The organism is Amycolatopsis pittospori (assembly GCF_013870525.1).
In the GTDB taxonomy this organism is placed as follows: domain Bacteria; phylum Actinomycetota; class Actinomycetes; order Mycobacteriales; family Pseudonocardiaceae; genus Amycolatopsis; species Amycolatopsis pittospori.
In genome coordinates, this window is sequence record NZ_JACBXD010000065.1 from 1 (window position 1) to 44,883 (window position 44,883).

The following is a 44,883-nucleotide window of genomic DNA, read 5'->3' on the forward strand; positions in this document are numbered from 1 at the left end:
CCGCGCCCGCCGAATCCGCGCCGAAGCGACCGCATCAGTCCAAGACGGTGAAGTGGCTCCCGGTCGCCGCGATCGGCCTGCTGATCGTGCTGCTGGTCGCGGCGATCAGCGTCGCCTCCGGCGGGGACGACACCGCGTCCACGCAGACCCCGCCGCCGCCGACCCCGGCGACCAGTTCTCCTCCGCCGAGCAGCAGCGCCGTGGAGAACATCCAGTTCACCTCGCGGGCGTCGGCCGCGGATCAGAAATGCGCGTCGCACGCGTACGGCGACGTCCAGGCGAGCCTTCAACAGACGAGTTGTTCCGCGGTGAAACGGGCCAGCTTCGCCAGCTCCATCGACGGCCGCGCCGCCGCGGTGACGATCGCCGTCGTGGAATTCCCGAACACCGAACAGGCGACCGCGTTCAAGGCGGCCGCCGACACCCCCGGCGGGGGCGGCATCCTCGACGTCGCCACCGAAACCAGCCAGTGGCAGGGTGACGTCCCGGTGTTCGAGGGCGCGGCCTACCAGAGCAGCCAGGACGGGAAATCGGTCCGGCTGGTGCAGGCCGTATGGGTGCCGGGACCGTCCACTCCGGACGATCCCGGCCTGGTCCGGGGCGCGAAGGCCGCCCTGGAACTCCCGGTCAACGGCTAGAGGCCGTACGCCTCCAGCAGACGCAGCCAGACCTCGCTGATCGTCGGGAACGACGGCACGGCGTGCCACAACCGCGACAGCGGAACCTCCCCGACGATCGCGATCGTCGCCGCGTGCAGCAGCTCGGCGACGTCCTGACCGACGAAGGTCGCGCCGACCAGGACGCCGCGTTCGGTGTCGACGACGATCCGTGCCTTGCCCGCGTAGCCGTCCGCGTGCAGCGACGAGCCGGCGACCGCGATGTCGATGTCGACGACGCGGTGCGGTTCGCCCTCTTCCGCGTCCGCGAGCCCGACCGAAGCGACCTCCGGATCGGTGAAGACGACCTGCGGGATGGCGTGGTGATCGGCCGTGGCGCTGTGCGCGCTCCACGCCGCGGCGTCGACAGGCTCGCCCGCGGCCTGGGCGGCCACCGAGTCCCCGGTGGCGCGGGCGGCGTACTTGCCCTGATGCGTCAGCGGCGCGCGGCCGGTGACGTCCCCGACGGCGAACAGCCAGCCACCGTCCACAGCGGACACGCGGCCGTTGTCGTCGGTCGAGAGCGCCGCGCCGGCTTCGAGCCCCAGCACCTCCACGCCGAGTCCGTCGGTCGCCGGGCGGCGGCCGGTGGCGACGAGCAGCTCGTCGACGACCAACCGTTCCCCGCCCTTCAGTGTGAGTTCCTTACCACCGTCCAAAGCGGACACGGCGTCGAGCCCGGAACCGGTGTGCACGGTGACACCGGCCTCGCTCAGCCCCTTGATGACGGCGTCGCCGACGAAGTCCGCCAGCCTCGGCAGCGGGCGCGCACCCGAGATGATCAGGTGGACCTCGGCCCCGAGTGTGGCGTACGCCTGCGCCATTTCGACGCCGACGACACCGCCGCCGAGCACGCCGAGGCGGCGCGGAACGGCTTCGGCCGACGTCGCCTCCCGCGAACCCCAGACGGAAACGCCGTCCAGGCCGGGGATCGACGGCGTCCGCGGGACGCTGCCGGTGGCGACGATCACCGCGTGCCGCGCGGTCAGCACGTCACCGCCGTCGACCGTGACCTCCCGCTCACCGGTGATCCGGCCGTGCCCGCGGATCGGGGCGATCCCGACACCTTCGGCCCACTTGAACTGTCCGGTGTCGTCTCCCTTGCCGGTGAACCAGTCGCGGCGCGCGAACACCTTCGCGGGGTCGACGGCGTCGCCCACCGGGACACCCGGGATGCGCTTGGCTGCGGCGAGGAGGTTTCCCGGCCGAAGCAACGCCTTGCTCGGAATGCAGGCCCAGTAAGAACATTCGCCGCCGAAGCGCTCGTGTTCGACGAGGGCGACCTGGAGCCCTCCGCGCGCGGCCCGTTCGGCGGCGACCTCGCCGACGGGGCCGCCTCCGATCACGATCACGTCAAAAGTCTGTGCTGACATGCATTCAGCGCACACCACCGCGCAGCTTCGCGCAACCTGCCGCTATCCTCGTGTCGCTGCGTGAGTCATCAGCCGCGGGTTCAGATTTCTCCGTGCCGGTTACGCAGTAGAACGATCGAGCGCGGGAGGTTTTTCATGGCCAGGAACACTGCTGTGCATTTGCTGGACGATTTGACCGGCGAGGCGGCCGAAGAAACGGTCGCTTTCGGTTTGGACGGAATCGCCTACGACATCGACCTTTCGGCCGACAATGCCGCGGCACTCCGGGAAACCCTGCGTGCTTTCGTGGAGAACGGCCGTCGTATCGGCGGACGGAAACTCCGCCCGCGGGTCGTGCAGCGTCCGAAGGGCGCGCGTGTGGCGAAGTCGACGCCGAAGACCGCGGCGACCGCGGCCAAGGCCGAGGCGAAGACCGCCGCGAAGCCGGGCCGCAAGCCGGCCGCGAAGGGCGTCGCCGGACGTAAGCCCGCGGCCGCCAAGACCGCGGCGGCGAAGGTCGCCACACCCAAGGCCACCGCCACGACCTCGGCGAAAGCCACTGCGGCCAAAGCGAAGTCGACCCGAAGCACGACGAAGACCACCGCTGCCAAGGCTCCGGCCGGTCGCGCCAAGGCGACCGCCGCGACGAAGACCCCGGCCAAGACGGCGACGAAGACGACCGCCGCGAAGGCCGCACCGAAGACCGCCGCCAAGAGCACGGCCGCGAAGACGACGGCCGTCAAGGCCGCGCCGAAGACCGCCGCCAAGACTCCGGCGAAGAAGGCGGCCGACCCGAAGAAGACCACCCGGGCCGCCCGCAAGGTACCCGTCGTCACTTTCTCGGCCAAGGAAAAGTAATTCGACGGAAAACGGCCCCATTCGCGTAAATATGCGAATGGGGCCGTTCTGTGTCGAATTACTTGCGCTGAGAACCTTCCGAATGCCATTCGGGGTAGTGGTAGCGCGTGCGCTGGAGCGAACGGTGCCACTCCCGCTCGGCGGCCGACGGCTTCCGCGGCACCGGTTCACCCAGTTGCGCGGTCGCCGCCTTGCGGACGGCGGCCGTGACGTCGGCAACACCTTTCCGCAGGCCATGATCGGCGAGCGACGCGACCTGACTGCGATGCGAGTCCATCGGACGGGGATCCGAGGGCGCCGCGGTGAGGTAGCGGCCGACCCGCTCGGCGGCGGTCGAAACGAGCAGGGTCGAGTGCGCGAGCAAGCCCGTTTTCGTCCGGAACACGGCGAAACCGCACAGCTTCGAGTCACCGACGAACAGCCCCCGATCACCGAGCCGCGACGGCAGCCCGAGTTCGGCCACCGTCGCGGTCATCAGTTCCCCCAGTGCTTCGAGCGGTCTGACGGGTTCCCCGGACAACCCGAGCCCCGGCAGGACAAGGGTGATGTTGAGGTTGCCGGGATCGTGGAACACCGTGCCGCCCCCACTGGCCCGGCGCAACACCGGAACACCGTCGCTCGCACAGACGTCGGCCTTGACCTCGCGTTCGATCTTCTGTCCCCGGCCCACCACCACACAGTCGGTGTTGCGCCAGATCCACAGGACCGGCGCCTCCGGTGCGGCACGCAGGAGGGCTTCGTCGAACGCGAGGTTGTCGGCCGGGTCGTCGAACGACGCGACGACTTCCGAGGGACCGGTCACAGTGCTTTGAGTTCCTCCACGATCTCGCTCACCGAGGACTTGGCGTCGCCGAAGAGCATGCTGGTCTTCGCATCGTAGAAGAGCTCGTTGTCGATACCGGCGAAGCCCGAGCTCATCGAGCGCTTGAGCACGATCACCGACCGGCTGTGGTTCACCTTGAGGATCGGCATCCCGTAGATGGGCGAGCCCGGATCGGTCTCCGCGGCCGGGTTCGTGACGTCGTTCGCGCCGATCACCAGCGCGACGTCGGTCTGGGCGAACTCGGAGTTGATCTCGTCCATTTCCTTGAGCTGCTCGTACGGGACGTCGGCCTCGGCGAGGAGCACGTTCATATGCCCCGGCATCCGGCCGGCCACCGGGTGGATCGCGTATTCGACCGTGATCCCCTTGGCCTCAAGCAGCTTCGCCATCTCGCGAACCATGTGCTGTGCCTGCGCGACTGCCATGCCGTAGCCGGGGACGACCACGACCTTGTTCGCGTACGCCATCTGGATGGCGGTGTCGGACGCGCTGGTGCTGCGGACCGGCCGGACCTCGCCGGACCCACCGCTCGCGACAGCCGAGCCGCCGCCGAACCCGCCGGCGACGATGGCCGGGATCGACCGGTTCATCGCCTTCGCCATCAGGTTCGTCAGGATCGAACCCGACGCGCCGACGATCATGCCCGCCACGATCAGCGCGGTGTTGTCGAGGGCGAGCCCCATGGCCGCCGCCGACAGACCGGTGAGCGCGTTCAGCAGGGAGATGACGACCGGCATGTCCGCGCCGCCGATCGGCAGCACGACCACCACACCGAGCACACCCGCCGCGAGCAGCAGGCCGATCATCAGCAGTTCGGCGTCGCCGCCGGTGGCGATGACGACCGCGAAGACGATCGCGGCGAGCAGCACGATCGCGTTGACCGGCTGCTGCAGTTTGCCGAGCGTGATCGGACGGCCGGAGATCAGCTCCTGCAGTTTCCCGAACGCGATATTGGAGCCCCAGAAGGACACCGAACCCACGATCGCGGCGAAGAGCGACGCGATCGCGACGTACGCCGGCTCGTGCGCGTAGCCGTCGGTGGTGCGGAACTCGACCCAGGCGATGAGCGCGACCGCCCCGCCGCCGACGCCGTTGAACAGCGCCACCATCTGCGGCATCGCGGTCATCTTCACCTTGCGCGCGGACGGCACGCCGACGACGACACCGATCGCGACACCGAGGGCGATCAGCAGCCAGTTGCCCATACCGGGCGTCAGGAGCGTCGCGATCACCGCGATGCCCATGCCGACCGCGGCGATCCAGTTACCGCGGACCGCGGTGCGCGGACCGGTCAGACCCATCAGGCCGTAGATGAACAGGGCGAAGGAAATGATGTAGAGGACGGCGATGAAGGTCGTCACTTGTCACCACCGTCTTCCGGCTTCTTCGCCTTGAACATCGAAAGCATCCGGTCGGTGACGAGGAAGCCGCCGACCACGTTGATCGTGCCGAAGGCGATCGCGATCACCAGCAGGATCTTGTTCAGTACGCCGTCCACCCCGAGGCCGAGCACGATCAGCCCGCCGAGCAGGACGATGCCGTGGATGGCGTTGGTCCCCGACATCAGCGGGGTGTGCAGGGTGTTGGGCACCTTCGAAATGACGGTGAAACCCACGAATCCGGCGAGTACGAGGATCGCCAGGCTGCCTACGAGCATCACTCGCCCCCTTCTTCTTCGGCGTCGACGGCGCCGGCCACGCAGGCCCCGGCGACGATCTCGTCGGAGAAGTCGAGCGCGAGCTTGCCTTCCTTATCGACGAGCAGTTCCAGCAACTCGGTGACGTTGCGCGCGTACAGCTCGCTGGAATGCGCGGGCATCTCGGCGGCGAGGTTGAGCGGCGAGCAGATGGTGACGTCGTGCTCGACGATCTCTTCGCCCGGCTTCGTCAGTTCGCAGTTGCCGCCGGACTCGCCGGCGAGGTCGACCACGACACCACCGGCGGGCATCCCCTTCACCGCATCGGCGGTGACGAGGGTCGGCGCCTTGCGGCCGGGGACGAGCGCGGTGGTGATCACGGCGTCGAATCTCGTGATCGCCTCGGTGAGCCTGCGTTGCTGCTCGACCTTTTCCTCGTCGGTCAGCTCACGGGCGTACCCGCCTTCGCCGACCGCCTCGATGCCTAGGTCGAGGAATTTCGCGCCGAGCGATTTGACCTGCTCGCCGACCTCGGGCCGGACGTCGTACCCGGTGGTCTGCGCGCCGAGCCGTTTCGCCGTCGCCAAGGCCTGCAGCCCGGCGACGCCCGCGCCGAGCACGAGGACCTTCGCCGGTGGCACGGTGCCCGCCGCGGTGGTGAGCATCGGGAAGAAGCGGGTGAGTTTCTGCGCGGCCAGCAAGACCGCGCGATAACCCGCGACACTGCTCTGGGACGACAACGCGTCCATGGCCTGCGCCCGGGAGATCCGAGGGATCGCCTCGACGGCGAAGGCACGGACGCCCGCCGATTCGAGCGCCGCTATCCCGTCCGGATCGGCCCGTGGATTCAGGAAGCCGATGAGGATGGTGCCCGTTTTGAGCTTCGCGACTTCGGCCGCGCTCGGCGGCGCCACCTTCACCACGATGTCGGCATCCCACGCGTCGCCGATCTCCGCGCCCGCCTGTTCGAAGGTCTCGTCGGCGAGCAGCGCGCCGGCGCCCGCACCGGACTCGACCACCACCCGCAATCCGCGTCCTGAGACGCGCTCGATGAGCTTCGGTACCAGCGCGACGCGGCGTTCGCCTTGTCCGGTCTCCCGGACAACACCGACCGTGAGCTGCTCGTTTTCTGCCGCCACAGGCGACCTCCTCGCTGGAGAGGACCACACGAACCCGCACTGTTTACCACGTCCCACCGACAACTTTCCTGGCTGAACGTATCCGGACGGCATCTTTCCGTGACATCGCTCATCACGATCGATCCAGCCATCGATCCAGGTGTGCGACGTCATAAGGGGTCCCCATAGGACGGTTTCCGTCCTATGGGGACCCCTCATGACACTTACGGAGCAACGGTTTTCCGCATCACGGAACGCTGCGCCAGTTCGGCACCCCCAGAAAGATCAAGCGCAACCGCCGTTCGGCCGTGCGGACGATCTCACCGTCACGCGACGGCGTCTCGAGCAACTCCAGCACCGTCGTGAGCATGGTCGTCACGATCAGGTCGGCCAGCAGATGCAGATCCTCGGTCGCCCAGGCGCGGAGATTGTCGAATCGAGCGAGATCGACGGCGAGTTCGCTGACGAACAGCTTGAGTTCGAAGCCGATCGCCTGCCGCACCGGCCCGGTGCCGCCGTAACGCTCCCGCGTCAGGAAATGGAAGTGATCCTCGTGGGCGCGCACATGCTCGTGCAGGATGCGCACGGACATCCGGATCATGTCGTTGTAGGCCGCCGGCCTGGTGCGCGCCGACCGGATCATCGTGCGCAAGGTCCGCATCGACTCTTCCACCAGCGCGACGCCCAGTTCGTCCATCGATGCGAAATGGCGATAGAACGCCGTCGGGACGATTCCGGCCTGTTTCGCCACCTCTCGAAGGCTCAGCCCGGAAAAACCGCGCTCCGCCACCAGGTCCAGCGCCGCGTCGAGCAGCGCTTGACGCGTGCGCTGCTTGCGCTCCTGCCGGGAAACGGGCTCCGTTGTCACGACGGACAGCGTAATCGCCTCGGCAGTATCACCCACGTCACATCGCCCTCCTCTCGCGTTGACAAGCGCGACCATCGCCACTTCACTGTTCAGTGTACAAGCGTTCACTGAATTCTGGAGATGTGATGACGGCACTGGTACCGCGCAGGGCCAGGCGGCTGGCCTCGCTGGCCGAGGCCCTGCTCACGCCCCACGGAATGGACCGCTACCTCGAACTCGTCGACCCGATGCTGGTCCGCCACGAGATCCGCGGCCTGGTCACCGACGTCCGGCGGCAGACTCCCGACACGGTCACCCTGACGATCAAGCCGAGCCGCGCCTGGCGCGGCTTCGTCGCGGGCCAGTACGTGCGGGTGACCGTCGAGATCGACGGCGTCCGCCGGACCCGCTGCTACTCGCCGGTCGGTTCGGAGCACGACGGATCACTGGAACTGACCATCAAGGCCGATCCGCAGGGCCTGGTCTCACGGCATCTGAACCGCACGATCACCATCGGTTCCGTGCTCGGACTGTCCACTCCGGACGGTGAGTTCACCCTGCCGTCGCCGAGGCCCCGACGGATCCTCCTGCTCAGCGGTGGGAGCGGGATCACCCCCGTCCTGTCGATGCTGCGCACGCTGGCGGACGAGAAGTACGAGGGCGACGTCGTCTTCCTGCACTACTCGAACACCGCCGAAGACACGCTCTACCGCGCCGAGCTCGCCGACCTCGCCCGCCGCCTCCCCACGCTGCGGGTGGTACACGCGTTCACTCACGCGACCAGCGGCGGGGACCTGCACGGGTTCTTCTCGAAGGAGCACCTCTCGGAAGCGGTGCCCTGGTATCCCGACGCCGAGACCTTCCTGTGCGGCCCCAAGCCCCTGATGGATTCCGTCCGCGAGGCGTTCGAAGCCGACGGCCTGGGCGCACACCTGCACACAGAAGAGTTCACCCCGCCCGCGCTCACCTTCGACACCGAGAACGCCGAAGGACAGGTCCGGTTCGCGCGCAGTGGCCGCGAGTTCGAGAACTCCGGGAAGCCGTTGCTGGAGCAGGCCGAAGAAGCGGGGCTGAGCCCCGAACACGGTTGCCGGATGGGCATCTGCTTCTCCTGCACCCAGATCAAGACCTCGGGCTGCGTGCGCAACGCCAAGACCGGCGAGACCTCCAGCGAAGAGAACGAAGAGATCCAGCTCTGCATCTCCGTCCCGGTCGGGGACGTCGAGATCAACGCTTAGAAAGGACCTGCTCATGACCGGCTTGCAGGACAAACTGACCCCGCACCAAGTCGAGGAGTTCGGCCGCGAACTGGACGAGATCCGGCAGCGGATCGTCGCCGACCTCGGCCAGGTGGACGTCGACTACATCCACAACGTCATCAAGACCCAGCGCGCGCTGGAGGTCGCCGGCCGCGGACTGCTGTTCGCCGGCTTCTTCCCGCCCGCGTGGATCGCCGGCGTCACCGCGCTTTCCGTGGCGAAGATCCTCGACAACATGGAGATCGGCCACAACGTCATGCACGGCCAGTACGACTGGACGCGCGACCCGGCGCTGAGCTCCCAGAAATTCGAGTGGGACACCGTCGCGCCCTCGGAGAACTGGCGCCACTCCCACAACTACATCCACCACACGTACACGAACATCCTCGACAAGGACCGCGACATCGGTTACGGCGTCCTGCGGATGGACCCGGCGCAGAAATGGCATCCGTACTACCTGGGCAACCCGGTGTACGCGACGGCGCTCGCGCTGTTCTTCCAGTGGGGCGTCATGCTGCACGACCTCGAATTCGACCGCGTCGTCAAGGGCGAGCGCAAATGGTCGGACAACAAGGAGGTCGGCCTGAAGATGCTCAAGAAGGCCGGTCGCCAGGTCGGCAAGGACTACGTGCTCTTCCCGCTGCTGACCGGTCCGCTCGCGCCGCTGACCTTCCTCGGCAACGCGACCGCGAACCTGACCCGCAACCTGTGGGCGTTCTCGATCATCTTCTGCGGCCACTTCCCCGCCGACGTCGAGAGCTTCACCGAGGAGGAGACCGAGAACGAATCGCGGGGCCAGTGGTACCTGCGCCAGATCCTCGGCTCGGCGAACATCACCGGCGGGAAGCTCTTCCACATCATGACCGGGAACCTGTCGCACCAGATCGAGCACCACCTGTTCCCGGACATCCCGGCACGCCGCTACCCCGAGATCGCGGGCGAGGTACGGGCGATCTGCGAGAAGTACGGCCTGCCGTACAACACCGGCCCGCTGCACAAGCAGCTGCTCTCGGTGGCGAAGAAGATCGTGAAGCTGGCCATGCCGTGGAACGGCGCGCCCCGCGAAGCCGCTACCGTGGAAAGCGACAAGACCCTCCGAGCGGCTTAAGGTGTCTGACATGGTCGGTCAGTTCGAAAGCACCAAAGACGTGGTCCAAGAGGTCACCGAGTCGGCGGCCACCCACATCGGCAACATCGCGACGATCATCACCGGAGCGATCCGGGACATCGCCCGGGAGACAGGCGACTGGCTGACGGACGTCATCGAGATGCGCGAGGCGTCACAACGCGCGCAGGCGGACGAGAACCGCGAAGACTAGGGAAACCTGGATGGGCACGAGGCGGGTGGCCACGGCAGGCTGAAGCCGTGACCACCCGCCTCGCCCTCCCCCGGTTCGCCGGCCGCGTCCTCGGTGCGCAGCTGAACCGCGCGTACTGGGCGGAGCTGGCGTGGGTGCTCCTCGGCACGCCGCTGACGCTGGTGTTCGTGGCGCTCGTCGTCGTCGGGCTGGTCCTCGGGATCGGCCTGAGCCTGCTCACCATCGGGCTGCCGGTGCTCATCGGCGTCGTGGCGGGCGCACGGCTGATCGGGGTCGCGCATATCGGCCTCGCCCGCGCCCTGCTCGGGACGACGGTCACCCCGCCCGCCCGGCCCGAGCTGCGGCCGGGCCTGTGGAACGGCATCAAGAGCAAGATCGGGGATCCGATCGGATGGCGGTCGATCGCCTACCTGGTGATCCGGCTGCCGCTGTCGTTCATCGAGTTCTTCCTGGTCGCGACCATGCTCGTGTACGCCGTGAGCGCGCTGACCTATCCGCTGTTCTGGTTCACCCTGAACGGTGAAGCCATGCCGACGTTCGACCTCCGGGTCGACACCTGGCCGCTGACCCTGCCACTCGCCCTCACCGGACTGGCCGCGCTGCTGGCCATGCCGTGGGTGGTCCACGGCCTGACCGGACTCGACCGCCTGCTCGTGCGGGGAGTCCTCGGCGCCGAGGATCTCTCCAAACGCGTGCGCGACCTCGAACGCAGCCGGGCGACCGCCGTCGACGACGCGACCCGGCGGTTGCGCCGGATCGAACGCGATCTGCACGACGGCGCGCAGGCCCAGCTGGTCGCGCTGGCGATGAAACTCGGCATCGCGAAGGACGAACTCGCCTCCGACGGCGCCGACACCGCCCACGTCACAGCCCTGATCACCGCCGCGCACGCCAACGCGAAACAGGCCCTGGTCGAACTGCGGGACCTCGCGCGCGGCATCCACCCCGCCGCACTCGACGCCGGCCTCGACGTCGCACTGTCCACTTTGGCCGCCAGCTCGGGTATCGACGCGCGGATCACCGTGGACCTGCCGAGCAGGCCGTCGCCGTCGATCGAGACCATCGCCTACTTCACCGTCGCGGAACTGCTGACCAATGCCGCCAAACACACTTCGGCCGCGATCGAGGTCGACGTCGGTATCTTCGGTGAGGGCCTGCGGCTCGTGGTGCGAGACGGCGGCGAAGGCGGGGCCAGGCTGGAACGCGGCGGCGGGCTCTCCGGGATCGCCGAACGGCTCGCGACCGTCGACGGCGGGCTCGACATCGACAGTCCTCCAGGAGGGCCTACGGTGATCAGCGCGGAGATACCACTACGGAAATAGGACATGGGGGCGGCGTGCGCGTCGTGATCGCGGAAGACTCGGCCATCCTGCGGGCGGGCCTCGTCGAACTGCTGAACCTTCGGGGACACGAGGTCGTCGCGGCGGTGATGGACGGCGACAGCCTGCGCGAAGCGGTCCGCTCCCACCGGCCCGACGTGTCCATTGTGGATATCCGGATGCCACCGACGCACACCGACGAAGGTCTGCGCGCGGCGATCGCCCTGCGCGCGGAAGTGCCCGGATGCGCGATCCTGCTGTTCTCGCAGTACGTCGAGACGCAGTACGCGACGGAACTCCTGGCCGACCGCGCCGGCGGCGTCGGCTACCTGCTGAAGGATCGCGTCGCCGAGGTCTCGGACTTCCTCGACGCGCTTAGCCGGGTCGCCGACGGCGAGACCGTGCTCGACCCGGAAGTGGTCAGCCAGCTCTTCAGCGCCACCCGGAAGACGGACGCGCTCGCCGGCCTGACCCCGCGGGAGCGTGAAGTTCTCGGGCTGATGGCGGAGGGCCGGTCGAACTCGGCCATCGCCGCGGGACTGTTCCTTTCGGCGGGCTCGGTGGAGAAGTACGTGTCGAGCATCTTCGGGAAGCTGGCGCTTCCACAGTCCGAAGGGGACAACCGGCGGGTGCTGGCGGTGCTGCGGTACCTGGAGTCTTAGATCAGGCTTCGGAGCTGATCCACGACTTCGGCGAGAGGTCTCCTCGTGTCGATCTCAAGGGTGGCCGACTCCCGCAGCAGCGGTTCGACCTCTTCCGTGTCCGCGATGACACGTTCCCGTTCCTCGGCGGTCTTGCCGAACGGGTTGCCATCGCGGGTCGCGAGACGTTCGAGGATCACGTCGATCGGCGCGCTGAGCAGGACTATCCGGTCGAACCGGGGGTAGAAGTCCTGCTGGTTCCAGACCGTCCCGGCGATGAACAGCGGCTCGCGGGAGCGTTCGTGCTCGGCGATGAGGGCGTCGATGCGGCCGGGGTGCCATTGGCGTTCCCTGCCCGCTTCTTCGGCGATCCAGCCGCCGATGTCGGTGTCGACGGTGCGGAATCCCTTGCGCGCCAAGGCGTTGAGGGCGGTCGACTTGCCTGTGCCGGACATACCGGTCACGAGGATGACGGTCACGTCCGGATCCTACGGTGGCTGACCGGGTGCGGTCTGTTCGTCTTCGGGAGTTGCCGAAAGACGGCGTTGCATCGGTACCCAGGCAAGATCGGCACGGCAGGGCGTGACTGGCCAGGCCGGAGCCAAGGCGGGCTCGGTGACGAAGGCAGACCGGGCTATCGGTCTATGCATCGTGTTCCGTCTCGGATTCCCGATGGGTCGAGGTAGGCGGGTGGGATGGCAAGGCAGCCTGCGACCTGTGTCCTCACACGGTGCCGGTCGCGCCTCTGATGGTCCTTGAGTGTTGCCGGAAGACGACAACAGCGCATCGGCTGCGGGGCACGATCAGCAGAAAACGGCCCACTCTCGCGTACCTGACCGGGGCCAGTGCGGGCAAGGCTGGGCTATCGGCCTATACCCGCAAGTGCATCGTGCTGCGCCTCGGAGTCCGGTCGGGTCGAGACAGGCAAGTGCGATGGCAACGGAGCCTGCGAGCCTATGTCCTCACACAGTGCCGGTCGCGCCCCTGGTGGTCCTTGAGCGTCGCCGGAAGACGACAACAGCGCGCATCGGCTGCGGGGCACGAAGCGGAAAACGGCCCGCCCTCGCATACCTGACCGGGGGCCAGTGCGGGCAAGGCTGAGCTATCGGCCTATCCCGCAAGTGCATCGTGCTGCGCCTCGGAGTCCGGTCGGGTCGAGACAGGCAAGTGCGATGGCAACAGAGCCTGCGAGGCTATGTCCTCACACAGTGCCGGTCGCGCCCCTGGTGGTCCTTGAGCGTCGCCGGAAGACGACAACAGCGCGCATCGGCTGCGGGGCACGAGCAGCAGAAACGGCCCACCCTCGCATACCTGACCGGGGGCCAGTGCGGGCAAGGCTGAGCTATCGGCCTATCCCGCAAGTGCATCGTGCTGCGCCTCGGAGTCCGGTCGGGTCGAGACAGGCGAGTGCGATGGCAACAGAGCCTGCGAGCCTATGCCCTCTCACAGTGCCGGTCGCGCCTCCGATGGTCCTTGAGCGTCGCCGGAAGACGACAACAGCGCGCATCGGCGTCGGAACGCGATCAGCACAAATCGACCCATCCCGCAGGCTGATCGGGCCAGTGCGGGCAAGGCAACGAAAGCACGCTGGACTATCGGTCTATACCCGCAGATGCATCGTGTTGCGCCTCGGAGTGCCGGTCGGGTCGAGGTAGGCGGGTGCGATGAATTCCGGGAGTCCGTCTTGGGCGAGCTGGACTTTCCATTCGCTTTTGTGGATCAGCCGGTGGTGTTTGGTGCACAGCAGCACCAGGTTGTCGATCTTCGTCTCGCCACGGTGTCGCCAGAAAACAATGTGGTGGGCCGTACACCGCTGCACGGGCATGTCGCAGCCGGGGAACGCACACCCACCGTCCCGGATCTTCAACGCATGCTTCTGCGGTGTGGTGGTGGAGCGACTCGATCGCCCCACGTCGAGGGGTTGTCCGGCACCGGAGAGCACGATCGGCCGGATCCGGGCATCACACGCGAGGATCCGCACGTCGGTGGCGGAGATGGGGCCGACCAGGTCGAGGAGGCCGTCGCCGACCTCGTTCATGAGGTCGTCGTAGGCCATGGTGACCAGAATCTGGGTCGACTCCCCGGCCTGACTGGGGATGTCCGGGCTGGCGGTCTTCATCCGCACATAATCGGAGAACGCGTCGCCGTAGCGTTCACCCTGGCTGCGGGAGTCGCGGACGCCGTCGATGGCCTTGTGGGGTTTGGCCAGGGGGTCGAGGTCGGACTTCAACCGTGCGTAGATCTCCAGGTCGAGGGTTCCGGCGAACCCCAGGGTGCCGTCCCGGTGCTTGATGAACCGCAACTCCGGACGAGCATCCTTCGGATCCTCGTTACGAGGCTCTTTACCGTCGGGGTCCATCGTGTCCAACATCCGACGCCCAGCCCGAGTGATCTCTTTCGGCCCAGCACGACGAGCCAGATCGACCAGGATCTTCTCCCCCGCCTGCACATCCTCCTCAGGCACGAACGACGGAACCTGGGCGAGAGCACCGATGATCGCATCGATCTGGCCGCCGCCGATCGCGCCCTCGGCGGCGGCGTCGGCAGTCACGGGCGCCAACGGGGGCACGACATCGCCGCCGAGAGCTACGCCGGGATGCAGGGCAAGAGCGCGATCGGCGCGGGCTGAGGCTTCTTTCTCCGACACATGGAAGTCCTGCAGGATCAACCCCATCAACGTCGAATGCCCATAGCAGCCGCGGATTCCGCGCGTGTTGAGTTCCGCGAAGATCGCGTACTGCTCCGCGTCCAACCGGCGTTTCAGGACTTCGATTTCCTGTTTGCGGGCATGCAGCGTCGCAGTATCGACGCGCCACCACTCGGTGCACGCTGCCTGGGGACTGTTTTCGCTGGCCACGACATCAACGATACCCGACAGTCGAACATGTGTGCTACTGATATTCGAGCGAGATGCGAATATGAATTAATCGCCCGACAGGGTTAAAACCGATGCGAAACCACCGCAAAGAAAGGCCTTCAGTAGCGCTTCACAAGCGAAGTCAGCGAAGTCAGCGAAGAACCCTTCGCACGGTAAACCACTCACGAATCACGAAGAAAGACCCGAAACCCGCAAAGTGACGTTCAGCCGCTCCGGCGCAGAACCTCCATGACTTCATGGAGGTTCTGCGCCCACCCGCCGGTCACGCTAAGGCTTGGGAGGCTTGACGAAGATCCGGATCTTGGTGTTGTCGTCGATCCGGTAGTCACCCGCTTTGTTGCCGCGCATCTGGTTGCCCAGCGAAGCGCCCGACCCCTTGTTGTCCGAGGGATCGATATGCCGGACGCTGGCCCCCTTGCCGCCTTCGACGAAAACCGCCTGAGGCCACTCGTCGCGATCCTTGCCGACGATGCGGCGAATGCCGCGCAGCGACTTCTTACGACGGTCCTTCGCTCCTGGCCGGTCCACCGTGCCCTCGTACCGGTACTTCCCCTTCGCGTTGGGTGTCAGGTTGTCGATGATGTGCTGGACGGATTCCGGGTATTTGGTGCCGTCGATCTCGATGTGATTGAGATTGACCTTCGGCCTGCCCGTCGGACCCGCAGCCTTCGCCTTGGGGACCGCTGGTACGGCGGTCGCCGCGCTCGGGGTGACGGTGGTGCTCGGCCGTGCTTTGCCTCCGCCGGTCGCCGGCGTGGTCGACCTTGGCTTGGGCGCTTCCGCGCGGGCGGCAGCCTCCACACCCTCCTTCGATTTGGTGATCGCGCGGTAGCCGACGACGTTCGCGAGAACCTCGCCGGTGCCGGAAACCGGGGACGCCTTGAAGCCTTCCCAAGCTTGTTCCCCGGCCGCGACGGCCTTTTTCGCCGCCGCCTTCGGGTCGCTCACGACGTTCACCACGCCATCCGCGACGTCCTTGCCGGTCTGTTCGACCTTGCGCGAAGCCTCTTCGTCACCCTGAGCGGAGTCGTTGAGCGTGTCGAGGAGTTCCGCGGCCGAGGTCACGTTGTCGTGCACCGCCGCGTAAGCGCCGGCGGCGAACCTCCGGACCGTGGTGCCCACATCGGGTGTCTTGTTCGGATCGTTCTTCTCGTCGTCGATCTCCGTCTGCGCCCATTGCCGAGAACTCTTCAATCCCGCTTCGAAGGATTCCTCCGCCTCCGTCAGCGTCGAGCCGATCTGCTCGCGGAGGCTCTTCGCCGGCACCACCGCGTTCGCCCTGGCACCGGCACGCGCCGAGGCTTGCGCCTTCCGATCTTCCGCCTTCAGTTTCACCGCCTGCGCCGAACCCTGCGATTTCGGCTGCGCCGCTTTCACCCTTTCCGCGGCGTTCTTCGCCGCGTTGGCGGACTTGACGACCGCCGCGCCAAACGGCGTGACCGAAAGCGCCTTGTCTCTGACCTTCGCCTGGTCTGCCATCTTGTCGTTGCTCGTCGAGTTCCGCCGCTGATCACCGGCGTTACCACTCGAACGCGGCGACGTACTCGACTTCGCCTTCGACTTTTCGGCGACATCCTTCGCCACGTTGGCGGCCTTGGCGAAACCCCCGACCACCGGAACATGCGACGCCGCCTTCAACGCCGCATCCCGATTCTTCTGTTGCTTACCACTGTCGCCGCCGTTCGAAGGCGAGCCTCCCTTGCGCACCTGTGGCGCCGGCTTCGCTTTCTGCACGACGTTCTTCGCCGCGTCGGCGGCCTTGACGATGCCCCCGGCCACCGGGACGCCCGATACCGGCGCGTCGGTCTTGGCCTGCGCGCTCGCTGCGCCGAGCACACCGAAAGCCACGGTCAGAAAGCCTCCGGACAACGTGTACCCCACGGTCCGCTTCACCCTGGAATCGACCATCTCGCCCCTCCGTCGACGTCCGTTCCTACGAGGTCGACAAGTGTGCGGAGGCCCGGTTCACTCTCGGTTCATCCAGCCCTACCGCGGCTCCACCGGCGTCCCCTCCACCTCCGGCAGACACAGCTGCACCCAGGCGACGTCCCGCCAAGCCCCGTGCTTGTACCCGATCCGCTTGTAGGTACCGACAGGCTCGAACCCCATGGCCGCGTGCAGTCCGGAGCTCGCGTCGTTCGGCAGCACCATTCCCGCGCAGAAGTTCCGGAAGCCGCGTGAGGCAAGCCGGTCGAGCAGCGCCTGGTAGAGCGCGCGACCGCCGCCCGTGCGACGTCGGCCCAGTTCCAGATAGACGCTGACCTCGCACGACCAGCGATAGGAAGGACGACCACTGAAAGGGCCTCCGTAGGCGTAGCCGGCGACGCGGCCTTCGTCGTCTTCGAGCACTAGCCACGCGTGCGAGCGCCGCGCTTTGGCGATGCGCTCGGCCATCTCGTCCGGCTTCGGCGGTTCGGTCTCGAACGAGATCGCCGTGTCGGTGACGTACGGCGCGTAGATCTCCGCGCAAGCCACCGCGTCGTCTTCCGTCGCTTCCCTGATCACCATGGCAACTATAGTAACCGACACTGCCACTATAGTGAGCAGCATGTCGGATCCCTTGTCCGCGTCGCTCGCCGCGACGCTCCAGTCCGCGAGACTCGATCAGAACCTCTCGGCCAACGCGCTCGCCGAGACGTCCGGCGTGTCCAGGGCGATGATCGGCAAGATCGAACGCGGCGAGGCGCAGCCCACGGCAGTCCTGCTCAGCCGCCTTTCGGCCGCTCTCGGGATGACGTTGTCCGAGCTGATCGCGCGCGCCGAGCACGGCGACCGGCGGCTCGTGCGGGTGGCCGACCAGCCGACGTGGACCGACCCCGACACCGGGTACGTGCGCCGCGCCGTGTCGCCTTCGCTCGGCGGGCCGCTGGAACTGGTCGAGGTCGTGCTGCCCGCGGGCGCCGAGGTCTCGTTCCCCGCGCACACCTACGCGCTGACCCATCATCAGATCTGGGTGCTCGACGGACATCTGCGGTTCCGCGAGGGCGACATCGAGCACGAACTCGACGCGGGCGACTGCCTGCAACTCGGCACACCTCAGCCGTGCGCCTACGTCAATCCGACGGAACGGCCGGTGCGCTATCTGGTCGCCCTCGCCCGGCGGCACGCCTGATGGACGCCCGGACCAGAGCCCTCGGGTACGTCGCCGCGAGAACGCGTGGCGGTCACGTGGCCGGTTCGAAACCGGTACGAGCAACGGCGGGCTGACGGCGCACGCGGGCGGCGACCGGTAGCATTGGGAGAGCCGGATGTTCGGCGGCGCGTACGACGACGCGCCGCCGTCCGAACGACCGAAGTACGGCGCGCTCGATTTCCGACGCCGTCCCGTCGGTGGCGCGCCCAGGTTCGGCTCGGCACACTTCCGGCTGGCCGCGCACACAGCCGATCGGACCACCTTCTGCTACCCGGACAGCGTGCTCAGACCGGAGGATTTCGGCCACGGAACCAGGGTTTCCGCCCTCATCGAACTGGCTCGCGAAGACGACACGGACCTTCTCGACGACTACATCGAGGCGCAGGTCCACGGACCGATCCGGATCGCGACGGCTACCGCGGCCCCGAAATCGTCGAACTCGGCCTGGAACTGGCGGAAGACGGCTACCTCGACCCCCGGGCTCCTCGGCAAGGCAGGTCAGCACGACCCGCAGGCCCTGAAACGCGTCTGGCACTACATCGCCCGCTTCGGAGCACTACCGTGACGAGCATGTACTCCACGGAGATCGAGGTGCGCACCGGCAGCGTGGCCGTGGTGCACGACCTGACCAAGGACGCCGAGACGTTCCTGCGCGACGCGGACGCCGAGGACGGGATCCTGCACGTCTTCGTCCCGCACGCGACGTCCGGGCTGGCGATCCTCGAAACAGGCGCGGGCAGTGACGAAGACCTGCTTACGGCGCTCGACGAACTGCTTCCCCGTGACGGCCGCTGGCGGCATCAGCACGGCAGCCCCGGTCACGGCCGGGACCACGTGCTGCCCGCGCTGCTGCCGCCGTTCGCGACGATCCCGGTACTCGGCGGCGTGATGACGCTGGGTACCTGGCAGTCGGTCTGTCTAGTGGACACCAACCTGGACAACCCCGTCCGGCGCGTCCGCTTCAGCCTGCTGGAGGGCTGAACGGCCCGGCCACAGCGCCAGCACCAGCCCTCCGGCCAGGAGACCGGCGAGTACCCAGGCGCCGGTCGTCACGTCGGGTGCGCCGGGCACCCCCTGAAGCAGGCTCCGCAGGCCTTCGCTGGAGAACCGGAACGGCGTCCACGACCACAGCACCGCCCGGTACGCGGGGTTCAGCAGTTCCGGCACCTGCCCCGCGACGGCCGGCGCGACCAGGTACAGCGGCCCGAGGATCGCCATCGCCCGGACGCCGAGGACGCGCAGCAGGCCGGTCTGCAAGGCGGCGAACCCGGTCGCGGTCAGGAAGAGGAACCCGAGGACCTCCCAGCCGAGCGGGAGCGAGGAGTCCCACAGCTTCAGGAAGCCGGCCAGCACACCGGTCACCAGCACACCCGCCGCGACGATCTGCGTGAACCGGGCCGCGGCCCCCGCCTCCCGGCCGATCCGGCGTCCCGCCAGGACCAGCACCGCACCCGCGGCCAGGCAGCCGACCCACGCCAGCGCGCTCAGTGCGAGCGGGGCGACCCGGCCCGCCGCGCTCGCCGCGTGCAGTGTCTCGACCTTCGGCGTCCCGCCGAGCGCCTGCGCGGCGCCGGTGAGCGCCTGTTGCGCGATCTGCGTCCCGGACGGGTTCACCGCACCGGAGACCACGACGGTCGCCGGGAGTTCGAGGACGCCGTAGACCTCTTTGTCCTCCAACAGTTTCCGGCCCTCTTCGGGCGACGTCACCCGCCACGACAGCTGCCCTCCGCCGTGGGTGGCGATCCGGTTCGCGGCCGCTTCGAGCGGGCCCGGAGGCGCCGCCACGGCGACGGGGAGGCCGTCAGGCGCGACCGTGGCCTGCGCGCCGAAGGTGAGAAAGCCGAGTACGACGGCGACCAGCGCACCGGCGGCCGCGGCGACTAAGGCGAACGCCCCGGCGGGGCGCCGTATCGGGGTCGGCATGACCGTCCTCCATTTATTCGTCACTTGTTGAATTAGGTGCCAAGGTAGGCTCCCGTCCGCCGGAAGTCAACAGACGTTGAATAAGGTCACCGGTACCGTCGGCGGCGTGACTACTCCGCACCGGCTCGTGCTGTGGGACATCGACCAGACCCTCGTGGACCTGCGCGGTCTCGGCGCCGCGTGGTACACCGCCGCGCTCGCCGAAGTCGCGGGCGTCGAACTGCGGCGGCTGCCGAGTTTCGGCGGCCGCACCGAACGCGCCATCAGCACGGACATCCTGACCTCGCACGGTGTCGAGGCCACCGAAGAGAACGTGCGCGCGCTCTGGCTCGCGCTGATCGCGGTCTCCGAAAACCAGGCCCCGACGCTGGCCTCGAACGGGCGAGCACTGCCAGGCGCCAAGGACGCGCTGAACGACTTCGCCACGCACGGCGGCGTCGTCCAGACACTGGTCACGGGCAACCTGCCGGAGATCTCCGTGCACAAACTGACCGCGTTCGACCTGCACGAGCACGTGGACTTCGAGATCGGCGGCTACGGCTCGCTTTCCGCGCACCGGCCCGATCTGGTGCCCGCCGCGGTCGGCCGCGCCTCGGAGAAACACGGCACCGAGTTCGCGCCGACGTCGGTCGTGGTCATCGGCGACACCCCGGACGACGTGCGGGCCGCGCTGGACAACGGCGCGGTCGCGGTGGCCGTGGCGACCGGGCAGTTCAGTGCGGAGGAACTGGCCGACGCGGGCGCGCACACCGTGCTCGGCGACCTCTCCGACCTGGCAGCGGTACGTGCGGCCGTGCTCGGGGACGCCAACTAAGCTCGATCCATGGCATACCCAGGCGGCAACGGCTGGCCGGAGCAACCACAGCAGCCCTACCAGCAGCAACCCCCGCAGCAGGGATATCCGCCGCAGAACCCGCCGCAGTATGCCCAGTACCCGCAGGATCCCCAGCAGTACCAGGGATATCAGCAGCAGTACCCGCAGGAGGGCTTCCAGCAGTTCCCTCAGCAGACCTACCAGGGCTTCGCGCCGGAACCGCCGAAGAAGGGCAAGAAGGGCCTTTGGATCGGCCTCGGCGCGCTCGTCCTGGTGATCGCCGTCGGCGCCACCCTCTTCTTCGTGCTGCGGGACGGCGACGATCCGCAGCCGCAGGCCGGTCCCCCACCGTCCTCCTCCGCGCCGCCGCCGTCGTCCTCCGCGTCGAAACCGCCCTCGACGAGCAGCGGCGCGCCCAAGGACAACAAGGTCCCCTCGACCACCGCCGGCTGGCAGGGGATCCTGTCGGCGAAGGACAAAGCGGCCTACGACCTGCCCCCGACCGGCTGGGAGACCGAACCGGGCCAGATCGTCGGCTACAACGAGGGCGAGTTCAAGATGGTCGTCCACGAGGCGTCGACTTACAAACTCGGCGCCTGCCCGGACGCGCGCGGCTCGAACCGCGGGGTGGTCGGCTTCGCCACCGCGGACCAGATCCCGGTCGAGAACGCCGCCCGGGGCGCCGTCCGGCTCTGGATCCAGTCCGCGACCGGGAAGGCCGACGTGCCGCTGCCGGAGATCAAGCAGGTCCCGATCGCGAACGGCGCTATCCAGGCGGTCAGTTCGACCGGCACGTTCATCCCGCCCGAGACCGAGGAATGCCGGGCACCGAGTGTGAAGGTGACCTCGGCGGCGTTCAAATCCGGCACGCAGACCATCTGTTTCGTGCTGGTCTTCGATCAGGGCACCCCGGACGCGTTCCCCGAGGCGGAGGCCCAGAAGATCCTCACGAGTCTGAGGCCACAGCAATGACCGGCCCCGGTGGGCGCCCCGACGAACCGCGACCGTGGCTCGTCGATCCGCTCACCGGGCAGCCGCTCGAACCCGAGGCCGAACAGACCGGCCCGCTGCCCGTCGTCCGGGACGCCGTCCCGCCGCGGCGGCGCTTCCGGCTGATGCCCACGCTGGGCGTGCTCGGGCTGGTCCTCGTCCTCGCGGTCGGCACGACGGCCACCTACCAGGCCAAGACCGCGGCCCCGCGGCCTTCCTCCCAGGACCTGGTGCTGCCGGATCCGGTGATGCCCACCCGGATCGCCCCGGTGATCGCGGGCTGGCAGCCGGTGCTGTCCGACGATCACCCGCTCGTCTTCGACGTCCCGCCGGACTGGACCATCGAAGAGCCCGACGTCGCCGTCGGCTACGAGACGCCTTCCGGGGATCTCGTCACGTTGCAGGGCGTCGCGCGGTTCCGCCGCGACTTCTGCCCCGGCCCCGAACTCTCGGCGCGGGCGATGGCGGGGTTCACCACGATCGACGAGGGCGAGGTCGGCGGCATCGCCCAGGCCGCCGAGGAAACGACCCTGCGCTGGGCCGAAGCCGCGTATGGCTCGATCGGCGGCGGACGGTCCCCGAAGACCGAAATCGGCGTGTCCGGGCCGGTGACGGTGTTCGAAGGCGGCGCGATCGCCACCGCCGTGACCACCACCGTCGTCCCCACCGCCGAGGGACCGTGCTCGGCTCCCTCGGTCTCGATCACCGCGATCGCGCTGCCCCTGCGCGCGCTGCCCGGCTCCGGCCGCTACCACGTCCTCCTGGTACTGGCGGACCAGGAGATCCCCGACGCCGTAGCCAGGGACGTCGTCCTCAAGATGGGTGGAAGCATCCGCCGGGAGTAGCACTCCCCTAAGGGAAATATGGGTCCCGTGCCGGATGTGGCCGACCGGCCCCCGCGCCTACCTTGATTTCCATGCCAACAGGGGGAAGCGGGACGGCCGCGCCGGGCCGGACGCACAAGATCGCCACGGTACTGAGGCAACGGCTGCCTTTCACGACCCTCGTCACGGTGACCATGCTCGCGCTCGCCTTGGCCACGGGCGCGCTCTGGTCGGCCGCCGAGGATCGCGCGGTGTACCCGTACATCGCGTACGGTCTGCCGTCGCTCGAATCAGGCCGGTGGTGGACCTTGCTCACCGGACCGCTGTTCGCGGTCGTCCCGCTGTACTACTTGCCGATGGTGCTCAGCTTCGCGTTGTTCGCCGGCTTCGCGGAATGGCGGCTCGGTACCCGCCGCGCGATGACCGTCGCGATCGGCGGACAGTTCGTCAGCGTGCTGGTGGCCGTCCAGTTCCTCGCGCTGAGCCGCAACTCCGGCTGGGAATGGGCCGAACGCGTCGGCGGCAGCCTCGACGTCGGCTTCTCCGGGGGCGCGCTCGCCGCGGTCGCGGTCGCCAGCGCGACCCTGCGCCCGCCTTGGCGCCTGCGATTGCGCGCCGGACTGTGCGTGTACGCCGGGATCGCGATCATCTTCGTCGGCACCCTCGCCGACCTCGTGCACTTCTTCGCGCTGGTCCTGGCGTTGCCGTTCGGCCGCCGGTTCGTCGGTGCGAAGGGCTCCTCCCGCGAACGGCGCCCGAGCCTGCGCGAGTGGCGGTTCTACGCCGTCGCCGGCCTGCTGGTGCTGACGGTCGCCGAGCTGGTGATGTCCTTCGTACCGGGCAACGGCCCCTTCGGTTCGTCCGAGGAACTCTCGCTCTCCACCTGGGAAGTCGTCGTCCTGTGCCTGATCGTGGTGCCGATCATGAACGGCCTGCGCAAGGGGAGCCAGGTCGCCTGGTGGTGCGCGATGATCCTGACCTCGTTCGTCATCCTGCAGGTGATGGCGTACGGCGGCTTGCTCGCGCTGGCCGAGGTCCTCGGTGAGGACACCGGGCTTTCGGATCCGCCGCTCTTCTTCGTGGACAACCTCCTGTGGACGGTCGAGTTCGTGCTGCTGATCTCCGCCCGCGGTGCCTTCCGCGTGCCGTCACGGCGGAAGCGCCGCCGCCTCGGCCGGATGGGCAACCCCGCGCTGGCCCGGACGCTGCTCAGCAGGCACGGCGGCAGCACGCTGTCGTGGATGACGACCTGGCCGCAGAACTCGTACTTCGTGGCCGCGGACGGCAAGTCCTACCTCGCCTACCGCCGCCACGCCGGTGTCGCCATCGCACTCGGCGACCCGATCGCGCCCGACGGCGCCGCCGACCGGACGATCGCCGAGTTCATCACGATGTGCGAGAACACCGGCCTCGTGCCGTGCCTGTTCTCCGCCACCGGCGACACCACCGCCACGACGAAGAGCCTCGGCTGGAAGCACGTCCAGGTCGCCGAGGACACCCTGATCGAACTGGAAACGCTCGAATTCCGCGGCAAGCGCTGGCAGGACGTGCGGACCGCGATCAACCGCGCCAAGAAGGACGGCATCGAGTTCCGGCTGGTCCGGCTCGCCGATCAGCCGCGTTCGGTGATCTCGCAGGTCCGCGCGATCTCCGAGGACTGGATCAGCGACAAGGGCATGCCGGAAATGGGCTTCACCCTCGGCGGGGTCGACGAGGCGATGGATCCGGAGACCCGGGTCGGCCTCGCCGTCGACGCCGACGGCGTGGTGCACGGCGTGACGTCGTGGCTGCCGGTCCACACCGGCGCCGGTGCCATCGGCGGCTGGACGCTCGACGTCATGCGCAAACGCGCCGACGGTTTCCGGCCCTCGATGGAGTTCCTGATCGCGTCGTCGTGCCTGGCCTTCCGGGAGGAAGGCGCGAAGTTCGTGTCGCTGTCCGGTGCCCCGCTGGCGAGCTCCGGCGAACCCGCGCACGCCGTCGAACGCGTGCTGGACGCCCTCGGCACGATGATGGAGCCGTTCTACGGATTCCGTTCGCTGCACGCCTTCAAGGCGAAGTTCCAGCCGCGCCACGTGCCGCTGTACCTGGCGTTCCGCGACGAGGCGGATCTGCCGCGGATCGGGGTCGCGCTCGGCCGGGCCTACCTGCCGAACACCGGTCTCCTGCGGCTGGCGAAACTCGCCCGCTCCGGCAAGAAGGCTCAGCCCAAAGGAGTTCGGCCCGACGGAGATCAGCGCAGCGTCGAAGGCGGCGGCGTGATGGTCTTGCGGTCGGCCGCCGGGACGCCCCGGTAGGTCTTGAGGATCTTCAGGATCTGCTCGCGGTCCGCGATCCCGGGCCGGTCCTGATCCGAATAGACCAGCATGGTGAGCGACTTGTCCCCGGACGCGACGGCGAGCGCGCCGACCACGGCGCGTTTGGAGACGCAGACGTTGCTCTGCACCGGGACGACGTCGAGCAGCACGATGCTCGCGGGGGCCTTCGCGCCCGAGGCGAGCGGGATCTCCGTCGGCTGGACCGGCGAGGCGGTGAACGTCGCGAGCGGTCCCTCGTCCGGGCTGTAGGCACTCACGGCGAGGTCGGAAGCGGCTTTCAGGGCGGCCGCGGCGGGGTCCGCGGTCTTCTCGCTCCGCACGCCGCTGCCCGCCAGCTTGCTGCTCCGCTCCTGCGGGCAGAAACCGTCGCCGAAGAACGCGCTGGTGGCCATGGTGCTGCCGGGGACGGCGGCGGTCTTCTCCCAGCCGTGCACGGTGCCGGGTTTCGGCGTCCAGCCGGGCGGGACGTCGTAGGCGTACGTGCCGTCTCCCCCGGTGACCGATTGCCAGCCTTCGATGGACGGCGGGCTCACGACCTGCGGCGACGGTGTGTAGACGCTCGGCTTCCGGCTCGTCGGCGCGCTGCTCTCCGAGGAGTTGTCGCCGTTGTTCGCCAGGGCGGCGACCGCGATGACGCCGAGCGTGGCGAAGAAGCCGTACATGGCCCTTCGCCCGCTGCGGGACATCGGCTGCTTCGCCGGCTCTTGCGGCTCCGGCGCCGGTTCAGCGGCTGGGGCGGGCTCAGGAGCCGGCGTGTAGCCGGACGAGTCCGAGGGCTGATAGCCCCCGAACCCGTCCAGCGCCGCGTTGTCCTCGTAGCCCGGGTTTTCCCCGCGCTTCTTGCCGAACAGGCCCATTACGACCGGACGAGCTTGACCAGGTGTTCCACCACCGCGTCGACGGCGATCTCTTCGCGGTCGCCGGTGCGGCGGTCCTTGACCTCGACGACGCCGTTCGCCAGGCCGCGCCCGACCACCAGGATGGTCGGCACACCGACGAGTTCGGCGTCCGCGAACTTGACGCCCGGAGACGACTTGCGGTCGTCGAGGACGACCTCGACACCGGCGGCGTCCAGTTCGGCGGCGAGCTTCTCCGCGCCCGCGGCGATCGTCTCGTCCTTGCCGGCGATGACGACGTGCACGTCGAACGGCGAGACCTCGCGCGGCCAGACGATGCCGAGGTCGTCGTGGTTCTGCTCGGCGAGCACGCCGACCAGCCGCGAGACACCGACGCCGTAGGAGCCCATGGTGATGCGGATGGGCTTGGAGTCCGGGCCCAGCGCGTCCAGTTCGAACGCGTCGGCGTACTTGCGGCCCAGCTGGAAGATGTGCCCGATCTCGATACCGCGTGCGGCGACCAGGGTCCCCTTGCCGTCGGGCGAAGCGTCGCCTTCACGGACCTCGGCGGCCTCGATCGTGCCGTCGCCGGTGAAGTCGCGGCCCGCGACCAGGTCGACCACGTGGTGATCGCGCTCGTCGGCGCCGGTGACCCAGGCGGTGCCGTCGGCGACGCGCGGGTCGAGCAGGTAGCGGACGCCGTTGTCCTTCAGCGCCTTCGGACCGATGTAGCCCTTGACGAGGAAGGGGTTCTTCGCGAAGTCGGCCTCTTCGAGCAACTCGAACTCGGCGGGCTCAAGGGACGCTTCGAGACGTTTCGTGTCGACCTCGCGGTCACCGGGAAGGCCGATGGCCAGGAGTTCCCACTCCTTCGCACCCGGCTGGCGCGTCTTCACCAGGACGTTCTTGAGCGTGTCCGCGGCGGTGAAGGTGCGGCCGAGGTCGGCACCGTTCAGGAACGCGACCAGCGATTCGATGGTCGGCGTGTTCGGCGTGTGGTGGACCTTCGACTCGGGCAGACCTTCGATGGGCTTCGCCTCGGGAGCGGGTGTGGTGACCGCTTCGACGTTGGCCGCGTAACCCGATTCGGTGCTGCGGACGTAGGTGTCCTCACCCGTCTCGGCGACGGCGAGGAACTCCTCGGAGGCCGAGCCGCCCATCGCGCCGGAGGTCGCCTTGACGACGACGTACTCGATGCCGAGGCGGTCGAACAGCTTGGTGTAGGCCTGGCGGTGCAGCTCGTACGAATTCGCCAGGCCCTCGTCGTCGAGGTCGAAGGAGTAGGAGTCCTTCATGACGAACTCGCGGCCGCGGAGGATGCCCGCGCGGGGGCGCGCCTCGTCGCGGTACTTGGTCTGGATCTGGTACAGGACGACCGGGTAGTCCTTGTACGAGTTGTACTCACCCTTCACGGTGAGCGCGAAGAGCTCCTCGTGCGTCGGGCCGAGAAGGAAGTCGTTGCCCTTGCGGTCCTTGAGCCGGAACAGGCTGTCGCCGTACTCGGTCCAGCGGCCGGTGGCCTCGTAAGGCTCCTTCGGCAGCAGCGCGGGGAACTGGATCTCCTGCGCGCCGATCGCGTTCATCTCTTCGCGGACGACGTTCTCGATGCGACGCAGCACCCGCAGGCCCAGCGGCAGCCAGGAGTAGCCACCCGGGGCGACTCGGCGGACGTAGCCGGCACGTACCAGGAGCCGGTGGCTCGGTACCTCGGCGTCCGCCGGATCCTCACGCAGAGTGCGAAGGAACAACGACGACATCCTGGTGATCACTTCTGGGCTCCTCGCTGGAATTACGCGCTTAGACGTTCTGCGCAGCGTAGTCACCCCGCCCCGGGGCGCTTCAACCGGTTATCGCGGGCTGTCCGTTTTGTCGGTGGGCGGGGCTAGCGTGCGGCCATGGGTATTCAGCAGGCTCTGATCACGATCGACTGTCTTCGGCCGCGCGAACTCGCCGGGTTCTGGACGAAGGCACTCGGCGTGGAGGTGGCGATGGATCTCGAGGGCGGGTACGTGGTGCTGCAGCCGGCCTCGGAGAACGCGACGGCGCTCGCCTTCCAGCAGGTGCCGGAGGAGCGCTCCGGGAAGAACCGGGTGCATGTGGATTTCTTGACCGAAGAGCGGGAGAAGGAGGTGGAAAGACTGGTCGGCCTCGGCGCCAGGGAGCTGTCGAAGCACGACGAGCCGGGCATCGCGTCGTGGACGGTGCTGGCCGATCCGGAGGGCAACGAGTTCTGCGTCGCGACCCACCAGGGTTAGGACCGGTCCCGCTGGTCAGAATGGCGGTATGAGCGAGCGAGCCGTCCTGCCCTGGTCCGACATCGAGCTGCCCGAAGGGCTGAGCGCCCGCCTGTACGACGGCACCGGCCCGCTGCCGGACGGCGATCTCGATGACGTCGAGGTCTACGTGCTGCCGTACGACACCGGGTCGGAGCCGCTGAAGCTGCTCGATCGGCTGCCGTCGCTGAAGCTCGTGCAGTCGCTTTCGGCCGGAGTGGAGAAGCTGCTCCCGCTGGTGCCGGCGGGGGTGAAGCTCGCCAACGGCCGCGGCCTGCACGACCTCAGCGTGGCGGAGCACGCGCTGGCGCTGATCCACGCGTCGCAGCGGGATCTGCCGCGCTGGTTCGCGCAACAGGCGACGGGCTCGTGGGAGCGCGAGCACACGCGCTCGCTGGCCGACAGCCGCGTGCTGCTGGTCGGCCACGGTTCGATCGGCCAGGCCATCGAGCGGCAACTACTCGCGGCCGAAGCGGTCGTGACCAGGGTGGCGAGCACCGCGCGGCCCGAGGACCGGGTGCACGGCGTCGGCGAACTGGCGGAGTTGCTGCCGTCGGCCGAAATCGTGGTGCTGATCCTGCCGGAGACGCCCGCGACCATGGGCCTGCTCGGCGCGGCGGAACTCGCCGCGCTGCCAGACGGTGCCCTGGTGGTGAACGTCGGCCGGGGTTCGGCGATCGACACCGCGGCCCTCACGGCCGAGACCGTCGCCGGGCGGCTGCGCGCCGCGCTGGACGTCGTCGATCCGGAACCGCTGCCGTCGGACCATCCACTGTGGACGGCGCCGGGCGTGGTCATCACACCGCATATCGCGGGCGGTTCGGCGTCGTTCCACCCGCGTGCGAAGCGGCTGGTCACCGACCAGCTGCGCCGGTTCGCCGCAGGTCAGGAGCCGGTGAACCTGGTCGGCTGAGTGCTCGCGTTCAGTGTGTCAGTGCCAGTGGGTGCGGTAGGCCAGCCAGTCGCGCATCCCCGCCGCGAGGCGGCGCTGTGCCGCGCGGACCCCGGTCGTCGCCGGTGGTTCCGGTAACCGTCCGGCCCGTTCGGCGTGCCCGGCCAGGGCGACACCGAACGCGGTGACCGCCCAGACCGGGATTCCGGCCAGCACGGGGCGCCGCCGCAGCAGACGATCGACGTCGGCGGGCTCGTGGCCGGCGTCGAGCAGGTACGGGACGAGCGCCACGAGGTCGAGCCAGCCCGCGCCGCGGGCCGGGTAGCGCCAGTTCGTGACGAGCACCCGGCCCGGCCCGGTCCGCACCAGGTATTCGGGCTGGATGTCGTTGTGCAGCAAGGTGTCCCCGGCCGCCCAGGGATGCCACGACGTCTCCAGCTGGACGAGCCTGTCGAGGTTGCGGACGGCCCAGGCGTCCAGATCGGCGGGCGGCTCCTTCGCCAGTTCGTGCCAGCCGCGCAGGAGCGGCCCGAGGTCGTCGAGCGCGTCCGGGACGTCGGGCAGCGGACAGGGCGTGAGCGTGCGCCCGAGCGCGCCGAAGGTGGCCAGGACCGCGGAGAGATCCGGTGATCCCGGCCGCAGGTTCGGCCTGGCACCGTCGAAGTCGGCGAACGCGAGCACCAGCCAGTCGCTGTCCACAAAGGACAACAGCTTCGGCGTGGGCGCCTCCACGGGCAGCCTTCGCGCGATGGCGGCCTCGGTCCGATAGCCGCCCGCTCGCGGGCTGCCCGCCGGGATCGCTTTCAGGAAGACCCAGCTATGGCCACGGTCGAGTTCGAGCCTCGCGGCGACACCGCCGTCGAATTCCGGGGTCTGCCACAGCGAACGGCGGACCACCGACCCGAGCTCACGCTCCACGGTGTCACGCGTCGCCGACGGCAGGTCATGCCAGCCGAGGCGTGCGGAAACCGGCAACGCCCTACCACCCCCGCGATCTCTCAGAGAAGATCGACTCTACCGAAAACCACTCTTTCGGGTGAGAACCGGTCAGGTCGGGATGGGCTTCACGTACCCGCCCCAGCGCTGATGCTCGCTGAACCCGACGCGCTCGTAGACGCCGAGAGCGTTGTGGGAGTTGTCCTGGTCGACGTTGAGCGAAGCCCGCTGGAAGCCCTTCGCCTTGGCCTGGGCGATCGCGTGCCCGAGCAGGGCGCCCGCGATCCCGCGGCCGCGGAGGGCGGCGTCGGTCGCGACGTGACTGACGTACAGGTCCTTCACGCCGGTAACGGCCGCGTCGGAGGCGAAGAACGCGCTCAGCACCATCGCGACGACCCTGTCGCGCTCCGGGCTCAGCAGCAGGAAGGACAGGTCCGGCTGGAAGTCCTTGCCGCCGACCACCAGATGCCGCCAAGCCTCCAGGGACTGGTCGGTGCTCCCCCAGTGATCCGCGAAGGTCTCATTGCGGGAGCGCAGGGTGAGCGCCTCGTACTTCTCCTCGTAGGTGACGAGCGGGAACTCTTCGGGCAGCGGCTTGGCCGGCGGGATCGACGCGAGGTCGGCCCGCATGTCGACGAACCACCGGGCGTGCTCGTAACCGGAGTTCAAGAGCACGTCGGTGAGCCAGCGCTGCTTGGTGTTGGCGGCGGCGTGCAGTTCCAACGGCGCGTCCGGGAAGGCTTTCGCGTGGACCTGCTTACCGGTCTCCTCGAACCACCCGGCGAGGTGCTCGGCGATCGCGTCGTCGCGGTACTCGGGATGCACGAGCGTCTCGACCCGCACCATATGCGCCGGATTCGCCGCGTCGCGGCGCCTGAGCAGACCGTAGGCGACCAGCGTGTCGCCGTCCCACGCGCTGGTGGTCGCGGTCGGCAGGTCGACGTTCGGCGAACCGATCTCCTCGGCGAGGTCCTCCGCGTTGTAATGCTCGTCGATCGGCTCGACACGCTCCGCCGCGGCGAAGGTGGCCGCCAACTGCGGCATGTCGTCCAAGGTCAGCGGGCGCCAGGTCAGGCTCATGCGGACGAGGCTAAGCCCGCGCCTCGGGGTGACGCATTCCATTTAGTTACGCTTCCGTTGTGCTCGTGCTGCTCCCCCCTTCCGAAACCAAGGCCGCCGGCGGCACCGGCGCGCCGCTGGACCTCGGCGCGCTGTCGTTCCCGGAACTGAACCCGACCCGGGCGAAGCTGGCCGACGCGCTGGCCGAACTGGCGGGCGACGTGCCGGCCAGTGTCGCCGCGCTCGGCATCACGCCGCGCCAAGCCGACGAGGTCGCCCGCAACGCCGAGCTGTGGACCTCGTCCACGATGCCCGCGCTGCGCCGCTACACCGGGGTGCTTTACGACGCGCTCGACATCAAGTCCTTCACCAAGGCGACGCTCGCGAAGGCCGAGAAGCGCCTCGCCGTCGCGTCGGCGCTGTTCGGCGTCGTCGCGGCCACCGACCCGATCCCCGCGTACCGGCTCTCCGGCGGGAACGCGCTGCCGTCGCTCGGGACGATCCGCAGCGTGTGGAAGCCCGTGCTCGAACCGGTGCTCCAGGGCATCGACGGGCTCGTCGTCGACCTGCGCTCGGGAACGTACTCGGCGCTGGCGAAGCTCCGGCCGGACGCGGTCACCGTGCGCGTCGTGACCGAGGACGCCAAGGGCAACCGCACGACGGTGAGCCACTTCAACAAGGCCTACAAGGGACGGCTGGCCGCCGAGCTGGTGAAGTCCCGCAGCGAACCGTCCACTGTGGAACAGCTGATCCGGGTGCTGTCGAAGGCGGGTCTCGACGTCGAACGCACCGGCGACCACAGTCTGGAACTGCTCACCGGCGACGGCGTGCATTAGTTCCGTACCCCTACGTGCCTCTTCCTCGGTTGTTCCGCCAGGTGCGGATGCGGAAAGTGATTTCCAGCCACCTGGAAAGGAACCACCGTGAACAGAAGACAACGGCTACTGGGGATCGCCACCGCCACCCTCGGCTGCCTCTCGGTCCTCCTGCCCGCGCCGGCGGCCGCCGCGAACCTGCCCGCCGTCACCCCGACGGACCAGGCGGTGGTCCCCGGTGGACTGCACACGAACTCCATCGGCGGCACCCCCGCCTCGGTCAAGGACCACCCGTTCATCATCGCGGGCCTGCGCCAAGGCGGGACGCGGCCGCAAGGCCAGACGTGCACCGGCTCGGTCGTCGCGCCACGCAAGATCCTGATCGCCGCGCACTGCAAGGCGGCCGAAGGCGAGAAGAGTTTCCTTTACGGGCTGGACGATCTCAACGCCGGCGGCGGGACGCGGATCGGTGTCGTCAGCTATGACATCCACCCGAAGTACGTCAACTTCGACCAGGGTTACGACGTCGCCGTCGTCACCACCGACGCCGACATCCCGGTGCCGGGCGGGCAGTACGCGAAGGTCGCGACGTCGGCCGACACGGAGCTGAACAAGCCGGGCAAGTCCGGGCTCGGGCTCGGCTACGGCAAGAAGAACCACAACGACAGTCCCGCGAACGTCGAACTCCACAAGTTCACGCTGCCGATCGTGCAGGGCAGCAGCTGCAACGGCGTCGGCGCGGGCTTCAAGGACGCCACGATGATCTGCAGCGGCTACAGCGACGGCCACGTCACGATCCTGCCGGGTGACAGCGGCGGACCGCTGATCGTGGACGGCAAGGTCGTCGGCGTCGCGTCGTGGAGCCGCAGCGATTTCAAGTGGTACAGCGTCTACGGCCGGCTCAACAACGACATGGGCGACTGGGTCAAGGAGAAGATCGGCACTCCGCAGAACCCGGAGACGTTCTCGCTCGCGGTGACGCCGTCCTCGCTCAAGGTCGAGCCGGGCAAATACGTTTCGGCCACGGTGACCAGCAAGCCCGGCAAGAACGGCGCGGAGAAGGTCGACCTGAGCGCGACCGGGCTTCCGGAAGGCGCGAAGGCCACCTTCCAGCCCGCGTCCATCAACTCGGGTGAGTCGGCAAAGGTGAGCATCGAGGTTCCCGCCGGAACGGCCGAAAAGGACTACACCGTCACGATTTCCGGCAAGGGCACCACCGACACGGCGACCGCGAACCTCACGCTGACCGTCGGCGCCGGCGGCCCGCAGCCTGGCAACCTCCAGGTGAGCGTCAGCCCCGGCAGCGGCACCACGCAGCCCGGTTTCTTCAGCAACGTCACGGTTTCCGCCACCGGCGGCACGGGGACGATCACGCTGTCGGCGTCCGGGCAGGGCCTGCCGTTCGCGCCGTTCTTCAACCCGAAGACGATCTCCAGCGGCGGTAGCTCGACCATGCAGGTGGTCGCGCCCTTCCAGCGCGGTACCTACCCGGTGACCGTCACCGCGACGGACTCGGCGGGCAAGACCTCCACCGCCACGTACACCCTGACAGTGCAGTAGTCACCCGAGTCCGCGAAGGCCTCCACCGTCACAGGTGGGGGCCTTCGCCTCGCCTGGGGGTCGTGAGTGATAAGGAGGGTTAGAACGACCCTTACCACTCACGACCCAGGCCACCATCAGGACCGAGAAAGCACAGCCATCGCGGCGTTGTGCCCAGGAATCCCCGAAACCCCACCGCCCCGGACGGCCCCGGCACCGCAGAGCAGCACCCGCTCGTGCGCCGTCTCGACACCCCACTGTCCGACCTGAGACTCGTCGGCCGCGTAGGGCCACGACAGATCCCGATGGAAGATGTGCCCCGCAGGCAACCCGAGTTCCGCTTCGAGGTCCAAGGGCGTCTTCGCCTCGATGCACAACCGTCCGTCCGGTGAACGCAGCACGCGGTCTTCGATCGGCTCGGCGAGCACACTATCCAAAGAGGACAACGTCGCCCGCAGCGCCTCCGAACGCGCGGCGTCGTTGCGGCCTTCGAAGAGCCGGGCCGGCATGTGCAGCCCGAACAACGTCAGGGTCTGCACCCCGGCGGCCCGTTCGGCCGGGCCGAGGATCGACGGGTCGGTCAGCGAATGGCAATAGATCTCGCACGGCGGCAGCGACGGGATCCGTCCCGAGGCGGCCTCCGCGTATGCCGTCGCCAGTTGCGAGTACCCCTCGTTGACGTGGAACGTGCCGCCGAACGCCTCGCGCGGATCGACGCTCGAATCCTTCAGCCGCGGCAGTCGCGACAGCACCATGTTCACCTTGAGCTGCGCGCCTTCCGGCGCCTCCGGCGGCTCGTCCCCCAGCAACCGCACGAGCGCCCGGGGCGCGACGTTCGCCAGCACGTGCCCGCCGCGCACGGCGAACTCGTCGTCACCGAGCCGATAACGCACCGAGCCGTCCGGATCGATCGCGAGCACTTCGGTGCCGGTCACCAACCGGGCCCCGGCCTCCCGCGCGGCGGCCGCGAGCGCGCCGGTCACGGCACCCATGCCGCCGACCGGGACGTCCCAGTCACCGGTCTCGTTACCGATCACGTGGTAGAGCAGGCACAGGTTCTGCCGGAAGTCGCCGGCGTCGGCGAAGGTACCGATCAGCGCGTCGGTCAGGACGACGCCGCGAACGGTGTCGTCGTCGAACATCCCGGTGACCGTTTCGGCGATCGGCCGTTCGAACAGCGTGTCCCACGCCTCCTGGTCGATACGTGACCGCAGTTCTTCCCTGGACATCAAGGGTTCCGTCAGTGTCGAGAACGTCCGTTCGGCGACCCGTGCGGTCATCGCGTAGAACCGCCGCCAGGCCTCGAAGTCCTTTGTGGACCCGGTGAGCCCCGCGAACGACGCCGAGGTCCGGCCGTCGTCGCCCGTGTCGACAAGGAGACCGCCGTCGCCGACGGGCGTATAAGACGACATCCGCCGCCGCCGGAGATCGAGGCCGAGCCCGAGATCCGCGATGATCTTCCGGGGCAACAGGCTCACCAGGTACGAGTACCGCGAAAGACGGACGTCGACGCCGGGGAAGGCGCGGAACGACACCGCCGCACCGCCGACCTCGTCGCGGCGTTCCAGCACCAGCACCGAACGGCCCGCCCTGGCCAGGTAGGCCGCCGCCACCAGGCCGTTGTGCCCGCCACCGACGATCACGGCGTCGACCACGTCATGCGTCTCCATCCAAGCCTCCCAGCGAAACGACAGTGCGCCGCGGTCATCGTGACCGCGGCGCACCGCCGTTCGCAAGGACTCAGAAGGTGATGGAGAAGCCCTCGATCGTCCCGCTGTCGAACCGGTAAACGTCACGGACCCGCAGTTTCCAGGTCCCGTTCGCCGATTCGGACGAGGCGTTCACCGTGTACGACGTGTGCACGCCGCTCGCCTCGCCGATCCCTCCCGCCTGCTTGAGACCGAATACCGCACCGCTCGGTCCGATCAGGTCGATCGCCAGGTCACCGGTGTAGGTGTGCGCGATGTCGACCTTGACGGGCAGCGTCGCCGACGCCTTCCCGTCGCAGCCTTCCTGCGTCACCGAACTGGTCACCGCGTCACCCGCGTCCGGAATGGACACCGGTGTCGTACTGGACTTCGCCCCGCACTTCGGGCCGGGGCCACCGCCGCCGATGAACGACACGTTCAGCAGCTTGTTGACCGTCCCGCTCGGCAGGCCCTTGAGCACGCCGTCCGAGGAGTTGTTCACCAGCGCGTCCCGCGTCTGCTGCGCGGTGGCGCCGGCATTCGCGGCCAGGTACAGCGCCGCCGCCCCGGCCACGTGCGGGGTCGCCATCGACGTCCCGCTCATGTTCGCGGAACCGCCGTTCGAGGTGGACAGCGACGTGATGTTGCTGCCAGGGGCGAAGATGTCCACACACGAACTGTGATTGGAGAACGAGGACTTGTTGTCGTTCTCGTCCGAGGCGCCGACCGTGATCGCCTCGGGGATGCGCGCGGGGCTGACGTTGCAGGCGTTCTGGTTCTCGTTGCCGGCCGCCACCACGTAGACGAAGCCCGCCGCGATGGACTTCTTGATGACGTCGTCGCCGAGCCCGACCTGGTCCATCCGCAGGCTCAGGTTCGCCACCGCCGGTTTGGTGCCGTTCGCGGTCAGCCATTCGGCCGCGTCGACGATGGCGGAGTCGGGACCGTTGCCCGAACAGTCGTTGCCCAGCACCTTCAGCCCGACGAGCTTGACCTGCTTCGCCACGCCGTAGGTCTTGCTGCCGATGGTGCCCGCGGTGTGACTGCCGTGCCCGTTGCAGTCCTTTCCGTTGCCGCCCACGAAGTCCTTGCCGATGGAGGCACGGCCTTCGTACTCCGGGTTCTCCGGGTTGATGCCGGTGTCGAGGTCGTACGCGGTCACGCCCTCGCCCGTGTTCGGGTACGTGAAGCTCTTGTCCCGCGGCAGGTTCTTCTGGTCGATCCGGTCCAGGCCCCAGGTGGGGTTGGTCTGGGTGCCGACGGCACGCGCGGTGCCGTCCTGGTAGACCGCCTTGACCGCGGGATCGGCCGCGAGCCGGCGGGCCTGCTGCTCCGACATGCCCTTGACCGAGAAGCCGCGCAGCACGTTCTTGTACGCCGAGCGGACCTCACCGCCGTAGCGGCCGGTCAGGGAGGCCGACGACTGCTCGACGGCCAGGGTGCCGACGTCGTGGAGCTCCACGATGTACTGATCCCCGTAGTGCTGATTCGCCTGCACGACAACGCCTTCCGCCTGCGCGGCGACGGCGTTGCCGGCGGCGAGCGAGGCCAGCGCGGTGGCCGCGAAGGCCACCACACCGGCCCGCACGCCGCGGCGCATCAGAGGCCTGCCACGTTCAGCAGCTTGTTGGTCGAACCGGAGCCCGGGCTCGTCACGACACCGCTGGTGGCGGCGCTCGCCAGACCGGAGGCCACGGCGGCCGGGTTGGCCGACGGGTGCGAGGTCAGGTAGATCGCGGCCGCGCCGGCGACGTGCGGGGTCGCCATCGAGGTGCCGCTCATCTGCTGGGTACCGCCACCGTTACGGGTCGAGGTGATGTTGGTGCCCGGCGCGAAGATGTCGGTGCAGCTGCCGTAGTTCGAGAACGTGGACCGGCGGTCGTCGCTCTGGGTGGCGTTGACGGTGATGGCCTCACGTACGCGGGCCGGGCTCGTGGAGCAGGCGTCCGTGTTGGAATTCCCCGAAGCCACCGTGTTGGTGATGCCCGCCGAGACGGCGCGGCGCACGGCGGAGTCCACTCCGGAATCGGCCGGTCCACCGAGGCTCATGGTGAGCACCGACGGGCCCTTGGCGTTCTTCACGACCCAGTCGATCCCGCTGATGATCTGCGAGTACTGGCCGCTGCCCTGGCAGTTCAGCACACGGACGGACACGATCTTGGCACCCTTGGCGACGCCGTAGGTGGCGCTGCCGACGGTGCCGGCGACGTGCGTGCCGTGCCCTTGGCAGTCACGGGCATCGCTGTCGTTGTCGATGAAGTCGTATCCGCTGGTCGCGCGGCCACCGAATTCGGCCTGCCGGTAGTCGACACCGGTGTCGAGGACGTAGACCGTGGCCCCGGCTCCGTCGTTCGGGTACGTGTACTTCTTGTCGAGCGGCAGGTTCTTCTGGTCGATCCGGTCCAGACCCCACGTCGGGTTGGTCTGGGTGCCGAGCATATGTGCGACGGCGTCCTGCTGGACGAAGTCCACGTTGGGGTCGGCGGCGAGCCGCTTGGCCTGGGCCTCGGTCATCTTCGCCGAGAAGCCGTTCAGCGCGGCGCTGTAGGTGGCCTTCACCTGACCGCCGTACTTCGCCGCGAGACCGGCGTCGCCGCTCTTCAACGAGACGATGTACCCGTCCGTGACGGCTCCCGGCACACCGGCGCCGCGGATCTGCCCCTCGGCGGCCGTGGCAGATCCGGCGAAGGCCAGCGAGGCCGCTACACAGGCCCCGGTGAGCACCGCACCCGCGATCCGGTGACGTCGAAGTTCTCCACGCATTTCCTGAGCTCCGTTCACTCGAACAGGTGGTTCGCGTCGGCGGGAATCCGGGCCGACGCCGTGACGAGCAGTCACGCTGGAATCACTTTCGGGTGGCGGTACCTGCACGAACAAGCGAGGCAACGGTCCGTAGGACTACGTATCTAATAGGGAAAATCACCATCCCTACGAAAGTTGTGTGACCGTCCGAGCGGGTTCCGTGAGTGCTGAACACGCGCTTAAGCTGCGTTCACTCGAACGGTGTTGTTCGTGAAGCGGGGGTGACCCGGCATGGTGATCGGTGGCTGCCGACGCAGGACGAGTTCTCCTGTTCTCGTCGGCCGTGATGTGGAACTACGGCGGATCCTCGACGGCGCGATGCGGTCGCCCGCGGTGATCATCCTCGAAGGTGAAGCCGGCGTGGGCAAGACCAGGCTCGCGACCGAACTACTGGCCTGCCCGGAACTGGGCGGACGGCCGGTCCTTTCCGGAAGCTGCCAGCCGCTGCGCGAACCCTTCCCGTACGGGGTCGTCTTCGACGCGCTCAAAGACGTCCGCCCGTCGGGCGAACTCAGCCCCGTGACCGGCGTACTCGGACCCTATCTGCCGGAACTCGCGGCCTTCCTCCCCGAGCCGCCGCCCCGGCTCGGCGACCCGAGGGCCGAACGGCACCGGCTCTTCCGCGCCGTCCGCGAACTGCTCGGCTCGCTGGGCCCGCACGTCCTCCTCATCGAAGACCTCCACTGGGCCGACGACGGATCGCGTCGTCTGCTGCGCTTCCTGATGACGGACCCGCCCACCGGGCTCACCCTTCTGCTCACCTACCGGCGCGAGGAGACGCCCGGCGGCATCCCGCTCGGCAGCGCCTACCGGCCCGCGCCCGGCACCGAACACGTGCACGTCACGCTCCGGCCGCTGGACCGCGACGGCGTCCAGGCGCTGGCGTCGGCCCTGCTCGGCGAGCCGAACGTGTCGGCGGAGTTCGCCGCGCGGCTGCACGAGCGGACCGCGGGGATCCCGTTCGTGGTCGAGGAGACCCTGCACGCGATCGGCGAGGTCGAAGGCGCGGTGCATGCCGACGGCATCACCGCGCGCCGCCTTCTCGACGCCGTCGAAGTCCCGGCGCTGTTGCGTGAGGCGACGGTCGAGCGGCTCGCCGCGCTGCCGCCCGCCGCCCGCCGGATCACCGAGGCCGCCGCCGTCCTCGGCACTCCGTCCACTTCGGAGTTGCTGTCCGCCGCGGCCGCGCTGACCCCGGAACGCGCGCACCGGGCACTGATCCTCGCGCTCGAACGCAATGTCCTGGTGGAGGCGGGCGAAGGTGAGTACGGCTTCCGGCACGCGCTCGCCCAGCAGGCCGTCTACCGCACCATCCCGGGCCCCGACCGGCAGGAACTGCATCGGCGAGCGGCCCGGTTGCTGCGCGATCGCCTCCCGCAGTCCCTCGTGCGGCTCGCCGAACACTGTCGCAAAGCCGGCGACCGGGCGGGCGCGCTGAAGTTCGGGGAGGCGGCCGCGGATCAGGCGTCCGCGGTCGGCGACCTCGCCACCGCGACGGACCTGCTCCGCACGCTGCTCGACGAACCGGGACTGCAACCGTCCGATGTGGACAGACTCGCGGTCAAGTTCAGTTCCGTGGCGTGCAACGGCCTCGGCCAGGCCGAGGTCATCCCGGCGCTGGAACGGCTGCTCACCGACGGCAGGCTGTCCGGACGGCTGAGCGGCGAGGTCCGGCTGGGACTCGGGCTGCTGCTGGTCCGCCAGGCGGGCGGACTGGAGGCGGCCCGGACGGAGATCGAGCTCGCCGTCAACGACCTTCCCGACCGCCCCGACCTCGCCGGACGCGGGATGGGCGTACTCGCCCAGCCGTGGGTCGGCGCGACCCCGCTGCGGGAGCACCGGCGGTGGATGGACCGCGTCGACGAGCTCGTCGAACGGGCCACCGACCGGCGGCTGCGGATCATCCTGATGGCGAACAACGTCGCGTCGCGGCTGCACATCGGCGACGCGCGGGGCTGGGACATGCTGGACCGGGTGCCCACCGGCGTCGGTTCGGCCGACGAACAGCGGCATCTGGCGCGGCTGCACTGCAACAGCGCCGACGCCTGCGCCTGGATCGGCCATCACCGGCGGGCCCGGAGCCTGCTGCGCAGTGGCATGCAACTGGCCGCCGACTGCGGGGCGCCGTACGTCGTCAGCACGGCCCGCACGACGGCGGTCCACACCGACTGGCTCACCGGGAACTGGGACGGGCTGGCCGAACGCGCCGACGCGCTGATCGACGAGTACCGGGACCTCCTGCCGGTGACCAGCGAACTGTGCCTGGTGCTGGGGCTGCTCGCCGCCGCACGCGGCGAATGGGACGAGGCCGCGGTCCGGTTCGCCGGGACCGCGGCGGACCAGCCCGAGAACGCGTTCACGCCGGTGGTGATCGCCGCGCACGCCGGGATGGCGGGCATGCTGCTGGCCCAGGATCTGGGCGAGGCCGCCGTCACGCAGGCGGAGAAGGGCCTGGATCTGTTGCGTGCCAAGGGTGTCTGGGCGTGGGGTGCCGATCTGGTGTCCGCCGCCGTCGACGCGTACTGCGTCACCGGGCGCGACGACGCCGCCCAGGCGTTGACCGACGAGTTCGAACGCGAGATCGGCGGACTCGACGCGCCCCTGACCCACGCGGCGCTGTCCGCGAGCCGCGGGCTCGTCGCGGCGTCGCGAGGGGACCACGCCGAGGCGATCGAGGCCTTCGAACAGGCACGGACTCGTTACGACGCCCTCCCTGCGCCGTATCACGCGGCGCTGGTCGCCGAACGGGCCGCGCGCTGTCGTCTCGCCGGGAACGAGGACGTCGCCGAGACGTTCGCCGCCCTCGCGGAGACGTTCGACCAGCTGGGCGCCACTCGCGACGCGGCCCGCTGCCGCCACGCGTTCCGGTCCACCGGCGCCGTCGCGCCCTCGCGACGCGGCCGCCGCGGCTACGGAGACGAGCTCTCGCCACGCGAGCGCGACGTCGCCAGGCTGCTCGCCGCCGGACATACGAACCGGGAGATCGCCGAGGTGCTGTTCCTTTCCCGGCGCACGGTGGAACAACACGTCGCGAGCGTGCTGCGGAAGCTGAAGGTCCGGTCCCGAAGTGAGCTGGCGGGGCTGCGTTCGGCGTAGGGAGCCAAACGTGCCGTACGCGGGGCGCGGCAACGGCGACCTTGCTCGATGCCGGGTCTCGCGGCCGTGTTGCGAAAGCCACTTTCGCAACCTTCAACGTTGCGAAAGTGGCTTTCGCAACCCCTCCCTGGCACCTTTGCCCGCCCCACCAAGAGAACCCGAATCGCCACTCACGGCCCCCCGATTAATTCGGTTGCGGACGCCCGGCGGTGTCCGAGATGATCGTGCGCGATCCGGCAGGGCGCCGGTGGATGCGACAGGGAGGTGCGTCGTGCAGATGACTGTCCGGGGCGTTGGCCGCCCCCATCCACTCGCCCCTCGCGGCTGAGCCACGACGCTCGCCCGGTGGGGCACCCCTGACTAGGAGAACCCACCAGTGCGCAAGCACGATCTCGAAGAAGACCACGCTTTCGAAAGCACGCGTCCGAGCCGTACCCGTCGCGCCCGTTTCGACGACGAGCCCGAACCCACGCGCAGCGGACGGCTCACCGAAGACGAACGTGTCCGGCTCGCCCGGCTGCGTGAAGACGCCTACACCGAAACCGCCATCCCGGGCGGCGGTGACCGCTGGAGCACCTGGGGCGACGCCGAGCACGGCCCGCATCCGCGGCCGGACTGGGTGATCACCGAACTGGCGGCGGTGGACATCGAACTCGGCATCCTCAAGACCGGCAAGGAGGCCGACGTCCACCTCGTCCGCCGCGGCCTGCCCGACACCCCGGGCACGGTGCTGGCCGCCAAGCGGTACCGCAGCGGCGAGCACCGGCTGTTCCACCGCGACGCCGGGTATCTCGAAGGCAGGCGGATGCGGCGTTCGCGGGAGATGCGGGCCATGGAGGCGCGCAGCAGCTTCGGCCGCAACCTCATCGCCGAACAGTGGGCGGTGGCGGAGTTCGCCGCGCTGAGCAGGCTCTGGACGGTCGGCGCTCCGGTGCCGTACCCGGTGCAGCGTGACGGCACCGAGTTGCTGCTGGAGTTCCTCGGCGACGGTGAGACCGCCGCGCCACGGCTGGCGCAGGTCCGTCCCGAACCGGAACACCTGCGGGAACTGTGGTTCCAGACGTCGGCGATGCTGGAGCTGCTGGCGTCACAGGGGCTCGCGCACGGCGACCTCTCGGCGTACAACCTGCTCGTCCACAACGGGCAGATCATGGTGATCGATCTGCCGCAGGTGGTCGACATCGTCGCCAATCCGGGCGGGCTCGAGTTCCTCACGCGGGACGTGCGGAACATCGCGAACTGGTTCCACTCGCGTGGGCTGCCGGAGCGATTGACCGCGGTTCCGGAACTGATCGAGGAGCTGAAGGAGATCGCGGGTCTCCGCTGACGTGTCATAAGGGGTCCCCACGGATCGAAACCGGTCCCATGGGGACCCCTTGTGACACTCGCGCTTCGAGACACCTGAAAGCCCTTTCCGACCTGCTCCGCGATGCTCTACCCTTATTACTGGGAGCGCTCCCATACCTACGGCCGCCGCGGACCGGCGGCCATGTCCGCATGGGAGAAGGGCGAAGCCGACGTGACGAAACAACGAAGTACCGTCCTGGCAGTCGTGACCCTGCTACTGGCGAGCGTGCTCGCGGTGGTGCTGAACACCGGCACCGCCGCGGCGCACGGCGCGATGATGAAACCGGGCAGCCGCACGTTCCTCTGCTGGAAGGACGGCCTGTCCCCGACCGGCGAGATCGTCCCGCACAATCCCGCCTGCTCCGCCGCCGTCCGGACGAGCGGCGCGAACTCGCTCTACAACTGGTTCGCCGTCCTGCGTTCCGACGGCGCCGGGCGCACCCGCGGCTTCATCCCCGACGGCCGGCTGTGCTCGGGCGGCAATCCCGGGTACGCCGGATTCGACGACGTCGGCGACTGGCCGCTCACCCATCTGACGGCCGGTGCGACGTTCGACTTCTCCTACAACGCGTGGGCCGCGCATCCGGGCTGGTTCTACACCTACGTCACCAAGGACGGCTGGGATCCGAACCGTCCGCTGCGCTGGGACGATCTGGAGGATCAGCCGTTCCTCACCGTGGACCATCCGCCGGTGACCGGCGCCGTCGGCACCGTCGACGGCCAGTACAAGTGGAGCGGCGCGCTGCCCACGAACAAGACCGGGCGGCACGTCGTCTACTCGGTGTGGAAACGCTCCGACAGCGCCGAGACGTTCTACGGCTGCTCCGACGTCGTCTTCGACGGCGGCAACGGTGAAGTGACCGGCATCAACGCCCCGGGCACGCCGCCGTCATCGACAACGCCGACAACGCCGACGTCGCCGCCGTCCGGCGGTGGCTCGTGCATGGCGATGTTCGCCGTCACGAATTCCTGGTCCGGCGGATATCAGGCGACCGTCACGATCATGAATCACAGCAAGGCCGCGTACGGCGGCTGGCTCGCCGGCTGGACGCTGCCCGCCGGCCAGACGATCGCCGGCCTGTGGAACGGCACGCTGAGCCAATCGGGGAACGTGGTCAATGTCCGCAACGCCGCGTGGAACGGCGCGATCGCGCCCGACGGGGAGACGACGTTCGGTCTCGTCGTCGACTCACCGGGCACGAATCCCGTGCAGCCAACGGTGACCTGTCAGGGCGACTGACCGTCCACAGTGTTATGAAAGGGTCTTTCAAGACGGATCGTGTCTTGAAAGACCCTTTCATGACACGCGGTGGCGGCCTCGTAGTGGAGACCCTGCCCACAATCGGTCCCTCCGAGTGGGTGCCCGGATAACGGTCCGGTACAGTAGTCCTAGACCGCAATCGGCGGCGTGGATGAGTGGTGTCCGTCGCCTCCAAAGCCAACCGAATGGCTCGCGGTATCCGTATCAACCAATTGGCGCGCGGTGTCACGCAGACGCGGTGTGCCGGGTTCGTCCCTGTGAACGCCCATCTGTGCACACCATCTTGCCCTGCCTGCGCGCGGGCAGCCCGGGCCTCCTTGTGACGTGCCACGTCCGAGAGGCATTTGTGACAGTCACGTTCAACTCCGGCCACACCTCACCGTCGGCGCGTCAGCACCGCAAGCCGCGCACCCGCCCCACGGGTGACGCGATGCTTCGCGACGACGCCGTCGAGACGGTCAAGGCCCAGACCTGGGCGGAGCTCGGCCTTCCCGAGCCGCTGCTGCGGGCACTGGCCGACGCCGGTATCACCACCCCGTTCCCGATCCAGTCGGCGACCATCCCCGACGCGCTCGCCGGCCGCGACGTCCTCGGCCGCGCGCAGACCGGTTCCGGCAAGACCCTGGCCTTCGGCCTGGCGATGCTGACCCGGCTCAACGGCGGCCGTGCGCGTCCGAAGCACCCCCGCGCGCTGATCCTGGTCCCGACCCGCGAGCTGGCCATGCAGGTCGCCGACTCGCTGACCCCGCTGGCCAAGTCCCTCGGCCTGTGGTGCCGCACCGCCGTCGGCGGCATGGCCTTCACCCGTCAGGCCGACGCGCTTTCCCGCGGCGTCGACCTGCTGATCGCCACCCCCGGCCGGCTGTCGGACCACGTCCGCCAGGGCACCGCGTCGCTGTCGGACGTCAACTTCATCGCCCTCGACGAGGCCGACCAGATGGCCGACATGGGCTTCATGCCGCAGGTCCGCGAGATCCTCGACCTGACCCCGGCCCGTGGCCAGCGTCTGCTGTTCTCGGCGACCCTCGACGGTGACGTCGACCGCCTGGTCCGCGCCTACCTGACCGACCCGGTCACGCACTCGGTCGCCCCGTCGACCGCGAGCGTCACCACCATGGACCACCACGTGTTCCAGGTGTCGCACCAGGACAAGCAGGACATCATCACCGAGATCGGCGCCCGCGAGGGCCGCACGATCATGTTCGTCCGCACCAAGCACCACGTGGACCGCCTCACCGAGCGCCTGCGCGAGAAGGGCGTCCACGCGGCGGCCCTGCACGGCGGCAAGACCCAGGGGCAGCGCAACCGGGTCCTCGCGGACTTCAAGGAGGGCCACGCCCCGGTCCTCGTCGCCACGGACGTCGCCGCGCGCGGTATCCACGTCGACGACATCTCGCTGGTGCTGCACGTCGACCCCGCCGCCGACCACAAGGACTACCTGCACCGCGCCGGTCGCACCGCGCGCGCCGGGGCGTCCGGTGTCGTGGTCACGCTGGTCACGCACGACCAGCGCCGCATGGTGCGCCGGATGACCGACCGCGCCGGTGTCCGCGCCGAGCAGACCACGGTCCGCCCGGGCGACGCCGAGCTCGCTCGCATCACCGGTGCGCAGCAGCCCAGCGGCGAGCCGG

Annotated in this window: 38 protein-coding genes and 2 pseudogenes; 22 read left to right on the top strand and 18 right to left on the bottom strand. The window is 68.8% G+C overall.

Going from position 1 to position 44,883, the window contains the following annotated elements:
- A pseudogene (locus H5J31_RS28805) lies at positions 1 to 638 on the top strand (hypothetical protein); the annotation flags it as partial.
- Here the strand turns inward: H5J31_RS28805 and H5J31_RS28810 are convergent.
- The gene (locus tag H5J31_RS28810; protein ID WP_328701640.1) at positions 635 to 2,008 is read right to left on the bottom strand and encodes a dihydrolipoyl dehydrogenase family protein; all 1,374 of its coding nucleotides are present in this window, start codon (positions 2,006 to 2,008) and stop codon (positions 635 to 637) included. The pseudogene H5J31_RS28805 and the gene H5J31_RS28810 sit on opposite strands and share 4 nt — an antisense overlap.
- Positions 2,009 to 2,164: 156 nt before the next feature.
- Here H5J31_RS28810 and H5J31_RS28815 point away from each other — a divergent pair, with 156 nt between their 5' ends.
- Positions 2,165 to 2,866, top strand: coding sequence for an Lsr2 dimerization domain-containing protein (locus H5J31_RS28815; protein WP_181775800.1), 702 nt, complete (start codon positions 2,165 to 2,167; stop codon positions 2,864 to 2,866).
- 58 nt (positions 2,867 to 2,924) lie between these two features.
- Here the strand turns inward: H5J31_RS28815 and H5J31_RS28820 are convergent, their stop codons facing one another.
- From H5J31_RS28820 to H5J31_RS28840, 5 genes are all read right to left on the bottom strand, one after another.
- Entirely contained in the window at positions 2,925 to 3,668 is a 744-nt protein-coding gene (locus tag H5J31_RS28820) for a lipoate--protein ligase family protein (protein WP_181775801.1), read from the bottom strand.
- Complete coding sequence (locus tag H5J31_RS28825) at positions 3,665 to 5,050, bottom strand: NAD(P)(+) transhydrogenase (Re/Si-specific) subunit beta (protein WP_181775802.1); 1,386 nt, start codon at positions 5,048 to 5,050, stop codon at positions 3,665 to 3,667. Before H5J31_RS28825 ends, H5J31_RS28820 begins: the two co-directional genes overlap by 4 nt.
- Entirely contained in the window at positions 5,047 to 5,346 is a 300-nt protein-coding gene (locus tag H5J31_RS28830) for an NAD(P) transhydrogenase subunit alpha (RefSeq protein WP_007032801.1), read from the bottom strand. The genes H5J31_RS28825 and H5J31_RS28830 overlap by 4 nt, the downstream gene beginning before the upstream one ends.
- On the bottom strand, positions 5,346 to 6,464 hold the full coding sequence (locus H5J31_RS28835) for a Re/Si-specific NAD(P)(+) transhydrogenase subunit alpha (protein ID WP_181775803.1): 1,119 nt from the start codon (positions 6,462 to 6,464) through the stop codon (positions 5,346 to 5,348). The genes H5J31_RS28830 and H5J31_RS28835 overlap by 1 nt, the downstream gene beginning before the upstream one ends.
- 226 nt (positions 6,465 to 6,690) lie before the next feature.
- Positions 6,691 to 7,347, bottom strand: a complete 657-nt coding sequence (locus H5J31_RS28840) for a TetR family transcriptional regulator (protein ID WP_181775832.1) — start codon at positions 7,345 to 7,347, stop codon at positions 6,691 to 6,693.
- Positions 7,348 to 7,436: 89 nt separating this feature from the next.
- On the opposite strand from H5J31_RS28840, the gene H5J31_RS28845 reads away from it, so the two are divergent.
- Genes H5J31_RS28845 through H5J31_RS28865 form a run of 5 tightly spaced genes read left to right on the top strand, consistent with a single transcriptional unit; the run spans position 7,437 to position 11,849 of the window.
- The gene (locus tag H5J31_RS28845) at positions 7,437 to 8,528 is read left to right on the top strand and encodes a ferredoxin reductase (RefSeq protein WP_181775804.1); all 1,092 of its coding nucleotides are present in this window, start codon (positions 7,437 to 7,439) and stop codon (positions 8,526 to 8,528) included.
- A 13-nt stretch (positions 8,529 to 8,541) separates the two neighbouring features.
- Positions 8,542 to 9,657 carry a fatty acid desaturase family protein gene (locus H5J31_RS28850; RefSeq protein ID WP_181775805.1) on the top strand — a complete coding sequence of 372 codons (1,116 nt, stop codon included), beginning with the start codon at positions 8,542 to 8,544 and terminating at the stop codon, positions 9,655 to 9,657.
- A 10-nt stretch (positions 9,658 to 9,667) separates the two neighbouring features.
- Positions 9,668 to 9,868 (top strand): hypothetical protein, encoded by a 201-nt coding sequence (locus tag H5J31_RS28855; protein ID WP_126736024.1) that lies wholly within the window; start codon positions 9,668 to 9,670, stop codon positions 9,866 to 9,868.
- Positions 9,869 to 9,915: 47 nt separating this feature from the next.
- Entirely contained in the window at positions 9,916 to 11,190 is a 1,275-nt protein-coding gene (locus H5J31_RS28860) for a sensor histidine kinase (RefSeq protein WP_181775806.1), read from the top strand.
- A 14-nt stretch (positions 11,191 to 11,204) separates the two neighbouring features.
- Positions 11,205 to 11,849, top strand: coding sequence for a response regulator transcription factor (locus H5J31_RS28865; RefSeq protein ID WP_181775807.1), 645 nt, complete (start codon positions 11,205 to 11,207; stop codon positions 11,847 to 11,849).
- On the opposite strand, the gene H5J31_RS28870 is transcribed toward H5J31_RS28865, so the two are convergent.
- From H5J31_RS28870 to H5J31_RS28885, 4 genes are all read right to left on the bottom strand, one after another.
- Positions 11,846 to 12,307: an AAA family ATPase gene (locus H5J31_RS28870; protein WP_328701641.1), complete on the bottom strand. Its 462-nt coding sequence runs from the start codon at positions 12,305 to 12,307 to the stop codon at positions 11,846 to 11,848. The genes H5J31_RS28865 and H5J31_RS28870 overlap by 4 nt on opposite strands.
- Positions 12,308 to 13,428: 1,121 nt before the next feature.
- Positions 13,429 to 14,685 (bottom strand): HNH endonuclease signature motif containing protein, encoded by a 1,257-nt coding sequence (locus H5J31_RS28875; RefSeq protein ID WP_181775808.1) that lies wholly within the window; start codon positions 14,683 to 14,685, stop codon positions 13,429 to 13,431.
- A 288-nt stretch (positions 14,686 to 14,973) separates the two neighbouring features.
- The gene (locus tag H5J31_RS28880) at positions 14,974 to 16,614 is read right to left on the bottom strand and encodes a NucA/NucB deoxyribonuclease domain-containing protein (protein ID WP_181775809.1); all 1,641 of its coding nucleotides are present in this window, start codon (positions 16,612 to 16,614) and stop codon (positions 14,974 to 14,976) included.
- A 78-nt stretch (positions 16,615 to 16,692) separates the two neighbouring features.
- The gene (locus tag H5J31_RS28885) at positions 16,693 to 17,214 is read right to left on the bottom strand and encodes a GNAT family N-acetyltransferase (protein ID WP_181775810.1); all 522 of its coding nucleotides are present in this window, start codon (positions 17,212 to 17,214) and stop codon (positions 16,693 to 16,695) included.
- Positions 17,215 to 17,254: 40 nt separating this feature from the next.
- On the opposite strand from H5J31_RS28885, the gene H5J31_RS28890 reads away from it, so the two are divergent.
- The 3 genes and pseudogenes from H5J31_RS28890 to H5J31_RS28900 all read left to right on the top strand — a co-directional run bounded on the left by H5J31_RS28890 (position 17,255) and on the right by H5J31_RS28900 (position 18,820).
- The gene (locus H5J31_RS28890; RefSeq protein WP_181775811.1) at positions 17,255 to 17,818 is read left to right on the top strand and encodes a helix-turn-helix domain-containing protein; all 564 of its coding nucleotides are present in this window, start codon (positions 17,255 to 17,257) and stop codon (positions 17,816 to 17,818) included.
- 55 nt (positions 17,819 to 17,873) lie between these two features.
- Positions 17,874 to 18,404, top strand: a pseudogene (locus H5J31_RS28895) (DUF3626 domain-containing protein); the annotation flags it as partial.
- 5 nt (positions 18,405 to 18,409) lie between these two features.
- The gene (locus H5J31_RS28900; protein ID WP_093934754.1) at positions 18,410 to 18,820 is read left to right on the top strand and encodes a secondary thiamine-phosphate synthase enzyme YjbQ; all 411 of its coding nucleotides are present in this window, start codon (positions 18,410 to 18,412) and stop codon (positions 18,818 to 18,820) included.
- Here the strand turns inward: H5J31_RS28900 and H5J31_RS28905 are convergent.
- Positions 18,758 to 19,762, bottom strand: a complete 1,005-nt coding sequence (locus tag H5J31_RS28905) for a YhgE/Pip domain-containing protein (RefSeq protein ID WP_181775813.1) — start codon at positions 19,760 to 19,762, stop codon at positions 18,758 to 18,760. The two genes, H5J31_RS28900 and H5J31_RS28905, sit on opposite strands and share 63 nt — an antisense overlap.
- 127 nt (positions 19,763 to 19,889) lie before the next feature.
- On the opposite strand from H5J31_RS28905, the gene H5J31_RS28910 reads away from it, so the two are divergent.
- The 4 genes from H5J31_RS28910 to H5J31_RS28925 all read left to right on the top strand — a co-directional run bounded on the left by H5J31_RS28910 (position 19,890) and on the right by H5J31_RS28925 (position 24,687).
- Positions 19,890 to 20,576, top strand: a complete 687-nt coding sequence (locus H5J31_RS28910) for an HAD hydrolase-like protein (RefSeq protein WP_181775834.1) — start codon at positions 19,890 to 19,892, stop codon at positions 20,574 to 20,576.
- 9 nt (positions 20,577 to 20,585) lie between these two features.
- Complete coding sequence (locus tag H5J31_RS28915; protein ID WP_181775814.1) at positions 20,586 to 21,548, top strand: hypothetical protein; 963 nt, start codon at positions 20,586 to 20,588, stop codon at positions 21,546 to 21,548.
- Entirely contained in the window at positions 21,545 to 22,411 is an 867-nt protein-coding gene (locus H5J31_RS28920; RefSeq protein WP_181775815.1) for a hypothetical protein, read from the top strand. The genes H5J31_RS28915 and H5J31_RS28920 overlap by 4 nt, the downstream gene beginning before the upstream one ends.
- 71 nt (positions 22,412 to 22,482) lie before the next feature.
- Positions 22,483 to 24,687 carry a bifunctional lysylphosphatidylglycerol flippase/synthetase MprF gene (locus tag H5J31_RS28925; protein WP_181775816.1) on the top strand — a complete coding sequence of 735 codons (2,205 nt, stop codon included), beginning with the start codon at positions 22,483 to 22,485 and terminating at the stop codon, positions 24,685 to 24,687.
- On the opposite strand, the gene H5J31_RS28930 is transcribed toward H5J31_RS28925, so the two are convergent.
- A complete protein-coding gene (locus tag H5J31_RS28930) occupies positions 24,624 to 25,565 on the bottom strand; it encodes a hypothetical protein (RefSeq protein WP_181775817.1) in 942 nt (313 codons plus the stop codon). The two genes, H5J31_RS28925 and H5J31_RS28930, sit on opposite strands and share 64 nt — an antisense overlap.
- Positions 25,565 to 27,313 carry a proline--tRNA ligase gene (locus H5J31_RS28935; RefSeq protein WP_181775818.1) on the bottom strand — a complete coding sequence of 583 codons (1,749 nt, stop codon included), beginning with the start codon at positions 27,311 to 27,313 and terminating at the stop codon, positions 25,565 to 25,567. The genes H5J31_RS28930 and H5J31_RS28935 overlap by 1 nt, the downstream gene beginning before the upstream one ends.
- 126 nt (positions 27,314 to 27,439) lie before the next feature.
- On the opposite strand from H5J31_RS28935, the gene H5J31_RS28940 reads away from it, so the two are divergent.
- Positions 27,440 to 27,799, top strand: coding sequence for a VOC family protein (locus tag H5J31_RS28940; RefSeq protein ID WP_181775819.1), 360 nt, complete (start codon positions 27,440 to 27,442; stop codon positions 27,797 to 27,799).
- Between the two features lie 28 nt (positions 27,800 to 27,827).
- Positions 27,828 to 28,730, top strand: a complete 903-nt coding sequence (locus tag H5J31_RS28945; RefSeq protein ID WP_181775820.1) for a 2-hydroxyacid dehydrogenase — start codon at positions 27,828 to 27,830, stop codon at positions 28,728 to 28,730.
- A gap of 18 nt (positions 28,731 to 28,748) precedes the next feature.
- On the opposite strand, the gene H5J31_RS28950 is transcribed toward H5J31_RS28945, so the two are convergent.
- Both H5J31_RS28950 and H5J31_RS28955 read right to left on the bottom strand, forming a co-directional pair.
- Positions 28,749 to 29,684 (bottom strand): phosphotransferase family protein, encoded by a 936-nt coding sequence (locus H5J31_RS28950; RefSeq protein ID WP_181775821.1) that lies wholly within the window; start codon positions 29,682 to 29,684, stop codon positions 28,749 to 28,751.
- A gap of 72 nt (positions 29,685 to 29,756) precedes the next feature.
- Positions 29,757 to 30,725 (bottom strand): GNAT family N-acetyltransferase, encoded by a 969-nt coding sequence (locus H5J31_RS28955; protein WP_181775822.1) that lies wholly within the window; start codon positions 30,723 to 30,725, stop codon positions 29,757 to 29,759.
- 59 nt (positions 30,726 to 30,784) lie between these two features.
- Here H5J31_RS28955 and yaaA point away from each other — a divergent pair, with 59 nt between their 5' ends.
- Both yaaA and H5J31_RS28965 read left to right on the top strand, forming a co-directional pair.
- Positions 30,785 to 31,540 (top strand): peroxide stress protein YaaA, encoded by a 756-nt coding sequence (gene yaaA / locus H5J31_RS28960; protein WP_181775823.1) that lies wholly within the window; start codon positions 30,785 to 30,787, stop codon positions 31,538 to 31,540.
- An 87-nt stretch (positions 31,541 to 31,627) separates the two neighbouring features.
- Positions 31,628 to 33,079 (top strand): trypsin-like serine protease, encoded by a 1,452-nt coding sequence (locus H5J31_RS28965; RefSeq protein ID WP_181775824.1) that lies wholly within the window; start codon positions 31,628 to 31,630, stop codon positions 33,077 to 33,079.
- Positions 33,080 to 33,195: 116 nt separating this feature from the next.
- Here H5J31_RS28965 and H5J31_RS28970 read toward each other — a convergent pair whose 3' ends face one another.
- The 3 genes from H5J31_RS28970 to H5J31_RS28980 all read right to left on the bottom strand — a co-directional run bounded on the left by H5J31_RS28970 (position 33,196) and on the right by H5J31_RS28980 (position 37,509).
- Positions 33,196 to 34,728 carry a phytoene desaturase family protein gene (locus H5J31_RS28970; RefSeq protein ID WP_181775825.1) on the bottom strand — a complete coding sequence of 511 codons (1,533 nt, stop codon included), beginning with the start codon at positions 34,726 to 34,728 and terminating at the stop codon, positions 33,196 to 33,198.
- Between the two features lie 70 nt (positions 34,729 to 34,798).
- Positions 34,799 to 36,346 carry a S8 family peptidase gene (locus H5J31_RS28975; protein ID WP_181775826.1) on the bottom strand — a complete coding sequence of 516 codons (1,548 nt, stop codon included), beginning with the start codon at positions 36,344 to 36,346 and terminating at the stop codon, positions 34,799 to 34,801.
- Complete coding sequence (locus H5J31_RS28980) at positions 36,346 to 37,509, bottom strand: S8 family peptidase (RefSeq protein ID WP_181775827.1); 1,164 nt, start codon at positions 37,507 to 37,509, stop codon at positions 36,346 to 36,348. Before H5J31_RS28980 ends, H5J31_RS28975 begins: the two co-directional genes overlap by 1 nt.
- A 270-nt stretch (positions 37,510 to 37,779) precedes the next feature.
- On the opposite strand from H5J31_RS28980, the gene H5J31_RS28985 reads away from it, so the two are divergent.
- From H5J31_RS28985 to H5J31_RS29000, 4 genes are all read left to right on the top strand, one after another.
- The gene (locus H5J31_RS28985) at positions 37,780 to 40,644 is read left to right on the top strand and encodes an ATP-binding protein (RefSeq protein WP_181775828.1); all 2,865 of its coding nucleotides are present in this window, start codon (positions 37,780 to 37,782) and stop codon (positions 40,642 to 40,644) included.
- A 376-nt stretch (positions 40,645 to 41,020) separates the two neighbouring features.
- Positions 41,021 to 41,971 carry a serine protein kinase RIO gene (locus tag H5J31_RS28990; protein WP_181775829.1) on the top strand — a complete coding sequence of 317 codons (951 nt, stop codon included), beginning with the start codon at positions 41,021 to 41,023 and terminating at the stop codon, positions 41,969 to 41,971.
- Positions 41,972 to 42,196: 225 nt separating this feature from the next.
- Entirely contained in the window at positions 42,197 to 43,231 is a 1,035-nt protein-coding gene (locus H5J31_RS28995) for a lytic polysaccharide monooxygenase auxiliary activity family 9 protein (RefSeq protein WP_328701642.1), read from the top strand.
- Positions 43,232 to 43,598: 367 nt separating this feature from the next.
- Positions 43,599 to 44,883: DEAD/DEAH box helicase (locus H5J31_RS29000; RefSeq protein ID WP_181775831.1), on the top strand; the 1,285-nt coding region annotated here is incomplete at its 3' end.

Coding starts and splice junctions, on each gene's coding strand:
- H5J31_RS28945 (WP_181775820.1), top strand. CDS start 27,828: ATGAGCGAGCGAGCCGTCCTGCCCTGGTCCGACATCGAGCTGCCCGAA.
- H5J31_RS28955 (WP_181775822.1), bottom strand. CDS start 30,725: ATGAGCCTGACCTGGCGCCCGCTGACCTTGGACGACATGCCGCAGTTG.
- H5J31_RS28980 (WP_181775827.1), bottom strand. CDS start 37,509: ATGCGTGGAGAACTTCGACGTCACCGGATCGCGGGTGCGGTGCTCACC.
- H5J31_RS28905 (WP_181775813.1), bottom strand. CDS start 19,762: ATGCCGACCCCGATACGGCGCCCCGCCGGGGCGTTCGCCTTAGTCGCC.
- H5J31_RS28815 (WP_181775800.1), top strand. CDS start 2,165: ATGGCCAGGAACACTGCTGTGCATTTGCTGGACGATTTGACCGGCGAG.
- H5J31_RS28920 (WP_181775815.1), top strand. CDS start 21,545: ATGACCGGCCCCGGTGGGCGCCCCGACGAACCGCGACCGTGGCTCGTC.
- H5J31_RS28985 (WP_181775828.1), top strand. CDS start 37,780: ATGGTGATCGGTGGCTGCCGACGCAGGACGAGTTCTCCTGTTCTCGTC.
- H5J31_RS28900 (WP_093934754.1), top strand. CDS start 18,410: ATGTACTCCACGGAGATCGAGGTGCGCACCGGCAGCGTGGCCGTGGTG.
- H5J31_RS28885 (WP_181775810.1), bottom strand. CDS start 17,214: ATGGTGATCAGGGAAGCGACGGAAGACGACGCGGTGGCTTGCGCGGAG.
- H5J31_RS28850 (WP_181775805.1), top strand. CDS start 8,542: ATGACCGGCTTGCAGGACAAACTGACCCCGCACCAAGTCGAGGAGTTC.
- H5J31_RS28970 (WP_181775825.1), bottom strand. CDS start 34,728: ATGGAGACGCATGACGTGGTCGACGCCGTGATCGTCGGTGGCGGGCAC.
- H5J31_RS28845 (WP_181775804.1), top strand. CDS start 7,437: ATGACGGCACTGGTACCGCGCAGGGCCAGGCGGCTGGCCTCGCTGGCC.
- H5J31_RS28925 (WP_181775816.1), top strand. CDS start 22,483: ATGCCAACAGGGGGAAGCGGGACGGCCGCGCCGGGCCGGACGCACAAG.
- H5J31_RS28975 (WP_181775826.1), bottom strand. CDS start 36,346: ATGCGCCGCGGCGTGCGGGCCGGTGTGGTGGCCTTCGCGGCCACCGCG.
- H5J31_RS28940 (WP_181775819.1), top strand. CDS start 27,440: ATGGGTATTCAGCAGGCTCTGATCACGATCGACTGTCTTCGGCCGCGC.
- H5J31_RS28880 (WP_181775809.1), bottom strand. CDS start 16,614: ATGGTCGATTCCAGGGTGAAGCGGACCGTGGGGTACACGTTGTCCGGA.
- H5J31_RS28890 (WP_181775811.1), top strand. CDS start 17,255: ATGTCGGATCCCTTGTCCGCGTCGCTCGCCGCGACGCTCCAGTCCGCG.
- H5J31_RS28855 (WP_126736024.1), top strand. CDS start 9,668: ATGGTCGGTCAGTTCGAAAGCACCAAAGACGTGGTCCAAGAGGTCACC.
- H5J31_RS28930 (WP_181775817.1), bottom strand. CDS start 25,565: ATGGGCCTGTTCGGCAAGAAGCGCGGGGAAAACCCGGGCTACGAGGAC.
- H5J31_RS28830 (WP_007032801.1), bottom strand. CDS start 5,346: ATGCTCGTAGGCAGCCTGGCGATCCTCGTACTCGCCGGATTCGTGGGT.
- H5J31_RS28915 (WP_181775814.1), top strand. CDS start 20,586: ATGGCATACCCAGGCGGCAACGGCTGGCCGGAGCAACCACAGCAGCCC.